Here is a 54,361-nt window from a genome sequence, read left to right on the forward strand (position 1 = left end):
GGGCATGAGCCCGGCTCCGGCCGCCAGCCCATGCGAGCGGCGCGGCGGCGAAAAATGCGACCGAAAACTTTATCAGAAGACCATGGCGCCCAAGGCGCGGGCGCGGGCTTCTTGTGTCAAGCTTTGTAAGGATGGCGGGAAGCCACGGCGCCCGGCACGCGCCGGAAATGATTGTCCCAGGACAGGTCCGACGAAGCCGGCAACACCGGCCGCTCCTGCCCGCCCGCATCCGCGCGCAGCATGGCGCCCAGGCCGCTGCTGACCAGGAAGCCGCCGGCGCTGGCCGGCGCCACGCCGCAGCCGTCCGCCACGGCAGTGACGCCCAGGCTGCGTCCGCTGGCCGCGTCCCAGTACATGACCTGCCCGCCCACGGGGCTGGACGTGGCCACCACCGCGCCGGCCGCGTCCGCCGAGACCGAGCCGATGTAGTTGCGCATCTGTCGCAGGGCATCCCCGGGACCGGGGAACAGTTCCAGCGCCTGGCCGCGACGATGCCGGCCGACCAGCGCGGGCCGGTCGCCCGCCGGCCCCATGTACTGGCAGCCGAACCACACCGCGCCGTCGGCCGCGACGGCCAAGTGCCGGATCGACAGCCGGTGCAGCGCGGGATCCAGTTCCACCCGCTCGAGCAGCTTGCCGCTGGCCGCGTCCAGATAGGCCAGGGACGGGCGCATCGTGTCCAGGTTCAGCTCCAGCTTGCCGTAGTCCGGATGCGTCAGGATGCCGCCGTTGGCCACGCACAGCGTCTTGCCGTCGGGCAGCAGCAGCACCTCGTGCGGGCCGATACCGCCGCAATCGAATTCGCCCACGCGCCGGTAGGCGCCGCCGGCCGAGGCGTCGTAGATGCCGAGCACGCCGCGTCCGCCGTCGAAATCATTCTCGGTGGCGGCCAGCAGCCGGCCGTCGTCGAAGAACGCGCCATGACCGAAGAAATGCCGGCTCTCCGGCAGCTCCAGTTCGATGGGCCCGGCCGCGCCGTCCAGGTCGAAACCCAGCGCGAAGAAGCCCGGCTGGCGGCCAAACACCACGGCGCGCCCGCCGGCCGCGTCAATGGCGAAGCTGTGGCCGCGCGCCGGCATCGGCACCACACGCAGGTCGCGGCCCGACTCGTCCAGCAGCGCGGTCTCGTCGCGGCCGCCGCGCTTGCGCGCGCTCAGGTAGCGCGCGCCACCGGCCCGTCCGGCATCGGCGGCCAGGACCGCGCCAGGGATGTGTGCCAGCCCCAGCGCCGCGCCCAGCGCCAGGAAGCGGCGGCGGTCAATCGCCATCGAGCGCATTGAAGCCGATGGTCACGCCCAGCGCGGGCGCCAGATCCTGGTCGACCACCGCCTTGGCGTTCTTCAAGGTCAGCCCCGCCAGCGTCCATTGGCGGCGCGTCTCGCCGTCGCTGGCCACGTCCTGGTATGGCGCCGCCGCGTCGCGCATGGTCTGCGCGGCGCGCGACAATTCGCCGCGCACGGCCTCGTCGATCCAGCCGCCGCCCTGCGGCAGCGGATAGGCGCCGGCGCGGTAGAAGGCCAGCATGGCGTCCAGGCTGGACGCCAGCGTGCGGGAGGACAGATTGCTGCGCCAATAGGCGGCGCGCTTGGGCCGGGCGGCCTCGGGCGCGTCGCCCAGCACGGGCAGGATCTTCACGTCGCGCGCGAACTGCAGGCCGGTGGACAGCGCCTTGACGGCCTCGGCCGCCACTTCCTGCGCATTGCGGTACAGGTCGTTGGCGGGCCTGGGCGCGGCGAACTGGCGGCCGAAATCGCCTTCGGCGCTCCAGGCCTGCGCCAATTCGCGCGAGATGCCGGACACGTTGGCGGACACCGCCCGGGCATAGCCGCAGGCATAGGCGAAGCCCGCGCCGTCGGCGCGTTTGAGCAGCGCCGGCTCGCCGTACAGCACGTATTCCAGCGCTGGCAGGCCCTGCAGCGCCACGCTGCGCCCGGCCATCGCGCCGGGCTTGATCAGCTCGGGATCCTGCGCGGCGATGGCGGCCTGCACCTGCCTGGGCATGACGCCGCGGGTGTCGGGCCAGAAGGCCAGCCGCTCGTAGCGGTTGGCCTGGACCAGCGGACCGAAGCGCAGGAACTCGATGCCGGACCAGGCCAGGGCCAGCCCGGTGTGCGCGTCGTTCACGCGCATGGCGCCGGCGGCGTCGGGCCGCGCGCACCAGGCGCCCAGCGCGGCGTCCATCTGTTCGGAGGCCTGCGCCATCCTGGCCATCGCGGGCCGGGCGTAGTCGCGCGCCAGGCGCTCGCCCAGGTCGGCGGGCAGCCCGGCCGCGATCGCGACCGGCGCCAGCGAGCAGAGCGTGGCGGCGCACAGGACCCGCGCGAAGGATCGGGGCAATGCCCGAGGCAGCATCCGGAACGTCACCCCCGTCAACGACGCAGGCAGGGGCCGGGACGGCACGGAGCCGGCGCGACGGCCGGCGGTGAACGGAGGCATCACAGGGACTCCAGGAAACGGATCAGGTCGGCGCGCTCTTCGGGCGTCATCGCCACCACGCGGTCGCGCGCCGGCTTGGCCGCGCCGCCGTGCCACAACACGGCTTCCAGCAGCGTGCGCGCGCGGCCGTCGTGCAGCCAGGTCGCGCCGGGATTGACGGTCTTGGTCAGGCCGATGCCCCACAGCGGCGGCGTGCGCCATTCGCGGCCGTTGGCCAGGCCGTCGCTGACGCCGTCGGCCAGGTCGTCGCCCATGTCGTGCACCAGCATGTCGGTGTACGGCCAGATCAGCTGGAAACGGTGCTCGGCCTGCCTGGCATTGCGGCTGGTGACGTACTTGGGCACGTGGCAGGCCACGCAATTGGCCTCGTAGAACAGCTTCTTGCCCGCCAGCACGCGCGCATCGCCGGCGTCGCGCCGCTGCGGCACGGCCAGGTTGGTGGAGTAGACGGTGACGAAGTCCATCAGCTTGGCCGGCACCTCTTCGGGACCAAAGCGTGGCTGCGCGCCATGCGGCATGTCCAGGCAGCGCTGCTGGCCGCGCGTGCAGTCGCCCCAATGGCTGGGGAACATCGGCGTGGACAGGCCCATGTCGTTGGAGAAGGCAGCGGCGCTCTGCTGTTCGACCGTGGGCTGGCCGGCCTTCAGGTTGAAGCGACCCAGCACGGTCTTGCCGCTGCGCACGTCGGTCACCCAGTTGGCCTTGCCGACGATGCCGTCGCGCTTGTCGGCGCCCACATTGGCCAGGATGTCGGCCTCGTGGATGGATTCGAGCAGGCCCAGCCCGATCATGGGCGGCGCCAGGCGCGGCGAGATCTGCGTGTCGGCGCGCATCGGGCCGTAGCCCAGGTTCTCGATGCGGTAGGCGGGCTTCATCAACGTGGCGGTCTCGCCGCCATTGAGCTGCACGACCATCGGCGTGTAGTCGATCTCCATGCGCCCTTCGGCCGGCACGCCGGCCACGGCGAAGTTCTGCAGCTGCACGCCATAGACAGGCTCGGGCAGCGAGGCGATCTCGTCCGGCCCCAGCCTCGGATGGCCACGGTCCGGCCCTTCGGGAATGGCCAGGCGCAGCAACAGCGCCACGGCGTCGGGCCGTTCCAGCGGATCGAAGCCCGGCACGGAGCCGCGCCCGTCCTTGGTGTGACAGGCCTGGCAGGAGCGCGCGTTGAACAGCGGCCCCAGGCCATCGGAGGCCTGGGTGGACGACGGCGCCGACACCCAGTCCTTGCGAAACAGGCCATTGCCGACCTGGAACTCCTGGCGGCGCTCGAAATCCATGTTGGCCGAGGGCTGCGAGAAGATGTCGGCGTTGATCATCTTGCCGGTGGTGGCCGCGCCGGCCTGCATGGTCTCGAAGGTCTCGGCCTTGGAGAAATCGCGGGCGGGCGCGGTGATGGCGGTGACGCGCTTCAGATCCCCGGGCGTGAGGTCATCGCGCACCGGAGGTTGCGCGGCGGCGCCGGCATGGGCCGACGCCGCCAGTACGGCTGCCAGGACGAGCTTCACTTGAATACGGCGTCGGGCTTGTCCAGGCTGTCGGAGCCTTCGATGGCGATCTTGCCCAGGTCCAGCAGCGCGATCACGCGTTCCAGGCTGCGGGTCTGGTCGATCAGGCGGTCGATGGCGGCCTGCACCACCGCGTTGCCTTCCTTGTTGCCGTCCGCGATCATCTGGTCGTAGGTCTCGACCGTCTCGGCGCGCGTCTTCATGGCCTGCATGGCGGCCACGGTGGCGTCGAGCTTGGCGCGCACCTCGGCGTCGAGCTTGGGGTCCTTGGCCTTGACCAGTTCCGACAGGCTGGCGCCGGACACGGTCTTGCCGTCGATGCGCTTGTACTCGCCCAGGTAGACGTTGCGGATGCCGATCTGGTTGTAGAAGTGCGAGTTGTGGGTGTTGTCCGAGAAGCAGTCATGCTCTTCCTCGGGATCGTGCAGCATCAGGCCGAGCTTCATGCGCTCGCCGGCCAGTTCGCCATAGGACAGGCTGCCCAGACCCGTCAGCATGGCCACCAGGCCCGCCTTGGGATCTTCCTCGACGGCCTTGCGCGCGGCGCCGCCCTGCTTCCAGTGGCCCGCCATTTCTTCCAGGTCGGTCACCAGCAGCTCGGTCACGGCCTTGAGGAAGTCCACGCGGCGCTCGCAGTGGCCGCCGGTGCATTGCTTGGTGTCGAAGTCGGTGTGCGGACGGTTGCCCGAGTGGCGTTCCTGCGGCGTGCCCTGGCGGCCGGCCGGCGCCGGGCCGGTGCCGTTCAGGTCCTGGCCCCACAGCAGGAATTCGATGGCGTGGTAGCCGGTGGCCACGTTGGCCTCGTTGCCGTCGGCCTCGTGCAGCACCTCGGACAGCAGCTTGGGCGTGATCTTGCTGGCGTCGACGGTCTTGCCGCCGACCGAGATCTTGGAGTTGGCGATGACGTTGACGGCGTAGTAGGCGTTGTCGTCCTTCTCGGTGCCGTAGGACGCGTCGACGTAGTCGATCAGGCCCTCATCCAGCGGCCAGGCGTTGACCCGGCCTTCCCAGTCATCGACGATGGCATTGCCGAAGCGGTAGGCCTCGGTCTGCTGGTACGGCACGCGCGCCTCCAGCCAGGCCTGGCGCGCCGCCTTCAGCGTGTCCGGGCTGGGCTGGGCGACCAGCGCGTCCACCGCCTTGCGCAAGTTCCTGGCCGAGGCCAGCGCGTCCTCGTAGCCGGCCTGGGCCAGATCCGAGTAATTGGCGACCACGGCCTTGGGTTGCACCGCGGCCAGTGCCGTGCCGCCGTATACGGCGGCGGCCAGCGCCACCCCCAAAAGCAACTTGCGCATACGAATTCTCCCGTGACTCCGGCGGCCCGCCCCCACGGCGGACCAGCCTGGACTCTATTTTGCGGATGAGAGTGTAAACAATTTTCGTTTGTCGTTCAGCACGAGGTCAGCTAGCTGACATTTATCCGAATAGATGCTGTGCGTTTCCCGTTGACGACGGTGTACGCTCTGAAGAGGTGCACGCCACACTCGGGTTGCCCGGCGGCGGGAACCTTCAACGCAAAAGGAGCACGCCGTGCCTATCCGCAATGATCCGTCCAGGCCACACGAGGCCAGGCTCATCAACGAGCCCATCACCACGCCACGGAATATCGTCGAGCTACTGGCCCAATGGCGGCAGGACGAACCGCTGGGACCGGAAGATCAATTCCCCGAGACAGCCGACCTGCTGCTGCAGCCGGAGTTCGACCCTTTCAGCTCCAACTGGTGCATAGCGCACCGCCTCGGTTCGCGCCCGGCACCGATATAACGCATGTCGGACGCGAACCGCCGCAGCAAGCTGACGGCAACAAGCTGACCCCATCAAGCCGGCCGCAGCCAGCGTCGCAACAGCCGAGTGACCAGCGGAATGCAGGCATACACCATCACCGGCGTCAGCGCGACGCTGGTCAGCAGCGCGCGCCAGAACGTCGGCAAGGCCGCCAGCCGTTCGCCCAGCAGCGCCGAGAACATCAGCAGCAGCGGGAAGTAGGCCAGCCAGATGCTGACCGCCTGCTTCCAGCGCGGCGGCGCGCTTGGCCCCTGGCCGAACCAGCCGTCCATGCCGCGCGCGCGGCGCACCTCGCTGCCGCGCACCAGCGCCGCGCCGCGCTCCAGCCACATGCGGCGCGGCAGCGAGCGTTCCCAGCGATCCAGGCTGGCCTCGCCGTCAAAGCGCAGCACGATCTGGTATTGATCGCCGCCCGCCGGCGGCTGCAGCACGCCGGAACCCAGGAAGCCCGGAAAGCCCGCCGCCAGGATCTCGCCCTGCCGCATCCAGGCCAGGAAATCGCCGTAGCGCTCGGGCTGGATGTGTCGGGTGACGAGCAGGGTGACGGGGGCGGACGAGGCGGAACGCGGCATGAGGGACTCCTGTGCGGCTCGCGGCGACTGGCGAGCCTGGCATTGGAATATCAAGCAAGCGGCGTGCCAGCCGGGCCTCGCGGCTGGCGCGGCGGCCCGCATTGAGCCTGCAGGATTGCGCGTCTACACTGTCCCGACCCCCTCCCCCCCAACTTGGAGCACGCGTCCCATGAGCACCTACAAGATCGCCGTTTTCGTCGGCAGCCTGCGCGCCGCCTCGATCAATCTGCGCCTGGCCCGCGCGCTGGAAAAACTGGTTCCCCCGGATTTCAAGTTTGATTACGTGAACCTGGACGTGCCGCTCTTCAACCAGGACAACGAGAACAACCTGCCCCCGGGCGTGGCCAAGCTCAAGCAGCAGATCACCGAATCCCAGGGCGTGCTGTTCGTCTCACCCGAGCACAACCGCTCGGTGCCCGCCGCCATCAAGAACGCCATCGACTGGGGCTCGCGTCCGTGGGGCCACAACTCCTGGGCCGGCAAGGCCGCCGGCGTGCTGGGCACCTCGCCCAGCGCCGCCGGCACCGCGCTCATGCAGCAGCACCTGCGCAACATCCTGGCCGCCGAAGGCGCCAGCACGCTGACCACGCCCGAGGTCTTCCTGCAGTACTCGGACGGCCTGGTGAACGACCAGCACGAGATCACCAACGAAGGCACGCGCAAGTTCCTGCAGGGCTGGATCGACCGCTACGTCGACTGGATCCGCAAGTTCAACAGCTGATCCGCGCCATGGCCGGGCACGGCTTTGGCCGCGTCCGGCATCTGGCGGATCCGGATGCGTTCCGATCGGCGGACCCGTGGCTGTGGGCTTATCCCCGCCAACTGTGGAGAAGCTTGAGGACAGCCTTGGGGCAGCCTGGAAAAACCCTGCTGCGCCAAGCACTTGCAAGGGCCGATCAAAAACTGCGCAATCGCTCCGAAACGCCCTGCGCGACCGTGTTATCCACTGTTTTGCCGGCATCCGGACAAGCCGGCGCGGCATTCATCCCCATGCGCCGCAATTGTCCCCGCCTTCTGTGGAAAAACATGAGGACAGCATGAGGGCAGATACGAAATCCTCTTTGCAATCAGTACCCTGCAGGCACTGCTCAAGAAACGCCCAATCCCCGGATATCCCGGCCCTGGTTGTCCCCGCCAAATGTGGACAAGGCTGAGGACAGCTTGCGGGCAGTCTGCAAATCCTCTTTCGCGTCAATGACTTGGAACTCGTGGGCAATAAACGAGCAGCGCCGGTTCGGCGCGCTGCCGTGGACGCGGGTCCGCGCCATCGTTCATGATGCATGGCCGCTTGTCCCCATCGAATGTGGACAAGCCTCTGAACAGTCTAGTGACAAGCCGAAAATGTTCTTTGGCGGCAAGGACTTGCAATCACTGCTCAAGGAATGACCTGTCCACGCCCCGGGAACAGGGCGGGCCGCGGCGAACGCGGCTCCGTGCACTGGCCCGGCGCCAGCTCCAGGCGATGCCCGCGGCCGCCCCGGAGCCGGCACGACGCCGCTATTCGTTGCCTTCCAGGCGCATGCCGATCTTCAGGCCGACCTGCCAGTGCGCCACCTTGCCGTCCTTGATGTGGCCGCGCACTTCGGTGACCTCGAACCAGTCCAGATGGCGCAAGGTTTCGGAGGCCCGCTCGATCGCCTGCTTGATGGCGTCGTCGGTGGACTTGGTGGAGGAACCCACCAGCTCGATCTGCTTGTAGACGTGGTTGGACATTGCGTGTCTCCTGGAAGGAATCAGTCACGAACTGTCGGCCGCCAGCGACTCCGGCGCTTGCGACCGGCAATCCATGCGGACAGGATACGCCCGCCGCGCCCGCCATGGCGCATGTCGTCGCATCCGCGCGCCAGGATCATGCGCCCGATCAACCGGCCTCGAACGCGGCGAAGCGCTCCTGCAGGCAGGCGCGCAGGCGCTTGACCGCCGGCGACAACAGCATGCGGTGCACGCACAGCAGATACAGCGGCGAAGGTTCGCCCCGATGGTCGCCGAACAGCTGCACCAGCCGCCCGGCGCGCAGGTCTTCCAGCACGTCGTAGCGCGATTTGTAGGCCACGCCGCAACCGGCCAGCGCCCAGCGGCGCACCAGTTCGCCGTCGTCGCTGACGCGGTCGCCCTTGACCGGCACGGTCTGGGACACGCCGTCGCGCTCGAAGGTCCAGCGGTCGTGCAGCGACTCGCCCAGCACGAAGGACAGGCAGTTGTGGCGGCGCAGGTCCACGGGCGTCTGCGGCGTGCCGTGACGCGCCAGATAGGCCGGTGACGCGCACACCACGCGGCGGTTGGATTCGGACAGGGGCAGCGCCACCAGGCTCGAGTCGGCGGGCGTGCCGTAGCGCACCGCGATGTCCACCGGCTGGCGGAACAGGTCGGCCAGCCGGTCGCTGATGCGCACCTGGAAGCCGACGCGGGGATGGCGGCGCTGGAATTCGTCCAGCCAGGGCAGCAGCACGTTGCGCCCCAGGTCCGAGGGCACCGAGATCGACAGCGTGCCGCTGATGGCGGTCTTGTCGCGCGCCAGCGCGTTGCGGCCGGCGTCCAGCGTGGCGATGGCCGAGCGGGCGTACTCCAGGTAGCGCTCGCCGTCCGCCGTCAGCCGCAGGCTGCGCGTGGAGCGGACGAACAACCGCGTCTCCAGCGTCAGCTCCAGCCGTTTCAGGGCGGCGCTGGCGACCGCCGGCGTCAGGTCCAGCTCGCGCGCAGCGGCCGAGAAGCTGCCGTGGTCGGCCGCGGACACGAAGATCCTCAGGTCTTCGAAGCGGACCATGATGTCCTCATTTTCAAAAAATTATTGAAACTGGTTCCGATGCTAGCCGGTTTTTCACTTGCCCGCGCCGGGCAATGATGGCCACACCCCGACTCATCAGCGTCGGTCGGCGGACAAGCCCGCCACCGCCGCGGCAAACCCGACACACTCAGGAACCCTCACATGAAAATCGAACTGAATGGCAAGAAAGCGCTCATCACCGGCTCGTCCGGCGGCATCGGACAGGCCATCGCCCAGGGGCTCGCCGAGGCCGGCGCCGAGGTGGTGCTGCATGGCCGCGACGCCGGCAAGCTGGCGCGCGCCGCGCAGGAGATCGCCGCGCGCGTGCCCGGCGCGCGCCTGGGCACCGTGCAGGCCGACCTGGCCACCGCCGACGGCGCCGCCTCGATCTGCGCCGCGCATCCGGACGTGGACATCCTGGTGAACAACGCCGGCTACTTCGCACCCAAGTCCTTCACCGAAATCACCGACGACGACTGGCAGTACATGATGGACGTCAACGTCATGAGCGGCGTGCGCCTGTCGCGCTACTACCTGCCGCGCCTGCTGGCGGCCAACTGGGGGCGCATCGTCTTCCTGTCCAGCGAATCGGCGCTGCAGATTCCCGCGGAAATGATCCACTACGGCGTCAGCAAGACGGCGCTGCTGGGCGTGTCGCGCGGACTGGCCGAGCTGACCGCCGGCACCGGCGTGACCGTCAACGCCGTACTGCCCGGCCCGACGCGCTCGGAAGGCGTGGCGTCCTTCTTCGCCGACCTGGCGCAGGCGCAGGGCGTGCCGCAGGCGCAGATGGAGCGCGACTTCATCGCCCAGAACCGCCCCAGCTCGCTGCTGCGCCGGCTGGCCACGGTGGAGGAAGTCGCCAACATGGTGGTGTACGCCTGCTCGACCCAGGCCTCGGCCACCAACGGCGCGGCGCTGCGCGTGGATGGCGGCGTGGTCCGCTCGATCGCCTGAGACCGCCCACCCATCATCCGGAACCCTGACATGAAAGCCATCGCCTATTTCGAGAACCTGCCCGCCGACCATCCCGAGGCGCTGCGCGACATCACGCTGCCCGAGCCCGTGCCGGGCGAGCGCGACCTGCTGGTCGAGGTGCGCGCCATCTCCGTGAACCCCGTGGACGTGAAGATCCGCGCCAACCGCAAGCCCCAGGACGGCAGGCCCGAGGTCATCGGCTGGGACGCGGCCGGCGTGGTGCGCGCCGTGGGATCGCGCGTCAGCCTGTTCAAGCCCGGTGACCGCGTCTGGTACGCCGGCGCGCTGGACCGCCCTGGCGCCAACAGCGAGCTGCACGCGGTCGATGAGCGCATCGTCGGCCGCATGCCGGACAGCCTGGACTACGCCCAGGCCGCCGCGCTGCCGCTGACCACCATCACCGCCTGGGAACTGCTGTTCGACCGGCTGCGCGTGCTGGACAACGCCTTGCCCAGCCAGCAGAGCCTGCTGGTGGTGGGCGCGGCCGGCGGCGTGGGTTCCATCCTGGTCCAGCTGGCGCGCCAGCTGACCGGCCTGACCGTGATCGGCACCGCCTCGCGCCCGCAAACCCAGGCCTGGGTGCGCGAGCTGGGCGCGCATCACGTCATCGATCACGGCAAACCGCTGGCCGAGGAACTACGGCGCATCGGCATCGACGAAGTGAGCCACATCGCCAGCCTGACCCACAGCGACCAGCATTTCGCGCAGATCGCCGAAGCCATCGCGCCGCAGGGCCGGATCGCGCTGATCGACGACCCGGCCGCCATCGACGTGCGCCTGCTCAAGCGCAAATCGGCCTCGCTGCACTGGGAATTCATGTTCGCCCGGCCGCTGCACCAGACGCCCGACATGATCGCCCAGCATGAACTGCTGAACCAGGCCGCGCGCCTGATCGACCAGGGCCGGTTGCGGACCACGCTGGGCGAACACTACGGCACGATCAACGCCGCCAACCTGCGGCGCGCGCACGCCTTCATCGAAAGCGGGCGCGCTCAGGGCAAGGTGGTGCTGGAAGGCTTTTGACGGCCGGGGGGCGGCGCCGGGCGGCCGCCTGCGGATTTCTTGCGGCGGGCATCTCGTATTACTGCGCGGAAACGGTTAAAACCGCGTTTGCGCGATGCCCGACTGCAGCCGCGCGCTCTCCGGAGAACTCCCCTGCTCGCCCACATGCTCGACCAGGCCCTGGAGCCCAGCCTCTGGGCCATGGTCGCCTTGACCCTGCTGTTGCTTCGTTTCGTCCCGCTGCAAGGCTGGCTGGCCGTGCTCGTGGCCGGCATCACGTCGGGCCTGATCCTGGACACCATCCAGTTCCGGGTCGGTCCCCCGCGCCTGTGGGACGCGCTGGTCTGCGGCTCGGTGCTGGCGGCGCTGCTGGTCGCCGCGCTGCTCGAATCCCTGTACGCGCTGTTCAGGCGATACCGTGACGGCAAGACCCGGTCCTGAACGCCAGGCGGCGCTCCGGCCACCGCATGGCCCGGCGTTACATCCGGTTTAGCCTGCTGCACGCATCTTCACACTCCCTATTCAAATCCCCCCAGACTGACGGCTGCCGCGCGGCCAGAATCCCATCCATCGCGGCCCCATGCTTGAGGATGGCCGCAAGCACGGAGATCGGCCCATGGAGACGGCAAGCGCGGCGCCCGCAGCCCGGCTGGACCTGCTGGACGCGCTGCGCGGCTTCGCGCTGCTGGGCGTATTGCTGGCCAATCTGCGCGATTTTTCCCTGCATCAGTTCCTGCTGGACACCTCCGCGATCCAGAACGGCATCGCGCAGAAGCTGATGGCCGCGCTGCTGGACGCCAAGGCCGCAACCCTGTTCTCGCTGCTGTTCGGCGTCGGTTTCGCCATGCAGATGCGCGCGCGCGAAGACGCGTCCCCGCGCTACCGCCGCCGGCTGCTATTGCTGCTGCTGATCGGCCTGGCGCATGCCTGGCTGCTGTGGTGGGGCGACATCCTGCGCTACTACGCGCTGCTGGGGCTGCTGCTGTTGCCGATGGCGCGCTGGAGCCCGCGCCGGCTGGCGCTGGCCGGCATCGCCGTCGCCCTGTTCACCGCGCCGCTGCTGGCGCCGTTTGTGAAAGCCTGGCTGCCCGCCGTGACGCCGCATGCGCGGGCAGCGGCCGAGGCGCTGGCAGCCTTCTCCAGCCCCGATCCCGGCCGCGCCTGGGCCGCCAATCTGGATTACGACCTGCGCATGCGCCTGGCCAACTGGAGCCTCGCCGGCTTCGTGCTGGGCCGCCTGATGGTGGGCTCGGCGCTGGGCGCCACCACGCTGTTCAGCCATCCGCATGAGCGGCGGCGCGCCTGGCTCGGCATCCTGGCCGCCGGACTGGCCGTCGGCATGCCCGCCACCGCCTTCGCGCTGCTGCGCGACCAGCAGATCCTGTTCAACGACGGCTGGTGGACCGGCGCCGACGCGCGCGCCGCGGCCCGCGTGATCCGGGCCGCGGCCTCGCTCTCGCTCGGGCTGGCCTATATGGCGGCCTTCGCGCTGCTGTTCCTGCATGGCCTGCCGCGCAAGCTGCTGATGGTGTTCGCGCCCGCCGGGCGCATGGCGCTCAGCAACTATCTGGCGCAAAGCCTGATCGGCGTCGCGCTGTACTACGGCGCCGGGGCCGGCCTCGGTCCCGCCCGCGAGCTGTCGCCCGTCCTGCTCCTGGGCCTGGCGCTGTTCGCCGTCCAGTCGGCGGGCAGCGCCTGGTGGCTGCGGCGCTTTCACTACGGACCTTGCGAATGGCTGTGGCGCAGCGCCACCTGCGGCAGCTGGCAAGCGCTGCGTCGCCAGGCGACCGCCGTCAACGCGCCGCAGCGGCGCATGGAGAACCCATCATGATGAAATCCACCGCCATCGCCTGCCTCGCGGCCTGGACGGTCCTGGGCGCCGGCTGCGCCGATGGCACCGCCATCGCCACCGGCAACCGTCATCCCCCCGCGCTGGCCGCGAACGTCACGCTGTATTCGGCGCCGCCGGGGCGCAGCTACGAGGTCGTGGGACTGGTTCGGGCCGAGAGCGATGCCGGCCTGACGGCGCAAAGCTCGATGGAATATGCGATCGAGGAACTGAAGAAACAGGCCGCCAGCCTGGGCGCAAATGGCGTGCTGCTGACCGGCAGCGGCGTGCGCGCGGTCGGCATGAACACCACCTACAACCGGCAATCGCACACCGCGTCCAGTTCAGTGGAGGAAGTGCAGCATCTGGAAGGCCAGGCCATCGTGGTCCGCTAGCGCGGCGGCCTGCGCGACTCGCCCAGAGTCCGGCCTGGCTCCGCTCGGGCAGGCCGCTACTGCCACAGGCGGACCTCAGCCGCGCGCGTCGCGCCGGGCGCGTGCCTGGGGATTGTTGATCTCGGTCTCCAGTTCGGCGATCAGCCAGGAGAACCAGCCATTTTCGCTGCGGGCATAGACCACCGCCGCCGGCGTCTTGCCGGCGCGCCAGTCCGGCTGGTGCGCGTCCATCCAGGCGGACAGGCTCCTGTGCGGCGCCAGCAGGCCGGACAGCCAGGACCAGGCGTAGTCCGCCGCGCTGCGGCGCAAACCCTTGGCGCAAGCGTAGACGGTGGGCTCCAGCGGCAGGCTGCCCGAACGCGCGAGCCGCTCCTGCACCCGGCGCAAGATTTCCGCCGTTGCCTGCAATTGTTCGGTGCTGAGCTTTTTCACTTGGAGACTCCCTGGCTTGATGTCGGCGGATTATCGCCTGATCGCGCCGGGCTTTCCAAGCTGGAAATCCAGGCGCAGCGAGGCGCTGTAGCGCTCGCCCGGCGTCAATACCCGCATGCCGGTGCGCGCGTCGCCCGCCGCCGCCAGGTTGAAGGCGTCGGCGACGTTGCTGACCGGCTCCACGCACAGGAAATCGGCGCCGGGCGCGGTGTACACCACCAGATGCGCGAAGGCCGGATCGGCGCGCAGGGCCAGCTCGCGCCCGTCGTCCCAGTGCAGCGTGGCGCGCCCTTCCCATTGCGACAGATAGGTATCGCAGCCCTCGGCCGACTGGCGCAGCTCGCGCACATGCGTGACCTTGCTGCCCGTGGGCAGGCCGCGCTCATCGGCCGGCCACAGCCGGCGCGCGTGCAGCGCCACGCGCCGCGCGGTGAAATACGGATGGATGCCGAAGCCGAAGGGCATGGGCGTGTCGCCGCCATTGCGCATGATCAGTGTCAGGCTCAGGCCGCCGGCATCCAGCCGATAGCGCTGCACGCACTCGAACGGCCAGGCCCAGCCCATCGTCCCGGCCGGCGCGTCCAGCACCAGGTCGACCGAGTCGGCCTCCAGCGCCCGCACCTGCCACGACAGGTACAGGCCGCTGCCGTGGATGGCCTCGGACCTCCCCGCCAGCGAGCGCAGCCGATGGCGCGCGCCGTCGAAGGTGAAGACGCCATCGCGGATGCGGTTGGAATACGGCGCCAGCGGATACGAGCCGGCGCGCGGCCACTGGGCCGCCGGCCAGCCCGTCTCGGCCAGCGGCACGATCCAGTCCAGCCCGTCCGTGGACAGGCCGGTCAGGCGTCCGCCCGCCGCGGGCGCGAATTCGGCCGTGTGGCCGGCGCTGGCAATGCGCACGCGCTCGCTGGCATCCAGTGGGGTGTCGTCGTTGGGGAAATCCGGCATGGAAGGCTCCGGCGGCTGGTCGGTGCCGCCCGGCAGCGATTGTGCCCATAGCGCACGGCAGGGATCAAGCCCTACCCTAAACCAACACTTTGTCCTATTGCCCAGCCCGATACAATCACGGGCATGAGTTCCGCAGCGCGGCCTACCACGGGCAATGCCCTCGCGGGCTACACCTCGACGATGTGAACAGAACAACATCTCTGGACGAAAAGCCTGAAGTCAAGTTCATTAGAACCAAGCAACTACAAGCCCCTGATAGCGATGAAATGCAAAATTAGTCAGAGATGGCACATGTTTGTGAGCAGATCGCCTCAAGGAATGCAGGTGCATAGTCCAGAACATAGCTGCATACTTTGAATAGTGGTGTTCACCGTGCCCTTCCTCAGCAAGCTTCGCGACCACGGCACACCTCAACCGTAGCATCGCCTGTAAATCCTCCAAGGAACATCATGTTGACTCGTTTGAAAGTCACCGGATTCAAGAATCTTCGGAAGATCGACGTCCAGTTTGGTCTGTTCACATGCATTGCCGGTGCTAATGGCGTCGGCAAATCGAATCTGTTCGATGCGATCACGTTCTTGTGTGATCTAGCTTCCATGCCAATTCTCAAGGCATGCAGTAATGTGCGCGGCACACATGGCCGGGCGTCAGATTTCGCTTCCCTGTTTTTCCATGAAAAGGGGGAAAAAGAGCTTCGGATGGAATTTCTTGCGGAGATGATCGTCCGCAATGAGGTCGTCGATGATTTCGACCGCAGCGTCAAACCTACTGCAACACTACTTGAATACACCTTGGTGCTTCGTCTAAATACGGAAGCGACGCCTGGCTCATCAAAGGATCCAATCTACATCGAACGCGAAGAATTGCGCGCGAAGCCGTCCAGCGAAGCGCAGAAATTCCTTTCTTTTAACGTTGGCGCCGATCTGGCCAAGAATAGAAAACTGATATTCGGCCCCGGGCCTCGTACATCGGCATTCATCGAAACCGACAGCAAGGACTCAGACATCACCATTCTGCTGCGCAGCGACCGTGGTGGCGGGCAACCCCAGAAGATTTCTGCGCGCAAGAGTCCGCAGACCATTCTTTCGGGTGTTAATTTATCGTCGCACCCAACGGCCTTGGCCGCCCGCAGAGAAATGCAGTCGTGGCGCATGCTGCAATTGGAGCCTTCGGCATTGCGTGCACCGGACGATATGTTTGACGATACGTCGCTTTCCTCCACAGGCGCACATATGCCTAACACTCTGTTTCGCCTTGGCGGGTACAGCGACATCGCAAACCGGTTAGCCGATCTGATCCCCGGCGTTATAGCCTTGGACGTAGATACCGATGAGGCGAGGCAACAGCGCACACTGTCGGTGAAGATGAGCGATGGTCGTCCTTACTCCGCGAGCTCATTGTCGGACGGCACGCTTCGATTCCTTGCGCTTGCAGTACTGGCAAGTGATCCAGATGCCAAAGGACTGGTTTGCTTAGAGGAGCCTGAGAACGGCATCCATCCTTTGCGCATCCCGGAAATGCTGCGCTTGGTCAAGGAGCTTTCCGATGCTGATCTGACAGGAAAAGAGCTTGCCACTCAGCTCTCGCTACGACAGGTCATCATCAATACGCATTCGCCACTAGTCGTGGCTGAGCTTTTGGACGATGAATTACTCTTTGCGGAATCCTTGCGCCTGCGTGGAGCCTCGTTCGCAAACTTCAAACCTATTGGCGGGACTTGGCGCGCACGTGTGCCGGGAGCATCCGATTCAGGATTCATCACACGGGGCGAGCTGCACTCCTACCTCTCCGGCATGAGGATGAAGTCGAAGAGCAACGGTCCAAAACACGTTGTAGACCATTTGCAAACTGAGACACGGGATCTTTTTCAAAGCACCTGATCGCATGATTTGTGTATGAAAACTCTGACAGCAACACTACTCACCGATGGCACATCAGATCGGACTTTATTACCAATCGTCCAGTTTCTCTTGGATAGATGGAGTCCAATTCCCCATCGAATACTGTTCGCCGAAGGCCTTCATTCAGGGGCACTCAAGTTCAAGCTCCCTCGGGTGGTGGAGCTTTTTCCTTGCGATCTGCTATTTGTTCACAGAGATGCGGAGCGCGAGCCTCTTGAAGCCCGTGTTCAAGAAATTCGGTCAGCGCTCGTCGAGTCCGCACCCCGACACTTGCCGCATATTTGCCTTGTGCCTGTACGAATGACCGAAAGCTGGTTGCTACTCGATGAACGAGCTATCCGTTCAGCAGCAGGCAATCCCGACGGACGCTCGCCGCTAAAGCTCCCTAAGGCCGCTGCCATAGAAGGGCTTGCAGATCCAAAGAGCAAGCTGTTCGAATCGTTGACGACCGCAGCCGAGGTGACAGGAAGACATCGGCGAAAATTCAAGCCGGAGGCCGCACGACATCGCGTAGCGGAAATTCTCGATCCAAATATGCTACGTCAACTGGAGTCTTTTCGATTTGCCGAAGCACAGGTCAAGGATTTTTTCGCCTTAACTTCGCCACGTGACCTTCGGGCGGACGCATGAATGTCCCTTGACCCGTCCGATATAAGAACACGGGGTAGCTGCGATGAGCCACTTGCCCCCCGCTGCTACCTGTTCTCTTCATTGGATCAGTTCTAGGTAAGTAGACTGGAATAGCCATGTTAAGAGCGGCATGCTTGACTCTGGTCAGCACCCAGTCACCGGCGAAGACGAACTCCACACAAAACCGTACAGGTTGTTCCCTTTACTCTAGCGGCACGATCCAGTCCAGCCCGTCCGTGGACAGGCCGGTGAGGCGTCCGCCCGCCGCGGGCGCGAATTCGGCCGTGTGGCCGGCGCTGGCAATGCGCACGCGCTCGCTGGCATCCAGTGGGGTGTCGTCGTTGGGGAAATCCGGCATGGAAGGCTCCGGCGGCTGGTCTGTGCCGCCCAAACGGTAATTGTGCCCAGGGCGCCCGGCCGCCGGCAAGTCGGCCGCGAATCGGGCCAGGAAACAGCGAAGCAGCTGCGTTCAAAAAGAAAACGGATACACGCGTCCGGAACAGGTTCCCGGGCAAAGACACGCATCGTTCATCCGTCTGGACTAGGCGTGCTAGACCGTAGCGCCTATACGTGCCATCGGCGCGCGCTCGATATCATCACTCATCTTCCGTTCAGCATGCATGAACCTGTAGCTTGATGGGCGTCGACGCCATGAAAACTGCGTTGGGAATCCTTCTTCTGATCGGCCAGTACGCCTGCCTGATACTGGCATTCGCGGTATCGGCCTACCTCCTGTATCGCTGGAATCTTGCGCGCGACGCTGATCCCGCGACCGCCAACCCCTTCAATCCGTGGTGGCCCGGCGTTGCGCTTGCCGCCCTGAGCGGCCTGTTCAAGCTCGCGCGCAAGGGGCTGGCCAGTGAATCGAAAACGACGAACAGGAAATAACCATGCCGGTCGCTGGACTGCCTCGGATCGCTGGAAATGGCGCCCGGCAATTGGCGGCGATCCGCACGAGCAAATCCCGCCACCAGCACAATGGAGACATCCATGAAAACAAGGCTCATGCTGCTCCTGTCGGCGCTCCTGGCCGCTGGCGCGGTGCCACACGGCTCGGCGGCGCAGCCAGGCCAGGACGCCGAAGCGCCAGACTATCTGCCCTATGCATTCGCCGGTATCCGATACGGCGCCCGGATCGAGGAAGCCATCAAACGCTTCGGGCCGCCGCTGCGCAGTGAGTCAGTGGCCGCGTCCGAGCAGCTGTCCTGGGCCGACGGCCAGCTGATCATCTCGTTCAACAAGAAGACCCGACGAATCAACTCCTTCGCGACGAACGGCCCCTTGGGCATCAGCGCGGTCGAACAGGCGCAAGCGGAGCCGTTGCTCTCGTTGCTGACGCTCGGCAAGGCGGAACTGGCCAGGCAATTGGGCTCCCCGACCCAGTCGTCCCATGACCAGCGCCGAATGAGCTGGGATTACGCCATCAACCCCAAGATCAAGGCCACGCTCGCGTTCCACTGCCCTAACAGCCCGGAGCAGCCCTGCACGGAACTGGACCTGCATTGGACGGGAACGGCGATCTGGGATCCCGATGACGGCGTCGACACGCAGGGCCTGCGCACCCACCCGATCTGCGCGTGGACGACCAATGCCGTGAAGATCCTCGCAAAGCGGCTCCCGACGGGCATCCGCGCCTCGACCGAACAATGGGACCTGGAGGTGTATGAGAACACGGAAACCGGCGGCTGGACGCTGATCGGAAAGAGCAAGGCCACGCAGGCGCCGGAAGGCGGAAGGTACTGCACGCTGGCCAGTGGCGATCAGCTGCGCGGATATGTCGGCACGCCATGGCACAAGGCCTATTTCAAGCCCTAGCACGGCTTGCCTCCAGGGAACCCTGACCGCAATCCGTGTCCGGCCTGCCTGCCCGGCCGTCGCGATGGGTCATCGCAAAACCGTCTCTTTGTCCTATTGCCCGGCCCGATACAATCACGGGCATGAATTCCGCAACACAGACCACCGCCGCCGACGCCCTCGTGGGCCATACCCCCATGATGCAGCAGTACCTGCGCCTCAAGAACGAGGCCGGGCCGCTGCTGCTGTTCTACCGCATGGGCGACTTCTATGAAATGTTCTACGAAGACGCCGAGCGCGGCGCGCGGCTGCTGAACCTGACGCTGACCAAGCGCGGCTCGTCCAACGGCACGCCGATACCCATGGCCGGCATCCCGGTGCACGCCATGGAACAGTACCTGGCGCGGCTGGTGGCGCTGGGCGAGTCGATCGCCATCTGCGAACAGATCGGCGACCCGGCCACGTCCAAGGGACCGGTCGAGCGCCGCATCGTGCGCATCGTCACGCCCGGCACGCTGACCGACGATGCGCTGCTGCCGGCCAAGGCCGACCGCGCGCTGGCCTCGATCTTCATCGGCGGCAACGCGCGCGCGCCGCGCGCCGGCCTGGCCTGGTTGAACCTGGCCAGCGGCGACTTCCGCGTCACCGAATGCGCGCCGGCCCAGCTGGAATCCGAGCTGCACCGCGTCGCGCCGGCCGAGATCATCTGCGCCGAGAGCGCCGAGCTGCCCTTCTCGTTCGACGGCGCCCGCGCCCGCGTGCCCGACTGGCACTTCGAGGGCGACAGCGCGCGCGCCCATCTGCTGGCGCATTTCAAGACCGACACGCTGGCCGGCTTCGATGTCGAGGACATGCCGGCCGGCGTCTGCGCCGCCGGCGCGCTGCTGCGCTACGCCGCGCGCACCCAGTCGCAGGCGCTGGCGCACGTGCAGAGCCTGTCGGCCGAGCGCCCCGGCCAGTACGTGCTGCTAGACCCGGTCACGCGCCGCAACCTGGAACTGACCCAGACCCTGTCGGGCGAGGACGCGCCCACGCTGTTCTCGCTGCTGGACGCCTGCCGCACGCCCATGGGCAGCCGGCTGCTGCGGCGCTGGCTCCATCACCCGCTGCGCGAGAACGCGCCGGCGCTGGCGCGCCAGCACGCCATCTCGGCGCTGCTGGCCGGCCGCATGGACGTGGAACAGACCTTCGGCGCCGCCGGCCTGCTGGAAACGCTGCGCGCCACGCTCAACGCCTTTCCCGACATCGAGCGCATCGCCGCGCGGCTGGCGCTGCGCTCGGTGCGCCCGCGCGAGCTGGCCAGCCTGCGCGACGCGCTGCACGCCCTGCCGGCGCTGCGCGAGCTGGTCGCCCCCATGTCGTCCTCGCCGCGCCTGGGCGAGCTGCTGGCGCAGCTGTCGGTCGACCCCGACCTGGCCGGCCTGCTGACCCGCGCCATCGCGCCCGAGCCGGCCGTGGCCATCCGCGACGGCGGCGTGCTGGCGGCGGGCTTCGATGCCGAACTGGACGAGCTGCGCGGCCTGGCCGCCGACGGCGGCGATTTCCTGCTGCAGCTGGAAGCGCGCGAGCGCGAGCGCACCGGCATCAGCAACCTGCGCGTGGAATTCAACCGCGTCCACGGCTTCTATATCGAAGTGACCAAGGGCCAGACCGCCAAGGTGCCCGAGGACTACCGCCGCCGCCAGACGCTGAAGAACGCCGAGCGCTACATCACTCCCGAGCTCAAGACCTGGGAAGACAAGGTGCTGTCGGCGCAGGACCGCTCGCTGGCGCGCGAGAAATGGCTGTTCGAGCAGCTGCTGGACGTGCTGGCCGAGCACGTGCGCCCGCTGTCCGACTGCGCCGCGGCGCTGGCCGAGCTGGACACGCTGGCCGCGCTGGCCGAGCATGCGCGCCGTCACGACTGGGTGGCGCCCGAACTGTCCGAGCAGGCCGACATCGATATCGACGCGGGCCGCCATCCGGTGGTCGAGAACGCCATCGAACGCTTCACGCCGAACGGCTGCCGGCTGGACCCGGCGCGCCGCATGCTGCTGATCACCGGCCCCAACATGGGCGGTAAATCGACCTATATGCGGCAGGTCGCGCTGATCGCGCTGCTGGCGCGCACCGGCAGCTTCGTGCCGGCGGCCAGCGCGCGCGTCGGCAAGATCGACCGCATCTTCACCCGCATCGGCGCGGCCGACGATCTGGCGGGCGGCCGCTCGACCTTCATGATGGAAATGACCGAGGCCGCCGCCATTCTGTCGGCCAGCACGCCCAACAGCCTGGTGCTGATGGACGAGATCGGCCGCGGCACCTCCACCTACGACGGCCTGGCGCTGGCCTGGGCCATCGCCTGCCGCCTGCTGGCGCACAACCGCGCGCTGACGCTGTTCGCCACGCACTATTTCGAACTGACCCGCCTGCCGTCCGAACAACCCTCGGCGGCCAACGTGCACCTGGCCGCTGCGGAATCCGCCGGCGGCATCGTGTTCCTGCACGAAGTCCGCGAAGGCCCGGCCAGCCGCAGCTACGGGATCCAGGTCGCGCAGCGCGCCGGCGTGCCGGCCGCCGTGATCCGGCAGGCCACGCGCGAACTGGAACGCCTGGAATCCCAGGGCGCCCCCACGCCGCAACTCGGCCTGTTCGCCGCCGCGGCGGACGCCGACGCGCAGGCCGAGGCCGCCGCCGAACGCTCCGGCGCCCTCGAGGCGCTGGACGCGCTGCGCGACGAACTCGCCGCCATCGATCCCGACAGCCTGACCCCGCGCGAAGCGCTGGACGCCCTCTACCGTCTCAAGAAGCATCTGCAATGAACCTCGATCACCCCCTGCCGCTGCTGGGCAACCAGAGCCCCAACGACTTCATGCGCCGCTACTGGCAGAAGAAGCCCCTGCTGATCCGCCAGGCGATTCCCGGCTTCAAGCCGCCCGTCGCCATCGCCGCGATCAAGAAGCTGGCGCGCCGCGACGACGTGGAATCGCGCCTGATCTGGCGCGAGAACGGCGAATGGCAGATGGAGAACGGCCCCTTCGCCCGCCTGCCCAAGGACAACGAAGGCGACTGGACGCTGCTGGTGCAGAGCGTGGACCTGCACAGCGACGCCGCGGCCGAACTGATGCAGCAGTTCCGCTTCATCCCCGATGCGCGCCTGGACGACGTGATGATCAGCATCGCCAGCCACGGCGGCGGCGTCGGTCCGCACTTCGACAGCTATGACGTGTTCCTGCTGCAGGCCGCCGGCCAGCGCGAATGGCGCTACGGCCGCCAGAAAGACCTGTCGCTCGAGCCCGGCCTGCCGCTGAAGATCCTGAGCCGCTTCGAACCCGAGGCCAGCGCCGTGCTGTCGCCCGGCGACATGCTCTACCTGCCGCCGCAGGCCGCGCACGACGGCATCGCCGTGGGCGACGGCTGCATGACGATCTCGATAGGCTTTCGCGCGCCCACGCAGGCCACGCTGGCGCGCGGGCTGCTGGAAGCGGCCGCCGACCAGGTCATGGCGCGCGTCGGCCTGCTGGGCGGCCCCTACGGCGAGCCGGCGCTGCCCGGCCCCAGGCTGTCTGCCGTCTACCGCGATCCGGCGCAGCCGGCCGTCGCCACGCCGGCGGAACTGCCTGACGGCCTGATCGCCGCCACGCTGGAAACCGTCGACAAGCTGCGCTTCGACGAAGCACTGGCGTCGCGCTTCCTGGGCTGCTGGCTGACCGAGCCCAGCAACCTCAGCGTGTTCGATGCGCCCGAGGGCATGGACGTGGACCTGGAAGAAGACTGGCCCGCGTCCGGCAACCTGCTGCTGGATCGCCGCAGCCGCATGCTCTATCGCGGCAAGCAGCTCTTCATCAACGGCGAGACCGCGATGGTCCCGGCCGACGCCGCGCTGCGCAAGCTGGCCGACGCCCGTCGCCTGGATTGCGCCGATCCGCTGTGCGCCAAGCTGTCGGACGAGGCGCGGTCCTGCCTGGCCGACTGGCTGGATTCCGGCTGGATCCGCTACGTAGCGGCCTAGCGTTCGCCGGGCCGGATCCCGCGGCGCGCTGTAGGATCCGGACACCTGCGCGTATCCATCGCGCACAGAACGCAATCAGGTCTGTGCGCGGGGACACATAAGGAAAGACATCACACCGCGCGGAAAGGTTTGTTGCCTTTGGGATGCCACCGCTTTAATTTGCAAACCGGCTCGCACATTGAGTTCCTGTAGCCTGACTCCTGGTTTCCCCTGAGTGGGTTTCAAGAGTCATCATCTACAGGAGTCCAAAAATGATGAGCAAAACCTTGATCGTTGCCTCGGTGCTGGCCGTCGCGCTGAGCGCGTGCAACAAGAAGGACGAGACGGCGCCGCCCGCTTCCAACCCGGCTCCGGCCACCAGCGCTCCCGCGCCCTCGGGCACCTCGCCAACGCCGGCTCCCGCGCCCAACACCACGCCCAGCGGCGGCTCCACCACGCCCGGCGGCTCGACTACTCCGGCGTCTTAATCCGCCGCAGCGCAGAACCCCCGCTCTGTGGTCGAAGAATAGCCCCGGCATGGCCGGGGCTATTTGCTGTCCGCGCGCACGGAAAACCCGGTCAGGCACGTGGTCCGCCCGAAAAGGAAAAGGCCCCGGAAAACCGGGGCCTGGGCCTGATGCCTGCCGGCGGGCGTGATGCCCGCCGCGAGCCAGGTTTACATCTTGTCCTTCAGGACGCTCAGCAGGCGCTGAGCGGTGGCGCTGCTGTCGCGCTGGCCGTTCGCGTCCAGGACCGTGACGTTGGTCTGGTTGCCCGAGCCGGCCACGTGGATGCGGTATTGCGGTGCCTGCGCCTTCTTGTCGCCCGAGAACATGCGGCTGAAGAAGCCCGGCTGTTCGTTCTTCTCGCCGGTGTCGGTGTCGACATAGCGCACGAAGTAGTCGCCGGCGGAGCGGTCGCGGTCTTCCACGGCGAAACCGCCGCTGTCCAGCGCCACGCCGACGCGACGCCATGCACGGTCGAAGGACTCGTCGACGACCAGCTGCGCGCCCTGGGCGCGGACGTCTTGCTGCACGGCAGGCTTCTGCGGCGCGGCCTCGGCCTGCTGCACCAGCTTGCGGGCGTTGTCGACGTCGGTGCCCAGGAACACCAGCATGCGGGCCAGCATGGCGGCGTTCAGGCCCGGATCTTCCTTGCCGTTCTGCCATTGGACCTGCGAGCCGTCGGAGCCGACGCGCTTTTCCAGCATCTGGCGATGGCTGACGTAGATCTCGGTGTGGCCGTTGACGCGCTCGACGCGGGTGCGGAATTTCTCGCGCTCGCCGCTATCCCAGGCCTGTTCCAGCACGCTGCCCAGCGCCTGGCGCAGCCAGCTTTCCGGGATCTTGGCGCGGTTCTCGGCCCAGTCGGTCTCGATCAGGCCGGCCTTGGGATTGTTGCTCTGGATCGTGAAACCGTTCTCGGTCCAGAAGTCCACGACGCGCGGGAAGATGTCTTCGGGCGGACGGTTGATGACCAGCCAGCGCAGGTCGCCGTCGCGCTCGACGCGCATGTCCTGGCGGTCGGGCAGCACATTGGTGGACTTGGGCGCGGTGGCCTGGGTCTGCCCTTGCTGCTGGAACTGCGAGTAGGTGGTCGAGCCGGACGCCGGCGCGCGATAGCGCGGATCGCTGGCGGCCTGGGTCAGGTCGGGCGGGATACTCAGGGGCTCGCCGCGCTGGCTGACCGCGCTCTTGTAGTTGACGGATTCTTCCTTGCCCAGGAACTGATTGACCTCGCTGCAACCGGCCAACAGTACCAGGGACATCAATGCCGACAGGCCGGCATGACGCTTGTTCATACTTATCCTCACGATATTTAGAGCAGGCCCACTTCCTGGAGGGCGCGGCGCACCGTCTCATGGTGCTGCGCACCGAGCTCGACCAGCGGCAGCCGGTAGCCCAGCTCGCTGCGGCCCATCTGGGCAAGTGCCCACTTGACGGGAATGGGATTGGCCTCGACGAACAAGGCCTTGTTCAGACGCGCCAGGCGGGCGTTAAGTTCACGCACCTTGGGCACGTCGCCGGCCAGGGCGGCCGCGCAGAGCTCGCGCATCAGGCGCGGCGCCACGTTGGCGGTCACGGAAATATTGCCGCGCGCGCCCAGCAGGATCAGGGCGGCCGCGGTGGGATCGTCGCCGCTGAAGACCTGGAAGCTGGCCGGCGCCTCGCGCAGCAGCAGGCCGCCGCGCGCGATGTCGCCGGTGGCGTCCTTGATGCCGATGATGCCGGGCACCTGCGCCAGGCGCAGGACCGTCTCGTTGCTCATGTCGGCAACGGTGCGGCCCGGCACGTTGTAGAGAATGGTCGGCAGGTCCACCGCTTCGGCAATGGCGCGGAAATGGCGGTACAGGCCTTCTTGCGAGGGCTTGTTGTAGTACGGCACAACCGACAGGCCGGCCTGCGCGCCCACGGCCTTGGCGTGGCGGGTCAGGTGGATGGCTTCGTCGGTGGAGTTGGCGCCCACGCCGGCGATGACCGGGATGCGGCCGGCGGCGTGTTCAACGGCGACGCGGATCAGCTCGGCGTGCTCTTCCATCGAGACGGTGGGAGACTCCCCGGTGGTGCCGACCACCACGAGCGCGTCCGTGCCTTCCTGGACATGCCAGTCGATCAGCGACCGGTAGGCGGCGTAATCAAGACTGCCGTCGGCCCGCATGGGGGTGACCAGGGCCACCATACTGCCTTGGAACGAATTGCCCTGGGACGAACTGCCCTGGGAACCAACGCCTGCGGCGGTTGCAGGGGATGCCATAGATGAGAGGCTCCATAGCCCCATGGCGGGATTGCCCCAGGGCCACAATCGATTAAACCGACGAGTTTAACGGAATTTGGCGGGAATCCTATAGCAGAAACCACTGGACGATCGAGGTACCTAGCCCGATTATGGGACGCATCAAGGTCCACAGCACGCCGGTGGCCAGCAGCACCACCACGATCATCAGCCCATAGGGCTCGATTTTCGAGTATTGCCAGGCCAGCCGATTGGGCAGCAGGCTGAAAACGATCCGTCCCCCGTCCAGCGGCGGCAGCGGCAGCAGGTTCAGCGCCATCAATACCAGATTGACGTTGACGCCGGCCACGCCCATCTCGAACCAGAAGCTCTCCTGCATGCCCGATTCCAGGAACAGCCGCAGCGCCAGGGCCCACAGCACGGCCATCAGCATGTTGGCCGCCGGCCCGGCCAGCGCCACCCACAGCATGTCCTGCTTGGGCCGGCGCAGGCGCCCGAAATCGACCGGCACGGGCTTGGCCCAGCCAAACAGCATGCCCGGGCTGCCCAGCAGCTTGGACGCCAGCAGGATCGCCACCGGCACCAGCAGCGTGCCGACCGGATCGATATGGCGCGCGGGATTCAGGCTGATGCGCCCGGCCTGGTAGGCCGTGGGATCGCCGAACAGGCGCGCCACATAGCCGTGGGCCGCCTCGTGCAGCGTGATCGCGAAGATGACCGGCAGCGCGTAGACCGCGATGGTTTGGATGATGTCGTTCATGGCGAACCGGATTGTAGAGTGCCGCAGCCGGCGCGCCGCAAGGCAGCGGAGATTCTTTTTGAATCAGCCCGCAAGCCCGGCGCTCAGGCCAGGCCCAGGCTGGCGGGATCGCCGCGCCCGACGCGCACGACGACAGGCTCGTCGCTGGTCAGGTCGATGACGGTGGTGGGCGATTGCGGGCAGGCGCCCGCGTCGAGGATGGCCGCGAGTTCGTGGTCGTAGCGCGCGCGGATGTCCTCGGCGTCGTTGAGCGCGTCGGACTCGTCCTTGGGAATCAGCGTGGTCGACAGCAGCGGCCCGTCAGTCTGCTCCAGCAGGCCGAGCAGGACGAGGTGATCCGGCACGCGGATGCCGATGGTCTTGCGCGAGGGATGCGAAACGCGCCGCGGCACTTCCTTGGTGGCTTCCAGGATGAAGGTCCAGGGGCCGGGCGTGGCGGCCTTGAGCAGCCGGTACTGGCGGTTGTCGACCCGGGCGAAGTGGCCGATCTCGGCCAGGTCGCGGCACAGCACGGTCAGATGATGGCGGTCGTCGAGGCCGCGCAGCCGGCGCAGGCGGTCGGCGGCGTTCTTGTCGTCGAGCCGCGCCACCACCGCGTAGCTGGAATCGGTGGGCACCGCCACCAGGCCCCCTTCGCCCAGCCACTGGGCCGCCTGCTTGAGCAGGCGAGGTTGGGGATTCTCGGGATGAATGGATAGAAACAGAGCCATGGGTTTATCCTAACACTCCTGAAGGCCGCGCAGGCAAGCGCGGCGATGCAATATGGCGGGCCCGCAGGCCCGCCCGGAGAAGAAAATGCGTTTGGACGACTCGCGCGAAAGCGACAATGTGGAAGACCGCCGCGCGAGCGGCCCGCGCATCGGCGGTCGCGGCACCATCGGCATCGGCACCATCGTGCTGGCGCTGGTGGCCATGTATTTCGGCGTGGATCCCAACGTCGTGCTGCAGATGGCCGAAGGCCCGGCCACGCAGCAACAGCAGGCTCCGGCGCAGCGCCCGCCGGCGGACGATCCGCAGGCCCGCTTCGTGGCCAAGGTGCTGGGCGAGACCGAGGACACCTGGGCCGCGATCTTCCAGAACGACCTGAACCGCCGCTACGCGCCGCCCAAGCTGGTGCTGTTCCGCGGCGCCACCCCCACCGCCTGCGGCACCGGCCAGTCGGCGATGGGGCCGTTCTACTGTCCCGGCGACAGCAAGGTGTACATCGACCTGGCCTTCTTCGACGAGCTGAAGAACCGCTTCAAGGCGCCGGGCGATTTCGCCCAGGCCTACGTGATCGCGCACGAGGTCGGCCACCACGTGCAGCACCTGCTGGGTATCTCGGACCAGGTCGACAACCTGCGCCGCCGCAACCCGTCTCAGGCCAACGCGCTGTCCGTGCGCATGGAACTGCAGGCCGACTGCTTCGCCGGCCTGTGGGCGCAGCGCGCCAACGCCGCCCGCCAGATCCTGGAAAGCGGCGACGTGGAAGAAGCGCTGGCCGCCGCCACGGCCATCGGCGACGACCGGCTGCAGAAGCAGAGCCAGGGCTATGTCGTCCCCGACACTTTCACCCACGGCTCCTCGGAACAGCGCGTGCGCTGGTTCAAGCGCGGCCTGGAAGGCGGCAGCCTCAAGCAGTGCGATACCTTCTCGGCCGGCCAGCTGTAGGCCGGCGAGCGCCGCGCTCGCGCTGTATGGATATACAGCGCGAGTACGTGATCGCGCCGCTTCTTGTAAGATTACGCCCCCTCGCAATGTTGCACGCGTGAGTATCCCGCCGCTGCCCGCGAGCGGCGCAGCGCCCCCACGACAGCGCGACCCAGACCCGATATCCGTTTCATGGCCAACAAGTCCGAACCCTTAATCACCGTTGATGAGGTGCAAGAGATCCTTGCCGAACCCAAGGAAACCGTAAAGCCGGTTGCCTGGGCGCCGAAGCCGGCGGCCAACAACGTGCAATGGATGGAGTTCTCCAGCCCCTGCAAGGTCAAGGGCGAAGTGCGCGAGGACGTGATCTTCCGCGTGACCTACCGCGCGGCGCGCACCGATGTGCACGGCCAGGCCACGATCTTCCTGGCCGAGACCTTCTGCGCCAGCCTGTTCGTGGGCCCGCATCGCGTGTACGGCGTGGATACCGACGACTCCTTCCATACCAGCCTGGTGGGCGAAGGCCGGCCGCTGTTCCGCAAGCCGCTGGCCGACCGCAGCCACGAGCATCTGTGGGTGGACGCGGGAGAAGGCTATGCCGAGCCGGTGACGCCGCCGCTGCAGACCATCGCCGCGCTGATGCAGCATTTCCTGCCGCGCGCGAATCTCACGCTGACCGGCGGCTTCGCGCATCCGCTCAAAGGCCGCCAAATCGAATTGATCCTATGAGCACTTTCCTGGAAGCCTCGGGCTGGACCGTCCTGCCCGCGGGCGAACACGCCATCCGCGCCGTATCGCCCATGACGCTGGGCCTGGATGGACAGCACGCCGCCTTCTTCATCGCGCGCCCCGACGACGCCTCGTTCTACCTGACCGACGCCTGTGAAACCGCCATGCACGCGGCCAGCTACGGCATCGACGTGGCGGCCAAGCGCATCGACATCCTGAACGAGACGCCCGGCGTGAGCCTGGCGCATTTCGACAAGTCCGGCGCCATCGTCGCCTCCGGCCCCAACGAGCAGCTGCAGGAAGCGCTGTGGGACGCGGTCAAGCTGGCCATGGCGCTGTCGTTCCAGTGCGCCAAGTGGATGCCCAGGTTCAGCCAGCTGCGCTTTCGCGCCCAGGTCGGCCGCGCGCTGGCCGAGGCCGTGGGCGCCAACCGCATGGTCAAGGGCGCCCGCGCCAAGGGCAGCAGCGGCCACACCGCGGATTTCGCCTATGCCGTGCGGGCCGCGGGCAGCACCGCGCTGACCTATATCGAGCCGATCGCGCTCAAGGCTGGCAAGAAGATGGACTGGACCCAGGTCTACCAGACCCACGGCAAGATGTCGGACGTGAAGATGGCCGACGCGCGCAACTCGCGCATGGTCATCCTGGAGGACGGCGCCTCGGCCGAGGAGTTCAAGAAGGCGGTGGCGATCCTGGAACAGTCGGCCACTGTGCAGACGCTGGCCAAGACGCGCGACTGGCGCGAGGTCTTCGCGGACTGAGCGCGGCGCGCCGTCAGGAAGGAACGCTGGTCAGGCCGTCGACGATTTCGCGGCCATGCAGTATCGCGGCGTGCACCGCCTCGCGCGGGCTGTAGACATAGCCGCCGTCGGCGAAGCGCGGTACCGGATATTCGTCGCCGCCATCCTGCACGGCGCCCGCCTGGACCACGGTGATCGATGCGATGAAGATGGGGCCGCTGGACAGCGCCTGGACCTCGGCGCCCGCGCCCCGGGATACTCTGGCCGTCAGGCGGTATCCCTTGTAGATCAAGTTGTTCTGATGCACTTCGGATGCCCTCTATCTGCGGTCCAGCATACCCCGCCTGTTCATGACAGTTCGGATATGTTTTGTAACGACGGCAGAAGACGGAAACACTGTTGCGCCGAACCAGGCTCGTCCCCGTTTTCATCGACCGGCTCGCGGCGTCCGGCCGATTGGCGCATCGGCAAGCCTGACGCGGCCTGCCGGCCAATGACAAGGTGCGCCAGGCCGGCCGGCCAGACATCGATCGCGGGATTACCCTAGCCCCTGTTGCGTACGCGCACCTTCGGACCAAGTCATGCCCGTCGCCTGCATGTGCCGCTCCAGCGTCCAGCCCCGGCCAAGAAGGACCATGCGCGTGTGCAGATCGCCCAGCACGGCCGCGTCCACCTCGCGGCCCAGGTAGCTCAGCCGCTTGCGCCGCAGGTCCACATAGCCCAGCTCGTAGTCGCGCGCCAGTCCCAGCCACAGGCGATGCGCGCCTTCCGACTGGCGCGCCCCGCTCATGATGCACAGCCCCGCGTCCAGCCCCCAGCGGTACACGGCCGTCGCCAGCCCCATGCGCTGATAGGGCGCGGCGTATTTCGAATGCGGCGCGCGCAGATAGGGATCGGCGCGCCGTCCGACTTCGATCAGCCGGTTGAACACCGTGTAGCCCGCCACCCGGTCGCGCCGCAGATCCACCACGTAGACGTAGTACTCGCCATCCGCCTCGCGGTGGCGCAGCGCCAGCCCAGGGATGTCGGTGCGGACCTCCGGCAGCCCATACAGCCGGTCCGAAGGACGGCTCATGCGATTGCGGATGGCGTCCAGTTCGGACTCCACTTCGTCCGGCGTGTGATTCACGTCGATGCGCAGTTCCGTCACCAGGCCCAAGGCCAGACGGATTGCGGGCAGCGCCAGCGTAGGCACGGCAAACTCCTGTAGCAGGTTGAGAAAGGAAAGATCATGGACGCGGCCAGTCCGCGCCCATGTGAAAAGGGCCGCATTCGCGGCCCGAATGTCGAAGTCTGGACAGCACGCTAGTGTGCTGTCCCGTAGGTACGTGCGCATGACGAAATTCATCCATAGACGTCAGGGCTAGGCGCACACCGCAGTGATACCCGTAGGTATCACGAGGATTTGCAACGACGCCATGGCGGCTAGGGGTGGATTTCGTGCGGGCGTATCTGCGGGACAGCACGCTAGGCTGCGGCCGGACGAGACGCGATGTCCCAGTCCTTGCCCTCGGCGGCCAGCGCGCTGGCATCGCCGAAGAACGCCGGGAACTGGCGCTCACCCTTGCGCGTGAGGCGCAGCGCGCGCGAATCAAGGTCGCGGCTGACCCAGCCGCGCTCGGTCAGCGCGTCCAGCAAGGCCGCGCCCAGCGCGCCGCCCAGGTGCGGGCGGCGCTCGCTCCAGTCCAGGCAGGGGCAGGCGAAGCGGCGACGGCGGCGGCGCGCCTCTACCGCGTCCACGCCGATCTGCGCGAGCGAGGCCTCGCCCAGCGGGGTCAGCGCGTAGTCCTTGCCGTCGGCCGTCAGCCACTGACGCGCCAGCATCGCGTCGTGCATGCGCACCGCCAGGGTGCCGGCCATGTGGTCGTAGCAGGTGCGCGCCTCGCGCAGCGCCGATGGCGTGCTGGGCTTGAACGGCGTGCGCTCGGCGCCGGCCACCACCAGCAGGGCCTCCAGCGCGCGCGCCACCTCGCTGTTGGCCAGCCGGTAGTAGCGATGCTTGCCCTGCGCCGCCTGTTCGACCAGCCCCTGGTCGCGCAGGCGCTGGAAATGGCTGCTGGCCGTGGACGCGCCGATCTCGGCGGCCGCGGCCAGCTCGGTGGCGGTGCGGGCGCGGCCGTCCAGCAGCAGGCATAGCATGCGCGCGCGCGCCGGATCGGCGATGGCGCCGGCGACAGAGGAAAGCTGGCTGTCGGCGAAGTCGGAATCCATGTTTCGGCCTTGATCGAAGTGTAGTGCGCAGCCCCAAGCATACTGCGGCTCATCGAAACAAGACACCCGCAACGCCATGCGCAGCCCCCGGAAGTTCTTTGGCTGGACCGTTGTTTACGCCGCCTTCGCGCTGGCCATCTTCGGCTGGGGCGTGGGTTTTTATGGCCCGCCGGTGTTCCTGCACGCGGTCGCGCAACGCAGCGGCTGGAGCCTCGCGCTGGTGTCCGGCGCGGTGACGCTGCACTTTCTCACCGGCGCGGCGGTGGTGGCCAACCTGCCCCGCATCTATCGGCGCGTGGGCGTGCCGGCGACCACCGCGACCGGCGCCGTGCTGCTGGCGCTGGGCGTGTGCGGCTGGTCGCTGGCGCAGGCGCCATGGCAGCTGTACGGCGCGGCGCTGGTCAGCGGCAGCGGCTGGGTGGCGCTGGGTCCGGCGGCCGTCAATGCGCTGATCGCGCCGTGGTTCGCGCGCCGGCGTCCGGCCGCGCTGAGCATGGCGTACAACGGCGCCAGCCTGGGCGGCGTGCTGTTCTCGCCCTTGTGGGTCTTCCTGATCGCCCAGGCCGGCTTTCCCCGGGCCGCGCTATGGGTCGGACTGATCATGGTGACGCTGATCGCGGCGCTGTCGCGCTGGGTATTCACCGCGACCCCGCAGAGCCTGGGCCAGCATCCCGATGGCGAAGCCGTCGCGGCGTCGACCAGCGCGGCCCCCGGCGTGCCCGAACGCGTGCCCAGCCTGCGGCGCGACCGCGCCTTTCTGAGCCTGGCCGCCGGCATGGCGTTGGGGCTTGTCGCGCAGATCGGCCTGATCGCCCATCTGCTGTCCGCGCTGGCGCCCTTGCTGGGCGCGCAGACCGCCGGCATCGCGATGGGACTGGCCACCGCCGCCGCCATCGCGGGCCGCACGCTGGTGGGCTGGCTGATGCCGGCCGGCGCCGACCGGCGCGTGGTGGCCTGCGTGGCTTACGGCGTGCAGCTTTGCGGCTCGCTGGTGCTGGCGCTGGCGCCGGGCCAGATCTGGGCCGCGTGGCTGGGCGTGCTGCTGTTCGGGTCCGGCATCGGCAACGCCACCTCGCTGCCGCCGCTCATCGCGCAGACCGAGTTCTCACGCGAGGACGCGCTGCGCGTCGTGCCCCTGATCACGGCGCTCTCGCAAGCCGCCTATGCCTTCGCGCCGGTGCTGTTCGGCCTGCTGCGCTCGCAGCTGGAACAGGCCGGGCAGCAGCCGTTGCGCTTCGCGGTAGCCGCCGCGCTGCTGCAGGCGGCGGCGATAGGCAGCCTGGCCTGGGGCCGGGGCGCGCGCGGCGTCGCGCGCAACGCCGCGCAACCGACCGCGTGACAGGCACGCGGAATAACCGACGCCATGCCAGTGCAATGCGCGGGCGTGGCCTCTCAGCCCAGTCCGCCGCGTCGCGCCACCAATCCCGCCATGACCGCGTCGCCCTCTTCCGCCAGGCCTTGCGCCACGCCCTGCCGATCGGCCGGGGTGCGGTTCTGGCTGGCTTTCCACTTGCCTTCGATGCGCGCGATGGGAATCTCGACGCCCACGATGGCGCGCATCTGCGCGGCGATGAAATCGACCGGCGCGTCCGCCACGCGCCAGGGCAGGACGCGGGCCTTTTCCTGGCTCTCGGTCAAAGCCTCCAGCTGCGCGCGCAGCCATGCGGGATCGTCCTGGATCACCGGCCTGCCCCACACATGCACGGCGACGAAATTCCAGGTCGGCACGACCTTGTGCGTCTCCGCCTTGGTGGCGTACCAGGACGGCGTGACATAGGCCTGCGGGCCGTGGAATGCCACCAGGCATTCGGCGCCCGAGGCCAGTTCGGCCAATTGCGGATTCGCCCTGGCCACATGCAGGCGCAGCACGCCGTGCTCGCCCTCGGGGTACAGCAGACAGGGAATATGGTTGGCCATCAGTCCGCCCGGCCCCGCCGTCATGACCACGCCCAGCGGATGGGCGCGGATGAAATCGTGCTGGACGTCGAGGGCATCCTCGCGGAAGGCGGAAGGCAGATACATGGCGGCGGTCGAATCGGTGCGTGGAAAACCCGACGATAGCGCCGCCGTGGCTCCATTCAAAGAGCCAGAAAACTCCGGATTTATGGAGCCAGCCCGGGCGGCGAACCTGCGCCAGGCCGCCGGACGCCGGCCTCAGTCCGCCAGTTGCTTGCTCAACAGCACCGTCGTGAAACCGCTGTCCCATTCCTCGTCGGGATAGGTGTCGATTTCCTGATAGCCATTGCGGGCATAGAAGGCGCGGCTGCTCACATTGAAGTCATCCGTTTCCAGGCGCGCCTCGCGCACGCCCGCCTGGCGCATGCCGGCCTCGGCCAGCGCCAGCAGCGCGGCGCCCACGCCGCGTCGCTGCATGCCGGGCTGCACGTGCAGGGCCCAAATGAAGTTGCCTTCCCAATCGACCATGCCGGCGACCGTTCCGTCCAGTTCGCAGACATGGAACCGCAGCCCGCGTTCGGCGACGTAGGCGGCCGTCTTGCCGCTGGCGCGAAAGCGCGCATCGGCCTGCGCCGACATCTGCGGCATCCAGGTGGTTTCGTAGGTGCGCATCAACAGGTCCACGAGCGCGGGCGCGTCTTCGCGCCGCGCCGGCCTGATACGCAAGGCGCTGCTGGAATTTTTCATGCGCGGCAGTGTAGCAACACCGCCGCGCCGGGCTAGCGCCGGACGCGCTCGTAGGCCTGGTTCATGCGTTCGCGGGCCGCCGTTTCATGCGCGTAGGCACGGTCATAGCTTTCCAGGCAGCCCATCGTGGGGCTGGGCCATTTGATCGCGGCGATCGCGGCGGTGAGTTCGTCGCGCGCGCGCTGCCATTCCTTGACCGCTGCATACCATTCCTTAGCGGTGTCCATAGAACGTCTCCCCTATGTGCACAGCCCCATCGTATTCCCGCGCCACGCGTTTGCATCTAGGTATTTCGCACTAGCTCGCCTCGCTTGCGGCATGCCTGCCACCACACGTTTTCGACCGCTCCGATTCCCGAGAGGGTTAACCCGGAACGTCGTGCCCGCCCCGGCCTCCGGTCACGGAACCCGACGCGCAAACGCATGTCGAACCACGCGATTCCAACGGTCACATCACGTTGTGACGCATATTGACGTCAACCCGTACTGACTCGCGGCCCCGGCAAATGCTACTGTTCCGCCTATGCAAGGAGTTCATGCAATGGATCAGAAAACCAAGCCCTGGGCTTTTCCCAAGCCTCACCCGGAAAACACCCCTCGGGGCGAACGCAACAAGCAAGAGTTCGATGTTGCGCCAGACACCAGAAAACCCGCGCCCAAGGCGCGTCTCAAGGAAAGCGCCCAGCGCGCAGGCACCGCACGCTCATAGTCCGCGCACGTCACCACGCCAGCCGCGCCGGCCGCGGCATCCGCAGTCCTGGATCCCATCCGCCACGGCGCCCCCCGCCGTCCGGCAAGCTCCACGTACAAGGTCCCCTCTTCCTTCTTCCGACGCGCAGGCGCGCGTCGGTTGGCGCGCGCCTGCGCGCTTGCCCCATCGCCGAAAACAAGAGGAACTCAGTATTCGCCCGGGGCCAGCCGGTCCGCCAGATAGCCCTGCGCGTCCGGCGCGGCCCGCATCATGTTGCGCACCCAGGCATCGCGCTCATGCCCGATCACGGCAAATTCCCAGACACAGGCCAGGAACGGCGCCTGCACCGTCTTGAAATCCGCTGGACTGGACAGCGGCGCGGACAGCAGTTTCTGGCAGACGATGCCGCCGGCGCGCCACCAGTCGACCAACAGCCACACCGCCTCCTCGCCCACATGCGCGATGCAATAGCCCAGGCCATGGAAACCCGCGTCGCGCTCGATCTCTTGCAGCACGCCGAACGCCTTGCGGCGGGCCGCCGCCGCGATCTCGGCCGGCAGGATCGGCACGGCGGCATCGCGGTCTCGATGGATGGCGTAGGCCTTCAGGGCCGCGCCCGCCTCTTCCCAGACGCCGACGCAGGCCATGCGACGCGGCACATAGATCTCGGGCGCGGGCGGCGTCCAGGAAGACGCGGCGGCGGATTGCGTGCTCATGCAAAGCTCCTGTCTGGATGGCCTGGCGTTCAGGCGATGAAGCCGGCCGCGCGGAACACGCGGTCGTAAATGTCGCGCACCACGTCCTGCTTGCGCTGGTTGTACTGCGTCATGTCCTGCGTATCGCTGGCCGCGCCCTGCTTGGCCTGCGCATACCGCTGCCGGTCCTCGGCGCTGCCGCGCAGCCAGTCGCGGAACATGCGATGGCGGATCGCCTCGGGGCAGTCGGGGCCGAACACATGCAGGTTCACGCGCGGCGAGGCCAGTTGCAGGCAACGGTGCTGGTGCCAGGACGGCTCACGCACGCGCAGCTCGTAGCCCAGGGTCTCCAGGGCCGGCACGTACAGGTCCTCGCGCGTGGGGTCGGCCACGGCCACGTCGATGTCGATGACCGGCTTGGCCGGCAGGCCCGGCACCGAGGTGGAGCCTATGTGCTGGATGTCCAGCGCGACCGGGCCCAGCGCGCGGCGCAAGTCGGCCGCCAGCCCGTCATAGCGCGCCGGCCATTCCGGGTCGTAGGCCACGATGGCGATGGCTTCCGGCGCGGGCTTGCCACGGACCCAGGGATTCTCGTCCGGGTCGGAATCATAGTGGCGCATGATGGCTTCGGGGGTGGGCATGGGCATCGCGGACTCCTGGGAAGCACGCCAGCATACCCGAGCCCCGCCGCCCCCGCCGGGCGCGCATCAGCCCCTACGCGTGCTCCGACGCTGGCTGCGCGCGGCGCCAGCCCGCGGTTTCGTCACGCTTGTCGTGGGTGTATTCCCACTCCGTGTCGCAACGCGCGCAGACAAACAGCTCCTGCCGCGCGCCCTTGCGGGCCGCCTCCATGCTGCGCACTTCGCCCAGGCTGACCAGGTGTGGATGGCCCGCCACGCCGCGCCTGTCGGGTTCGATATCCGAGCAATCATTGCAGGTTGTCATTCCTCATCCTTTCATTTTTCTTTCATTGAAAGGGCATGCTAGGAAATCAGAGCGGACCAATGTTCAGCAATTCTCACCAAAAAGTGAACCCGACCCACCTCATCTCGTCTGGCCCCGCGTGGTTTCCTGCGCCCGGGAACCGCCCGCCATGACGCCACGGCATGCTTGTGCTAGCGTAGTCTCCCCTCAATTCCCGCTGCCCACCCGCCATGGCCCTGTTCAACCTGGCCGATGCCGCCGACCGGCTTCCCCACGCCTGGAAATCCGCCATCCTCGCCCGCTCCGGCGACTGCAACATCAAGATCCTGAAAATGGACCAGCGCCCTTACCCGGACGAAACGCATGACTACAACGAGGCGCTGATCGTCGTCAGCGGAGCGCTGCGGCTGTCCGTCGCGGGCGAGACCATAGAAGTAAAGACGGGCGAAATGTACGTGGCCCAAGCAGGGGTGCCCCACGCGGTGCTGGAGGGCAGCCATGGCGTGCTGATGATCGTGGATCCGGTCGAGGACGGAGGCTGACGAAGCCATGATGGACCCGCGGCAACTGGACAAGCGCATCGATCTCATGAAGCGTGAGGCGCAAGCGTACATATCGGCGCAGCAGCAGGATTTCGATGCCGCCTTTTCCTCGGACAGCTGCTTGCCCCCGAAACAGCGGAAGGACTTTGAGAAAGTCCTGAGATCCGGCAATGAAACCGCCGGATTTCAGGCGGTCCTGACAGCCGGCGGGCGGCGCGCCGCGATGCTGTGGTGGATGGGACGGCATCTGCTTCATGCCTGCAACGACCATGCCCTGGGCTGGCATTGCCTGCACCGGGGCCTGGATGCCGCGTGGTGGGGTTTTCTATGCCGACCCAACACTTACATGGACGTCGAGTCGAATATCCAGTTGCTGATCGCCTGGTTCGACGTCACCGGCGCGCCTCAACGCGCCGATTACATCGGCCGATATCTTGCCGGCTTGAGCGACATCCCGGACAGGGAAAAATACCTGGAGCATTCCGACATAGGCAAGCTGATGACGCAGCTCTGGTGCAAGGACCAGTCCGTCGATATCGACCCTACGCAGAGCTTGCACGCGTTCCAGAGGGACGGGCATGGATACGCCGACATCGTGGAAAACCTGTACACGGAAGACCTTGCGTCCTTCTCTGCCCTGCTCGAACGCGCCCTGCATTACAGGGTGGGATCGTCGATCGCCGAGGCCGGCGAATTCAGGACCGCCATCGCCTTTCATCTCATTCCCATCGAGTTCCACTACATCGCGCGAATCAGGAACAAGAGAAATCTACCCACCGTCCTGCCAAGCTCGGATCTGTTTCCGTCGGACGCCAAGCGGCTTCCCCCGCCCTATCCCGGACTCTCCGTCGAGACGGATCCTGTTCTATATGCCGCGATCGAAAAAGCGATCGAGCAAGAATGGCTGGATCGCAAGACGGTTGAGGAAATGATGTGAAGGCGGGCGACGCGCGGCCCGCCGTGAGTAGAATACCCGCACACATCAATGGCGTCGGGCCATCACACGGACTCCTCATGAAAGACATTCGCTCCTTCGCGTTCGCGCTCGCCGTCGTTGCCGTTGCGCTTGCCGTGGCCAATCCCGCCGCGGCGGAACAGGGATGCGCGGACGGCTACAAGCCCACGCCCACGCAGAACGGCGTTGAATGCCGGCCGGTTCCCGGTCTGTACAGAGGGTCTGGCGCAGGGGCCGCCCCCCAGGTCCGCTGGGAGGAACGCTGGGGCGCGATCGTCATGGATGCCGCTTCCGGCATGACCGGCATCGGCGGCAGCCAGCCCACCGAAGAAGCCGCCATCCAGGCCGCCACGGCCGTGTGCCAACGCAAGGGCGGCAAGAATTGCCGCGTCGACATCACCTATTCCAATCAATGCGGCGCACTCGCCTGGGGCAGCAACCATGCCGTCTCGGCCCGTGGACGGACGCTGGAAATCGCGTCCAAGTTCGCCATCGACGCCTGTGAGAAAACGACCGGCAAGAAATGCGAGGTCTTCTTTTCCGATTGCAGCTTGCCGGTGCGGGTCCAGTAGTCAGGACGCGCTTGGAAAGTCGCGTTTTTCGTTGGAATTTTTGTATCGCGGAATGAAAAAAGGCGCTTAGACATGATCTAAGCGCCTTTTTCACTGAAATTCTGTGGGGTGGCTGATGGGACTCGAACCCACGACAACCGGAATCACAATCCGGGACTCTACCAACTGAGCTACAGCCACCACTGGTACTGCTTTTTTCCTGCTTCTTTTCTTCCACCGCCCCGATGATTTTCATCACCCGGCAGCAAAGAAGCGAAATTCTAGCACAGTTTTTTCCGCGCGCGTAAGCCCTCTCCTCGAATCGCCGCAATCCGACATCTTGCTATCCTTGCGGCTGGCCCATTTTCGGGTTGGCCCATATGGGGCCGGCCCACCTCGGAGACTCGCTGACCGCCCATGGACCTGCACGCCATCCTGCTCGAATACTGGCCGCACATCGTGTTCGTCGTCAGCCTGGCGGCCGGCGCCGGCGCCGCCGTGCATGCGGCCATGACCAAGCAGGACGTGCGCTCGGCCATCGGCTGGGTGGGCCTGACGCTGCTGTCGCCGCTGTTCGGCGCGCTGATCTATGTCGTGGCCGGCATCAACCGCATCCGCAAGACGCTGCTGTCGCAACAGCGCGACGAGGCCATGCTGGAGGACGCGGCGCAGGTCGAGACCGCGCCCGTCGACGTTGCGCCGATCTCCGGACCGCAATTCGCCTCGCTCAAGGTGCTGGGCGATCAGGTGAGCCGTTTCCGGCTGCTCGGCGGCAACGCGGTCCTGCCCCTGGCCGGCGGCGACGAGGCCTACCCGGCCATGCTGCGGGCGATCCGCGACGCCAGCCACGCGGTGGCGATGCAAAGCTATATCTTCGACAACGACCCCATCGGCCGCGAGATGGCGCAGGCGCTGATCGAGGCGCACGGGCGCGGCGTGCAGGTGCGCGTGCTGATCGACGCCATCGGCTCGCGCTACTCGCGTCCGCCCATCGTGCGCATGCTGGCGCGCGGCGGCGTGCCGGTGGCGCGCTTCATGACCAATCCGCTGGGCGTGCTGCGCATGCCCTACGCCAACCTGCGCAGCCACCGCAAGATACTGGTGGTGGACGGGCGCGTGGGCTTCACCGGCGGCATGAATGTGCGCGCCGCCTTCGTCACCGCGCTGTCGGGCGCGGATACCAATGCCGACACGCATTTCCGTCTGGAAGGCCCCATCGTCACGCAGCTGATGTCGGTGTTCGCGCATGACTGGAACTTCACCACGCACGAATCGCTGCCGCAGCGCCCCTGGTTCGATCCTGACGCCGCGCCCGCCGGTTCGATTCCGGTGCGCTGCGTGCCCTCGGGCCCCGACCGTGCGCTGGGCAGCACGCACAACATGCTGCTGGGCGCGCTGGCGGTGGCCCAGCGCCACGTGCGCATCCAGTCGCCCTACTTCCTGCCGGACCAGACCCTGATCGGCGCGCTGGCCACGGCGGCGCGGCGCGGCGTGGTGGTGGACATCGTGATTCCCGGCAAGAACAACCTGCGGCTGGTGGACTACGCCATGACCGCCCAGCTGGACCAGGTGGTGCGCACCGGCTGCCGCGTGTGGCGCTCGCATGGCGCCTTCGACCACTCCAAGCTGATGACGGTGGACGACGCCTGGACCTATGCCGGCTCGTCCAACCTGGACCCGCGCAGCCTACGGCTGAACTTCGAGCTGGACACCGAAATCTACGATCCCGGCGTGTCGCACGGCCTGGGCGCGCGCATCGACGGCATCATCGGACAGGCGCGCCGCGTGACGCTGGAAGACCTGCAGCAGGCGCCCTTCGCCAAGCGCCTGCGCAACAAGGTGATCTGGCTGGCCACGCCGTATCTCTGAAGCAGCCCGCGCAAGCGGTCCCATGTCTCCGGAACATCCCTCGCGGGCTCCGCGCCGTCAGACGCCGGCCGCAGGCCGGACGCGCGGCGCGCGCACGCCCTGACGCTGGGAGTAAGATCTACGCCACAACAAACACCCTATAAATGGCAGGAGCAGTGGAAGATGGCGAAAGTCGGCATGGTTGGAATCGGCCTCATGGGCCATGGCATCGCGAGCAATCTGGTCAAGCATGGCCACGAACTGACGGTGCTTGAACATCCGGGGAACCAGCCCCTGGACGCATTGAAGGCCGCTGGCGCGACCAGCTGCGCCGACGGCGCCACGCTGGCGGCGCGTTCCGACGTGATCATCCTGTGCGTCACGGGCAGCCCGCAGGTCGAGGTCGTGCTGCTGTCGCCGGGCGGCGTGCTCGAGGGCCTGCGCCCCGGCGCCGTCGTCATCGACTGCTCCACCGCGATCCCCTCGTCCACCCAGAAGGTCGCGCAAGCGGTGACCGACAAGGGCGGACGCTTCCTCGACGCGCCCATGACCCGCACGCCCAAGGAAGCCGCCGAAGGCCGGCTGAACCTGCTGGTCGGCGGCGACGCCGCGCTGTTCGCCGAATGCAGGCCGCTGCTGGCCTGCTTCGCCGAGAACATCAGCCACGCCGGCCCGATCGGCGCCGGCCATCGCATGAAGCTGCTGCACAACTACGTGTCGCTGGGCGTGATCGCGCTGCTGTCCGAGGCCGCCGCCTGCGCGCTGCGCGCCGACATCGACCCGGCCGTGTTCGCGGACGTGCTGGGCAAGGGCGGCGGCGGCGGCGTGGCGCTGGAACGCCTCAAGCCCTATCTGCTGGAACAGGATCCCTCGTCGCTGAAGTTCTTCATGTCGAACGCGGAAAAGGACCTGTCCTACTACAACACCATGGCGCAGGAAACCGGCGCGGCGCGCGACATCGGCCAGGCCGTGCTGGACACCTACGCGCAGGCCGTCAAGCAGGGCGGCGGCGAGCGCTACGTGCCCGAGCTGGTGTCGCTGCTGCAGGAAGGCGCCGCGCGCTGACGGGAGGGCGGGAACGCTCAGCCGCCCGCCGCGGCCGGCGCCAGCGGCGCGCCGCGCTGCGGCAGCCGCAGCGCGATTCCCGCCGCCAGCAGCAGCAACACGCCCGCCGCGCCAAAGGCGACCCAGTGCGTGCCATAGCGCTCGAAGGCCCAGCCGCCCAGCCATGAGCTGATCATGCCGCCCACCTGGTGCCCCAGGTAGGCCAGACCGTACAGCAACCCCACCAGCCGCACCCCGTACACGTCCGCCAGGATGGCCGAGGACAGCGCGATGCTGCCGGCCCAGACGATGCCGCCCACGGACGCCGCCAGGTACAGCTCCCAGTGCGTGCCCACCATCACCAGCGCGAAAAAGCCCAGGCCGCGCACGCAATAGATCACCGCCAGGATGTTGCGCCGTTCCAGCTGGTCCGACAGCCGCCCCAGCACCAGTGTGCTGAAGATCGCCACCAGGCCGATCAGGCCGATGCCCAGCGCGCTGGTGGACGCGTCGAAGCCGTGGTCCATCAGCATGGGCATGCCGTGCGTGCCCAGCAGGTTCATGCTGAAGCCGCAGGCGAACAGCCCCAGCGCGATCTGCCAGAACGGCACCGAAGCCAGCGCGTCGCTCGCCTTGACGGTGGATGGCGCGCGTGCCGCCGGACGCGCCTGCGCGCCGGCGGGCCGGTCGACGATCTGGTGCGGCAGCAGGTCGGTATGCGCGGGCGCCTGGTCGCGCATCACGAACAGCGCCGAGGGCACGGTCACCAGCGCGAACAGCGCGGCGAAACCCAGCATGGTCTCGCGCCAGCCGACGGCGGCGATCGCGTAGGTGAGCAAGGGTGTCATCAGCGCGATGCCGGCCATGGAGCCGGTGGACAGGAAGAACAGCGCCATGCCGCGCTGGCGCGTGAACCAGCGGCTGATGACCGGCGTCAGCGCCACCGGGCTGGTGAAGCCCAGCCCCACCGACAGCGCCACGCCGAAAGCCAGCAGGAACTCGATCGGGCCGCGCGCATTGACGGTCCAGACACAGGACGCGACCACGATGGCCGCGCCGGTCAGCAGCACGAAGCGCGTGCCGCGCGTGCCGGCCAGGTAGCCGGCCACCGGCATGGCCAGGCCGTAGCACAGCATGCCCACCGCCACGATGCCCGACAGTTCGCTGCGCGAGAATCCCAGCGTCTGGGTCATGGGCAGGAAGAAGGGCCCGATGCCCATGCGCAATCCCACGGTGAGCAGGGTCAGCACGGTGGCCGCGCCCACGATGTTCCAGCCGAAATACCAGCTCCCCGGCCCTTGCTTGTCCACTTGATCATCTCCTCGGCGGTTTTTTCTTATATGCCGTGGGCGCGGTCTGGCGCTTGCGTTTCAGGGCGGGCGCGCAAGGCGCCACGGACGATTCGGGCGGGAGGCCGGCGGACGGCAATCGCGTCCGCCAAACGCGGACGGACCATATTACTCCCGGCTATATCTGTGCCGGCGCGGACCGCGCGGGATCCTGTACACCCAGCGGCCACTGTGGCGGCGCGACATCATCGGTCCGCCGACGCCGGCGGCGAGGCTGCGCTCAACCGCGCGTGGCGGCGACCAGCCTGATTTCCACCGCCAGCGCCGGCCGCGCCAGCTCGGCCACGCCCAGGATGGTCCAGGCCGGGAAATCCGCGCGCATGTAGCGCGACTTCACCTCGCGGAAATCGGACAGCTGGGCGCCGACGTCCACGTGATAGGACACCATCTCGACCACATCGGAGAAATCCAGGCCCAGGCGCCGCAGGATGGCCTCGGCGCGCCTGAAGGCCCATTCGATCTGCTCACGCACCGTGTCCGGCACCGTGCCGTCGGGCCGCAATCCGATCTGGCCGGAGATATAGGCCATGCCCCGGGCCACCACGGCCGGCGCGTATTCAAAGGCGTCGAAGACGCGATTGCCGCCGAACACGGCGTCGTCCTCGGGCAGTCGCAGGCGCACGATGGCGGTCATGGAGGTTCCTGGTAACGGAGAGTGGGCCGCCAGTGTATCGGCGGCCGCCCGGTCCCGCAGTCCAGGTTTGCCCGTAGCGGGCAAGCCGGCTAGACGCCGCCCGCCGCCGGTTCCAGCTTCAGTTGCAGCACCAGCGGCTGGCGCATGTCGGCCGGCGGCGCCTCGGCCAGCGAGCGGTTGGCCAGCACCTCGGTCAGCGCGTCGCGCACGCGGGTATCGATCAGCGTCGGAAACTCGACCCGCTCGACGCGGCCCGTGGCATCCACCCAGACCTTGGCCACCACCGGCTGCGCGGCGGCGGCCACCGCGTCGCCGGCGTCCTTCGGCCCGCCCATCAGTTCGTGCACGCGCACGACCGCCGGATTGGCGTCGTCGCCCAGCCAGGCCTGGAACTGGTTGCCCAGCAGCTGCGCATAGCTGACCCAGTGCTGCGGCACAGCGGCCGGCTGGGCGGCCACGGCGGTCGCGCCGGACAGCGCCAGCCCCATGAACGTGGCCACGGCGCGGCGCAGGCGGGCGAAACGCCCGGGCCTGGCGGACTGCGAACTGGCGGACGCGCCGCCCGAAACCGTCTGCTTCATGTCGATCTTCCTATTCCCGTTCAAACGGCGGACGGGGCGGCTCGCATCGCTCGCCCCTCATCCGCAAATAATGCCGGCCGACAGCGTCGCCGCGCGCGGCGCCTGCGCCTGCATGGCGCCCAGCTGGGGCCGGTCGCTGACCGCATGGACCGCGCCCTGCTCGCGCAGGAAACCGGTGATGCTGTCCACCGGCACCGCCTTGACCCGCGTGGCGCCCGCCCCGGGCGCGGAACCGCCGCGCCGGCTCAATGCCACCGTGCCCGACAGCCGGCCGTCCACCGCCACGCGCTCTACCACCATGCCCAGCACCAGCCCTGCCCCGCCCAGCACCGGACTGCCGCTGGCGCCCGGCTTGACGGGCGAGAACAGCAGCAGCTCGGCCGCGGAACCGCCGCCGTGCGGCGCCGTCATGCCGTTGAACACGGTGCTGGCGCGCGCAGGCATGCGCTGCAATTCGCCATAGGCCTCGGTGAACACGGGCCGGCCGCCGCTGCTCTCGGGCGTGGCCGCGAAGGTCGCGCTCAGATAGGGCTTGAAACCGGTATCCAGCAAGGCCAGGTCGCGCGCGTCGTCGCGCGCCACCACGGTGGCCCGGCGCACCTGCCCGTCCTTCAGCGCATAGAGGGACGCGCAGCCCGTCACCGCGTGCGCGGCGGTCAGGACCTGGCCGGCCGCGTTGATGAACAGGCCGCTGGCCTGGGACTCCAGCGGCGCGCCGGCCTGGGCGGCGGCCGCGCCGGGCAGCGCCAGCAAGGCGGCCAGCATCGCGCCGCGACGCCACAAGGGCGCGCGACATGCGCCCGGCGCCCTGGCGCCGCCGCGCGGCAATGGCCTGGCTGCATTCATGCTCGATCCCGACTGAAGCGCGCCGGGCGGACCCGGCTGAGAAATCGCGCAAATGTAGCGATAATTTGCGGCGGCTTGATGACGCTCTTGCGCCCAAGGCGCCGACACCTGACGCGAAAACGTCATCCACCGCGCAGGCGTGCGCGCCCGCGGCGTCATACCCGTGAAGTCCCGCCGGCCCATACTGCCGCGCCCACAGTCCAAGGATCCGATATGCCCAGGACGGCCTCCGCCGCCACCCTTCCCTCCACGGCCCCCCAGGCCGCCCGCCACGGGTCCGTCCACGCCGGATCCCCTGCCCGCAACAGGCCTGCGCGATTCGCACGCGCCGGCATCCACGCCGCCTTGACGCTGGGCGCCGCCCTCGCCCTGCCCGCGCCCGCCCTCGCCGCGCTGCCCATGGCCGTCGACGGCCAGCAACTGCCCTCGCTGGCGCCGATGCTGGAACGGGTCACCCCCGCCGTGGTGAATATTTCCGCGCAGGACGAGCCCGACCCGCAGGCGCGCATGGCCGGCGGCGGACGCCAGAATGTGGGCTCGGGCGTGATCGTGGACGCCACGCAGGGCAACATCCTGACCAATCACCATGTGGTGCGCGGCGCCTCGGCCATCCGCGTCTCGCTGCAGGATGGCCGCAGCTTCAGCGCCAAGGTCGTGGGCAGCGACCCCGATACCGACCTGGCCGTGCTGCGCATTCCCGCTGAAAACCTGCAGGCCCTGGCGCTGTCGGATTCCAGCGACCTGCGCGTGGGCGATTTCGTGGTGGCCATCGGCGATCCCTTCGGCCTGGGGCAATCCGCCTCGTCGGGCATCGTCTCGGCGCTGGACCGCTCGAACCTGCGCGCGGCCGGCTACCAGAACTTCATCCAGACCGACGCCTCAATCAATCCCGGCAACTCGGGCGGCGCGCTGGTCAACCTGAACGGCGAGCTGGTCGGCATCAACACCATGATCTACACGCCCTCGGGCGGCAACGTGGGCATTGGCTTCGCGATTCCGTCCAACCTGGCCGCCGAGGTCATGCGCCAGCTGCTGCAGCACGGCCAGGTGCAACGCGGCGGCCTGGGCCTGGACACGCTGGACATCACCCCGCGCAACGCCCGGCTGCTGGGCCTGGCGCCGGGCTCCAGCGGCGTGGCGGTGGCGCGCGTGGCCGACGGTTCGCCGGCGCAGCAGGCCGGCGTGCAGGCGCGCGACCAGATCGTGGCGGTGGACGGCAAGCCGGTTTCCACCAGCGCCCAGCTGCGCAACGCCGAGGGCCTGCTGCCGGTGGGCAAGCAGGTGCGCCTGAGCCTGCTGCGCGGCGGCCAGCGGGTGGAGGCGACGCTGCGCATCGAGCCCGAGAAGAACGAACGCTTTCATGGCGGCTCGCTGGACGCGCGGCTCAACGGCGTGGAGTTCGCCGAGATGGCGCGCGAGCAGCGGCTCAAGGGCAATGACGGCGTGGTGGTCAGCGCCGCCTATCCGGACCGGGGCGCGGTCGCGGCGCGGGTGCAGCGCGGCGACATCATCATCGGCCTGAACCGGCGTCCGGTCAGCAAGCTCGCCGACCTGCGCGGCCTGCTGGCCGACACCGCCGGGCGGCCGCTGCTGCTGACGCTGATCCGCGGCCGGGCCATGTATCACCTGCAGGTGAACTGAGGCCGGCGGCGTCGAACTCCCGCGCGCCGGCCAGCGTGGCCGGCGCGACCAGGATGGCCGGCGCCGCGCGGCTCGAACGGGCTGCGTGGCGCCGCCCGGACTGCTGGCGCCGCGCCGCTCAGACCATCGCAGCGCGCGGCGGCTGCGGCCGGCTGCGCATCAGCCCGGCCAGCGTTCCCAGCGCCTGTTCCAGCTGCGCGCGATCAGCCTCGGCGCCCAGCGACACGCGGATGGCGTTGGGCGCGTCCACGCCCGCGCGGAAGGCATCGGAAGACGCCACGCTCAGGCCCTCGTCGCGCGCCGCGCGCGCCAGCGCGTTCGCCGTCCACGGCGCCGGCAGCGCCAGCCATTGGTGAATGCCTTCGGCCGGCTCGGCCTGCGTCAAGACGGCCGCGCCCTGCAGCACGCGCCGCGCCATCAGCTGGCGCGCCCGGGCCTCGGCGCGCACGCCGTCCAGAATGTCCTGGGCCGCGCCGCTGGCGATCCATTGCGCGGCCAGCGCGCTCATCAGCGGCGTGGCCATCAGCGCGAAGGAACGCATCGACGCCAGCACGTGCGCGCGGCTATCCAGGTCCGGCGCCAGCACATAGGCGGTGCGCAGCCCCGGCGTCAGGCACTTGGCCAGCGTCGAGATATGGAAGACCGAGGCGGGCGCCAGGCTGGCCATGGTGGGCGGCGCGGCGTCCAGGAACAGGCGATAGGGATCGTCCTCGATCACCTGCGCGCCGCAAGCTGCGGCCGAGCGCAGCAGGTCGCACCGCCGCGATTCCGTCAGCGTGCGCGTGGTGGGATTCTGCAGCGTGGGATTCAGGTAGACGAGACGGCTGCCGCTTTCGCGGCAGGCCCGCTCCAGGCCGGTCGGCGTCATGCCTTCGTCGTCGGTCTCGGCCACGACGATGCGGCGGCCCAGCTGTTCGGCGGCGGCCAGCAGTCCGGGGTAGACCAGCGGCTCGGAGACGATGGCGTCGCCGGCCTGGCTGCAGGCCAGGATCACGGCGGCCAGCGCCGCCTGCGCCCCCGGCGTCACCAGCACATGCCCGGCATCGACCGGCTCGGCCGCCTGCGACAGCCACTGCGCGCCGGCCGCGCGCTCGGCGGCGCTGCCGCCGGCCAGCTGATAGGTCATCAACACATGCACGTCCTGGCGCTCCATGACGCGCGCCATTCCCCGCCGCAGCAGCTCCTGCATGTCGCAGCCCAGCGGCGGCGGCGGCAGGTTCATGCCCAGGTCCAGCACCAGCGCGGCCGGCTCGGCGCGGCGCGAAATGAAGGTGCCGGCCGCGCCGCGCGGATCCAGCAGGCCGCGCAGGCCGGCTTCGTTGTAGCCGCGCGTGACCGTGGTCAGATCGATGCCCAGGCGCTGCGCCAATCCGCGCTGCGGCGGCAGGCGGTCGCCCGGCTGGAGCCGGTTTTCCGCGACGGCCCGTTCAATCAGGTCCGCGATCTGCCGGTAGCGGGGACCGCTGCCGCGCGCCAGCCGCAAGGGCCAGATTGCATATAAATCGTCGTCTTGCATGGGTCTTTCTGCACCGAAATGTCGCAATGTATGGATGATTCCAATCAATTAGTAGGGTAACAAACTCAGATTGAATCCATACATATCGAACCTTGCATGGGTCCGAACCATGCAGGCGCAGTGCCCCCGCCCCAGCCGGACCCTGGCGAATGCATGGACTTGACGTCCGCAACCCGGGGATATCACATGCCCGACTCAGCAGCCCGGAGCCGCGCCGGCGGTCCACGGAGCTCCCGCGTTCGCCCCGCCGGCCCGGATGCGGGCTCTCCACAAAGGTTTGCTATAAGAACGCCTGTAGCAGCTTTTTTGTGGGACGAAGATAGTGACCATTCAAACCTTGCGCCGTTGCGGCATCGTGCTCGGCCTAGCCGCGCTGGCATCCGGGTGTTCCATGGTGGGCCTGGGCGACCGACATTACGGCGCCACGCCGGTCACCAATGAATGCCGCTGGAATCGCAGCGGTTGCCTGTATGACGGGAAGTACGAAGCCGGCGAGAAGGAATACGCGGAAGAGGAAGCGGCGCGCCTGAACCGCCAGCAGCTGGAGCGGCTGCGCGGCCGATAGGCCAACGACCGCGACGCATTGCCCTGCCGAGACGGCCGTCAGGCGACGGCGCGGCAATGCGGAATGGCTAGCGCGCATTGCGCGCCTGCTGGCGGCGTCCGCCGCCAGCGTCAACGATATGTCTACTTGGCCTTGTCGCAGGCCAGCACGCCAGCCTTCGCCCAGTTCTCGTCGGTGGTTTCGGCGAAGAACAATTGCACCGCGTCCGCGGGCAGTTGATACACCTCTTCAAACGCCTCGGTGATCCTCTTTGCCAGTTCACGCTTGAGTTCAACGGAACGCGGCGATTGCTGGATGGTGACGATGGGCATGCGACAACTCCTTGAATGGATGGGGCGATACAGCGAAACCTGACGGTGTACCACAATGCCCTTCCTCGGCGCCTGCGCTGCGCGGCGAGAACCCTTTTCAACGGTTATACCGAACTGAGGTGCTGCCCGTCTCTCCCTGAAGCGCCTGAATCTCCGACTCAATTACCCCTGTCACTGCTGCGTGATCTGCGTGCCATGCCTGCTAGATTGATTGGCGACGAACTGGCTTGGCTGACCGGACGCCAGGGAACCTGACTGTCGGCGGCGGTAGCTTGGTCATCGTCGCCCGCAACTTCCCAAGCCATCCCAATGGCAACGTCCATTTTGTCGGACTCCGCATTGCCATGTCCTGCGTGCGGTCCGATTGACAAAGATTCGGACAACCCCATTGTGTATGGTTGTGTAGAATTCATGATTGCACGGATGAACAGCGCAGACCTCCTCAAGCAACTGAAAGCCGATGGCTGGTACCTGGTTCATACCGTGGGTTCCCATCATCAGTTCAAGCACCCCACCAAGCCCGGCAGGGTTACGGTGCCGCATCCCAAGAAGGACTTGCCGATGGCGACTCAGCGCGCCATCCTCAAGCAAGCCGGCCTGCGATAGGCGGACGGCACAGGAGAACCTCATGTTCTACCCGATCCACGTGCATAAAGAAAAAGGTAGCGCCTACGGGGCTTCCTTCCCCGACTTCCCCGGCTGCTTTGCCGCAGCCGACGACTGGCAAGACCTGCCGCGCGCAGCCCAGGAAGCCGTTGAGGCGCACTTCCACGGCGAGGCCGAGACAATTCCCGCGCCGTCCGCCCCCGAAGCATGGGTCAGCCACGAGGACTTCCAGGGGGGCTACTGGATGATGGTCGATATCGATCTGTCGAAGGTCAGCACAAAGGCGGTAAGGCTCAATATCAGCTTGCCCGAGAACCTGGTCCATCGCATCGACGAGGCCGCGCAAACCCGGCGCATGTCGCGGTCGGCATTCCTGGCCATGGCCGCAGAACATGAAATGACCGCCGCCTGACATGACCTGCCGGATTTCCTCGTACCGCCAATAACTTGGAAAACGGCTTGGGTTAAGCAGCCTTCAATCCCTCTGCAACCGTGACACCCAATCGAAGAACGGCCATCGCAATCGCGCCCCCCCCCTGCGCAATCACCTATTAAGAAAAGCGCGCCGCCTGCCGTAGCAGCCCGAAAGCACATCGCATCCATTCGGGGGGAGCTGCCGTGGTCGAGCGCAATCGCCAACAAGCAAAGTGGCTGCTGAAGGCAGTTTTCATCTCATGCGCGGCCAGCTTCCCGCATTCCGCCAGCGCCCAATTGGTCTCCAGTACCGGAGAAGTGGTGCCCGGGTCGGTCCAATCGCCCAACTGGACGATCAACGGCGACCTGACCGTCGGCGACACGACCACGGGCAGCTTGACCATCGACGCCGGCGCCACGGTCTCCAACGATCTGGCCACCATCGGCAATCTCAATGGGGCCGTGGGCACCCTGACGGTGTCCGGCCGGAACGGCGGCGCGGCATCGACCTGGACCAGCGCTGGTCTGGTGTCCGTCGGGGTCGAATCGGGCAGCCAAGGCACGCTCAAGGTGCAGGCCGGCGGCCAGGCGCGCAGCGATGCGGGCATCATCGGCCGCGATAGCGGCAGCGTTGGCACCGTTACCGTGTCGGGCGGTGGATCCGTCTGGCAGCTTTCCACGATCAACTCGTTCCAGATCGGCACCGGCGGCAGCGGCACGCTGCGGATAGACGATGGCGGCGCGGTGCACAGCGGCCAGGGCATCATCGGCTGGCAACCCGGCGGCAACGGGCTCGTTACCGTGACGGGCGCCGGATCGGTCTGGGATCCGCTGAACAACATCTATGTCGGTTTTGAAGGGACCGGCGAACTGCAGGTCCAGGACGGCGCCGCTGTCCACACCCAGGGACCGAGCGGGCCGACTTCCGCCGCGTCGATCTATATCGGGCTCCAGGCGGGCGGCGTGGGCACCGTCAACGTGTCCAGCACGACGGCCAACGCCTCGACCCTGAGGGCGAGCGACCGCATCGAGATCGGCTCGGCGGGCACGGGAACGCTGACCATCGACAAGGGCGGGATCGCGGGCGCCGCCGCCGATACCTGGATCGCCGTCGCCGGCGGCTCCACCGGCACGCTGAACCTGCTCGGCGATGCCAGCGGCCGTGGCGCGCTGGAGACCGGCTCCGTCGTCAAGGGAGCCGGCGCCACGGCTTTCAACTGGAATGGCGGCATCCTGCGCGCCATTCGCGATCAGAATGATTTCCTGAACGGCTTCGCCACGCAGGCGATCGGCGCCAATGGCGCCTGGTTCGACACGAATACCTACGACGTGGTCATGGGCACCGCCTTCTCGGGCGCGTCCAGCTTCAACAAGCTGGGCGCCGGCACGCTGACGCTGTCGGGCAACAGCGCGGCGTTCACGGGGAACACCGCCATCCGCACGGGCACGCTGCAGGTGGACGGCATCCTGGGCGGACCCGTGAATGTGCTCGCAAGCGCGCGGCTGACCGGAACGGGACGCGTCGGCGCGACGGCCAACCAGGGCGCCATCGCGCCGGGACCGCGCAACGGCTTCGGCACGCTGACGATCGCCGGCGACTATGCCGGCCAGGGCGGCGGCCTGGAAGTCCGCACGCAGCTTGGCGCCGACAACTCGCCGACCGACAAGCTGGTGATCACGGGCGCGACCGCCGGCGCGACGCCAGTCACGGTGAAGAACGCGGGCGGCGCGGGCGCGGCGACCCAGCGCGGCATACAGATCGTGCAGGTCAATGGCGTCTCGGCGGGCCAGTTCAACCTGGCCAACGGCGATTACGTCATCGACGGGCGTCCGGCCCTGGTGGCCGGCGCCTACGGCTATGTGCTGCAACAGGATCCGGCCGACGGCGGCTGGTATCTGAGATCGTCCCTGACCGATCCCGGCACGCCCCAACCCGGAGGCGGCAACCCGGGCGCACAGCCGCCCTTGCGCTACCAACCCGGCGTGCCGGTCTATGAAGCCTACGCCAACACGCTGCTGCAGCTGAGCAAGCTGCCGACCCTGCGCCAGCGGGTCGGCAATCGCCTCTATGACCCGGTGGACGTCGGCCGCAACGGCGTGTGGAGCCGGATGGAAGGAACGGCGAGCCGATACGATCCCGCGACGTCCACGACCGGCGCGCGCCAGGACATCGACAGCTGGAAAGCACAGTTCGGCGTGGATCGCATCCTGAACGGCGAGCGCGACGGCTCCCGCCTGGTGGGCGGCCTGGCTTTTCACTATGGCAAGGCCGACACGCGCGTGTCCTCGGCCTACGGCAACGGCAACGTCGACACCACCGTCTATGGCCTGACGCCCACGCTGACCTGGTATGGCGCGAACGGCGTCTATGTCGACGTCCAGGCCCAGGCGAACTGGTTCGACAGCGACCTGAAATCACGCGCGGCGGGCAAGCTCAGGAATGGCGAGAAGGCGCACAGCTACGGGCTGGGCATCGAGGCGGGCAAGGCCTGGGACTTGAGGCAAGGACTCGCCTTGATCCCGCAGGCGCAGCTGACGTACCTGTCGACCCGCTTCGGCAGCTTCAACGACCGATTCGGCGCGCGCGTCGAAAGCGACAAGGGCGACAGCCTGCAGGGCCGCGTCGGCATCGCGCTGGACTACAAGCGCGACTGGCAATCGAGCGGCGTGAGCCGGCAAGCCAGCGTCTATGGCGTGGTCAACGTCAAGCATGAATTCCTGGACGGGACGCGCGTGCGCGTGGCCGACGTGCCGGTGAGCAGCCGGATGGCGCGCACCTGGGGCAGCGTGGGCCTGGGCGCGAATTACGGCTGGGGAGGACGCTATGCCCTCTACGGCCAGGTCGACGCGGATGCCGATTTCTCCGGCAGCCATGTGGTCACCGCGACCGTGGGGTTCAGGATGATGTTCTAGCGGCGGCGGGCCAGTGACGACAACCGCCGCCGCCCCGGGCGACGCTCAGACGGCGGTTGTTCCGGCTCTCATCCCATCTTGACCATGACGTGCCGCGCGACCGTGTAGTCCTCCAGTGCGTACATGGAAAGATCCTTGCCGTAGCCCGAGGACTTCAGGCCGCCGTGCGGCATTTCGCTGGTCAACATGAAATGCGTGTTGACCCAGGTGCAGCCGTATTGCAACCGGGCGGCCGTCGCCATGCCACGCGAAATATCCCGGGTCCAAACCGATGAGGCCAGACCGTATTCGGAGTCGTTGGCCCAGCGCACCGCCTCGTCGGCGTCGTCGAACCGCGTCACCGAAACGACGGGGCCAAAGACTTCGTGCTGGACGATTTCGTCGCCTTGCAGCGCCCCGGCCACCACGGTTGGCTCGTAGAAAAAACCGCCGCCGTCTCCCGCGCGACCGCCCGCCGTGATCTCGATGTGCCTGTTTTCAGCGGCCCTCCGGACAAAGGACTCGACGCGGGACTGCTGCCTGGCCGAGATCAGCGGCCCCAGGTCATTGTCGTCATCGTTGGGCTGGTCGAACTTGAGGCGCTTGACCGCGTCCGAAAGGTCGGCAACAAGCTTGTCATAGATCTTCCTGCCGGCATAGATGCGGCAGGCGGCGGTGCAGTCCTGGCCGGCGTTGTAGTAGCCGTAGACCTTGACGCCTTCCACGACGCTGGCCAGGTCGGCGTCGTCGAAGACAATGACCGGCGCCTTGCCGCCCAGCTCAAGATGGGTTCGCTTGACGATCTTGGACGCGGCCTGCAGCACCTTCTTGCCCGTGCCGATATCGCCGGTGAGCGAGACCATCGCCACCTTCGGATGATGGATCAGCGCGTTGCCCACGCTCGCGCCGCGCCCCGTGACCACGTTGACGACCCCGGCGGGAAAGATGCCCGCGATGATCTTCGCCAGTTTCAGCAAGGTCAGCGGCGTCTGCTCCGATGGCTTGATCACGACGGTATTGCCGCCGGCAAGCGCGGGGGCCAGTTTCCAGGCCGCCATCATCAGGGGGTAGTTCCACGGCGCGATGGACGCGACGACGCCGATCGGATCGCGACGGATCATCGACGTGTGGTTGGCGACATACTCGCCGGACGCAGCGCCGTGCATCGTTCTCGCGGCGCCGGCGAAAAAGCGGAAGCAATCGGCGATCGCCGGGATCTCGTCCTCCAGCACGCGGATACGCGGCTTGCCGCAGTTGAGCGCCTCGAGCGTCGCGAAGTCCTCGCCCGCGCTCTCGATGGCGTCGGCCAGCTTCAACAGCAGGCGCGAGCGCTCGGCGGGCGTGGTCCGCGCCCAGGCGTCGAAGGCCTTCG

Annotated in this window: 59 protein-coding genes and 1 tRNA gene (1 of these 60 cut by a window edge); 29 read left to right on the forward strand and 31 right to left on the reverse strand. The window is 67.7% G+C overall.

Annotation, left to right across the window (positions count from 1 at the left end; translation table 11 throughout):
• Positions 1-116: 116 nt before the first annotated feature.
• The 4 genes from AC6LJ9_RS11720 to AC6LJ9_RS11735 all read right to left on the reverse strand — a co-directional run bounded on the left by AC6LJ9_RS11720 (position 117) and on the right by AC6LJ9_RS11735 (position 5,239).
• Complete coding sequence (locus AC6LJ9_RS11720) at positions 117-1,268, reverse strand: DUF1513 domain-containing protein (protein ID WP_498147678.1); 1,152 nt, start codon at positions 1,266-1,268, stop codon at positions 117-119.
• Positions 1,258-2,352: an imelysin family protein gene (locus tag AC6LJ9_RS11725; protein WP_498147732.1), complete on the reverse strand. Its 1,095-nt coding sequence runs from the start codon at positions 2,350-2,352 to the stop codon at positions 1,258-1,260. The genes AC6LJ9_RS11720 and AC6LJ9_RS11725 overlap by 11 nt, the downstream gene beginning before the upstream one ends.
• An 83-nt stretch (positions 2,353-2,435) precedes the next feature.
• Complete coding sequence (locus AC6LJ9_RS11730; protein WP_498147679.1) at positions 2,436-3,944, reverse strand: di-heme oxidoreductase family protein; 1,509 nt, start codon at positions 3,942-3,944, stop codon at positions 2,436-2,438.
• Complete coding sequence (locus AC6LJ9_RS11735) at positions 3,941-5,239, reverse strand: imelysin family protein (protein ID WP_212314266.1); 1,299 nt, start codon at positions 5,237-5,239, stop codon at positions 3,941-3,943. The genes AC6LJ9_RS11730 and AC6LJ9_RS11735 overlap by 4 nt, the downstream gene beginning before the upstream one ends.
• Before the next feature lie 235 nt (positions 5,240-5,474).
• Between AC6LJ9_RS11735 and AC6LJ9_RS11740 the strand changes: the two genes are divergently transcribed.
• A complete protein-coding gene (locus AC6LJ9_RS11740) occupies positions 5,475-5,708 on the forward strand; it encodes a hypothetical protein (RefSeq protein ID WP_498147680.1) in 234 nt (77 codons plus the stop codon).
• A gap of 53 nt (positions 5,709-5,761) precedes the next feature.
• Here the strand turns inward: AC6LJ9_RS11740 and AC6LJ9_RS11745 are convergent, their stop codons facing one another.
• A complete protein-coding gene (locus AC6LJ9_RS11745) occupies positions 5,762-6,301 on the reverse strand; it encodes an antibiotic biosynthesis monooxygenase (RefSeq protein ID WP_498147681.1) in 540 nt (179 codons plus the stop codon).
• A gap of 169 nt (positions 6,302-6,470) precedes the next feature.
• Between AC6LJ9_RS11745 and AC6LJ9_RS11750 the strand changes: the two genes are divergently transcribed.
• A complete protein-coding gene (locus AC6LJ9_RS11750; protein ID WP_498147682.1) occupies positions 6,471-7,022 on the forward strand; it encodes an NADPH-dependent FMN reductase in 552 nt (183 codons plus the stop codon).
• Between the two features lie 776 nt (positions 7,023-7,798).
• On the opposite strand, the gene AC6LJ9_RS11755 is transcribed toward AC6LJ9_RS11750, so the two are convergent.
• Positions 7,799-8,014 (reverse strand): dodecin, encoded by a 216-nt coding sequence (locus AC6LJ9_RS11755; RefSeq protein WP_103275523.1) that lies wholly within the window; start codon positions 8,012-8,014, stop codon positions 7,799-7,801.
• A gap of 148 nt (positions 8,015-8,162) precedes the next feature.
• Positions 8,163-9,065 (reverse strand): LysR family transcriptional regulator, encoded by a 903-nt coding sequence (locus AC6LJ9_RS11760; RefSeq protein WP_498147683.1) that lies wholly within the window; start codon positions 9,063-9,065, stop codon positions 8,163-8,165.
• Positions 9,066-9,227: 162 nt separating this feature from the next.
• Here AC6LJ9_RS11760 and AC6LJ9_RS11765 point away from each other — a divergent pair, with 162 nt between their 5' ends.
• The 5 genes from AC6LJ9_RS11765 (at position 9,228) to AC6LJ9_RS11785 (ending at position 13,268) form a co-directional block, all read left to right on the forward strand.
• Positions 9,228-10,022 (forward strand): SDR family NAD(P)-dependent oxidoreductase, encoded by a 795-nt coding sequence (locus AC6LJ9_RS11765; protein ID WP_498147684.1) that lies wholly within the window; start codon positions 9,228-9,230, stop codon positions 10,020-10,022.
• Between the two features lie 30 nt (positions 10,023-10,052).
• Entirely contained in the window at positions 10,053-11,066 is a 1,014-nt protein-coding gene (locus tag AC6LJ9_RS11770; protein ID WP_498147685.1) for a zinc-binding alcohol dehydrogenase family protein, read from the forward strand.
• Positions 11,067-11,210: 144 nt separating this feature from the next.
• Complete coding sequence (locus AC6LJ9_RS11775) at positions 11,211-11,486, forward strand: hypothetical protein (RefSeq protein WP_498147686.1); 276 nt, start codon at positions 11,211-11,213, stop codon at positions 11,484-11,486.
• Positions 11,487-11,661: 175 nt separating this feature from the next.
• On the forward strand, positions 11,662-12,876 hold the full coding sequence (locus AC6LJ9_RS11780) for a DUF418 domain-containing protein (RefSeq protein WP_498147687.1): 1,215 nt from the start codon (positions 11,662-11,664) through the stop codon (positions 12,874-12,876).
• On the forward strand, positions 12,873-13,268 hold the full coding sequence (locus AC6LJ9_RS11785) for a hypothetical protein (protein WP_498147688.1): 396 nt from the start codon (positions 12,873-12,875) through the stop codon (positions 13,266-13,268). Before AC6LJ9_RS11780 ends, AC6LJ9_RS11785 begins: the two co-directional genes overlap by 4 nt.
• Before the next feature lie 75 nt (positions 13,269-13,343).
• On the opposite strand, the gene AC6LJ9_RS11790 is transcribed toward AC6LJ9_RS11785, so the two are convergent.
• Positions 13,344-13,700, reverse strand: a complete 357-nt coding sequence (locus AC6LJ9_RS11790; protein WP_498147689.1) for a hypothetical protein — start codon at positions 13,698-13,700, stop codon at positions 13,344-13,346.
• 30 nt (positions 13,701-13,730) lie between these two features.
• Positions 13,731-14,648, reverse strand: a complete 918-nt coding sequence (locus AC6LJ9_RS11795) for an aldose epimerase family protein (RefSeq protein WP_498147690.1) — start codon at positions 14,646-14,648, stop codon at positions 13,731-13,733.
• A gap of 449 nt (positions 14,649-15,097) precedes the next feature.
• Here AC6LJ9_RS11795 and AC6LJ9_RS11800 point away from each other — a divergent pair, with 449 nt between their 5' ends.
• Positions 15,098-16,528: an AAA family ATPase gene (locus AC6LJ9_RS11800; RefSeq protein ID WP_498147691.1), complete on the forward strand. Its 1,431-nt coding sequence runs from the start codon at positions 15,098-15,100 to the stop codon at positions 16,526-16,528.
• Between the two features lie 15 nt (positions 16,529-16,543).
• A complete protein-coding gene (locus AC6LJ9_RS11805) occupies positions 16,544-17,179 on the forward strand; it encodes a hypothetical protein (protein ID WP_498147692.1) in 636 nt (211 codons plus the stop codon).
• Positions 17,180-17,381: 202 nt separating this feature from the next.
• Here AC6LJ9_RS11805 and AC6LJ9_RS11810 read toward each other — a convergent pair whose 3' ends face one another.
• Positions 17,382-17,537 carry a hypothetical protein gene (locus AC6LJ9_RS11810; protein WP_498147693.1) on the reverse strand — a complete coding sequence of 52 codons (156 nt, stop codon included), beginning with the start codon at positions 17,535-17,537 and terminating at the stop codon, positions 17,382-17,384.
• Between the two features lie 275 nt (positions 17,538-17,812).
• Here AC6LJ9_RS11810 and AC6LJ9_RS11815 point away from each other — a divergent pair, with 275 nt between their 5' ends.
• The 5 genes from AC6LJ9_RS11815 to AC6LJ9_RS11835 all read left to right on the forward strand — a co-directional run bounded on the left by AC6LJ9_RS11815 (position 17,813) and on the right by AC6LJ9_RS11835 (position 23,428).
• The gene (locus AC6LJ9_RS11815; RefSeq protein ID WP_498147694.1) at positions 17,813-18,067 is read left to right on the forward strand and encodes a hypothetical protein; all 255 of its coding nucleotides are present in this window, start codon (positions 17,813-17,815) and stop codon (positions 18,065-18,067) included.
• A 102-nt stretch (positions 18,068-18,169) separates the two neighbouring features.
• Positions 18,170-18,994, forward strand: a complete 825-nt coding sequence (locus tag AC6LJ9_RS11820) for a hypothetical protein (RefSeq protein WP_498147695.1) — start codon at positions 18,170-18,172, stop codon at positions 18,992-18,994.
• A 122-nt stretch (positions 18,995-19,116) separates the two neighbouring features.
• On the forward strand, positions 19,117-21,771 hold the full coding sequence (gene mutS / locus AC6LJ9_RS11825) for a DNA mismatch repair protein MutS (protein WP_498147696.1): 2,655 nt from the start codon (positions 19,117-19,119) through the stop codon (positions 21,769-21,771).
• Positions 21,768-22,961: a ribosomal protein uL16 3-hydroxylase gene (locus AC6LJ9_RS11830; protein ID WP_498147697.1), complete on the forward strand. Its 1,194-nt coding sequence runs from the start codon at positions 21,768-21,770 to the stop codon at positions 22,959-22,961. Before mutS ends, AC6LJ9_RS11830 begins: the two co-directional genes overlap by 4 nt.
• 251 nt (positions 22,962-23,212) lie before the next feature.
• Positions 23,213-23,428, forward strand: coding sequence for an endopeptidase (locus AC6LJ9_RS11835; protein ID WP_498147698.1), 216 nt, complete (start codon positions 23,213-23,215; stop codon positions 23,426-23,428).
• Positions 23,429-23,616: 188 nt separating this feature from the next.
• Here AC6LJ9_RS11835 and bamC read toward each other — a convergent pair whose 3' ends face one another.
• The 4 genes from bamC to AC6LJ9_RS11855 form a co-directional block, all read right to left on the reverse strand.
• Entirely contained in the window at positions 23,617-24,741 is a 1,125-nt protein-coding gene (bamC, locus tag AC6LJ9_RS11840; RefSeq protein WP_498147699.1) for an NlpB/DapX family lipoprotein, read from the reverse strand.
• Between the two features lie 17 nt (positions 24,742-24,758).
• Positions 24,759-25,694 carry a 4-hydroxy-tetrahydrodipicolinate synthase gene (dapA, locus tag AC6LJ9_RS11845; protein WP_498147700.1) on the reverse strand — a complete coding sequence of 312 codons (936 nt, stop codon included), beginning with the start codon at positions 25,692-25,694 and terminating at the stop codon, positions 24,759-24,761.
• Positions 25,695-25,782: 88 nt separating this feature from the next.
• Positions 25,783-26,433, reverse strand: a complete 651-nt coding sequence (locus AC6LJ9_RS11850) for a site-2 protease family protein (protein ID WP_103275546.1) — start codon at positions 26,431-26,433, stop codon at positions 25,783-25,785.
• 83 nt (positions 26,434-26,516) lie between these two features.
• Positions 26,517-27,143 carry an L-threonylcarbamoyladenylate synthase gene (locus AC6LJ9_RS11855; protein WP_212319465.1) on the reverse strand — a complete coding sequence of 209 codons (627 nt, stop codon included), beginning with the start codon at positions 27,141-27,143 and terminating at the stop codon, positions 26,517-26,519.
• Positions 27,144-27,228: 85 nt separating this feature from the next.
• Between AC6LJ9_RS11855 and ypfJ the strand changes: the two genes are divergently transcribed.
• The 3 genes from ypfJ to AC6LJ9_RS11870 all read left to right on the forward strand — a co-directional run bounded on the left by ypfJ (position 27,229) and on the right by AC6LJ9_RS11870 (position 29,552).
• Positions 27,229-28,083: a KPN_02809 family neutral zinc metallopeptidase gene (gene ypfJ / locus AC6LJ9_RS11860; protein WP_212319467.1), complete on the forward strand. Its 855-nt coding sequence runs from the start codon at positions 27,229-27,231 to the stop codon at positions 28,081-28,083.
• 171 nt (positions 28,084-28,254) lie between these two features.
• Positions 28,255-28,791, forward strand: a complete 537-nt coding sequence (locus AC6LJ9_RS11865) for a hypothetical protein (protein WP_212319469.1) — start codon at positions 28,255-28,257, stop codon at positions 28,789-28,791.
• Positions 28,788-29,552, forward strand: a complete 765-nt coding sequence (locus AC6LJ9_RS11870; protein WP_103275550.1) for a DUF1828 domain-containing protein — start codon at positions 28,788-28,790, stop codon at positions 29,550-29,552. The genes AC6LJ9_RS11865 and AC6LJ9_RS11870 overlap by 4 nt, the downstream gene beginning before the upstream one ends.
• 13 nt (positions 29,553-29,565) lie before the next feature.
• On the opposite strand, the gene AC6LJ9_RS11875 is transcribed toward AC6LJ9_RS11870, so the two are convergent.
• From AC6LJ9_RS11875 to AC6LJ9_RS11885, 3 genes are all read right to left on the reverse strand, one after another.
• The gene (locus AC6LJ9_RS11875) at positions 29,566-29,838 is read right to left on the reverse strand and encodes a hypothetical protein (RefSeq protein ID WP_103275551.1); all 273 of its coding nucleotides are present in this window, start codon (positions 29,836-29,838) and stop codon (positions 29,566-29,568) included.
• A 231-nt stretch (positions 29,839-30,069) separates the two neighbouring features.
• Positions 30,070-30,726, reverse strand: coding sequence for an N-acetyltransferase (locus tag AC6LJ9_RS11880; RefSeq protein ID WP_212319473.1), 657 nt, complete (start codon positions 30,724-30,726; stop codon positions 30,070-30,072).
• 272 nt (positions 30,727-30,998) lie between these two features.
• Entirely contained in the window at positions 30,999-31,742 is a 744-nt protein-coding gene (locus AC6LJ9_RS11885; protein ID WP_498147701.1) for an ArsR/SmtB family transcription factor, read from the reverse strand.
• A 76-nt stretch (positions 31,743-31,818) separates the two neighbouring features.
• Here AC6LJ9_RS11885 and AC6LJ9_RS11890 point away from each other — a divergent pair, with 76 nt between their 5' ends.
• Positions 31,819-33,081, forward strand: a complete 1,263-nt coding sequence (locus tag AC6LJ9_RS11890) for an MFS transporter (protein ID WP_498147702.1) — start codon at positions 31,819-31,821, stop codon at positions 33,079-33,081.
• A gap of 53 nt (positions 33,082-33,134) precedes the next feature.
• Here AC6LJ9_RS11890 and AC6LJ9_RS11895 read toward each other — a convergent pair whose 3' ends face one another.
• The 3 genes from AC6LJ9_RS11895 to AC6LJ9_RS11905 all read right to left on the reverse strand — a co-directional run bounded on the left by AC6LJ9_RS11895 (position 33,135) and on the right by AC6LJ9_RS11905 (position 34,612).
• Positions 33,135-33,764: an FMN-binding negative transcriptional regulator gene (locus AC6LJ9_RS11895; RefSeq protein ID WP_498147703.1), complete on the reverse strand. Its 630-nt coding sequence runs from the start codon at positions 33,762-33,764 to the stop codon at positions 33,135-33,137.
• Positions 33,765-33,896: 132 nt separating this feature from the next.
• A complete protein-coding gene (locus AC6LJ9_RS11900; RefSeq protein WP_498147704.1) occupies positions 33,897-34,385 on the reverse strand; it encodes a GNAT family N-acetyltransferase in 489 nt (162 codons plus the stop codon).
• A gap of 32 nt (positions 34,386-34,417) precedes the next feature.
• The gene (locus tag AC6LJ9_RS11905) at positions 34,418-34,612 is read right to left on the reverse strand and encodes a hypothetical protein (protein WP_498147705.1); all 195 of its coding nucleotides are present in this window, start codon (positions 34,610-34,612) and stop codon (positions 34,418-34,420) included.
• 313 nt (positions 34,613-34,925) lie between these two features.
• Between AC6LJ9_RS11905 and AC6LJ9_RS11910 the strand changes: the two genes are divergently transcribed.
• Positions 34,926-35,093 carry a hypothetical protein gene (locus AC6LJ9_RS11910; RefSeq protein ID WP_199770901.1) on the forward strand — a complete coding sequence of 56 codons (168 nt, stop codon included), beginning with the start codon at positions 34,926-34,928 and terminating at the stop codon, positions 35,091-35,093.
• A 188-nt stretch (positions 35,094-35,281) separates the two neighbouring features.
• Here AC6LJ9_RS11910 and AC6LJ9_RS11915 read toward each other — a convergent pair whose 3' ends face one another.
• The 3 genes from AC6LJ9_RS11915 to AC6LJ9_RS11925 all read right to left on the reverse strand — a co-directional run bounded on the left by AC6LJ9_RS11915 (position 35,282) and on the right by AC6LJ9_RS11925 (position 36,715).
• On the reverse strand, positions 35,282-35,791 hold the full coding sequence (locus AC6LJ9_RS11915) for a hypothetical protein (protein WP_498147706.1): 510 nt from the start codon (positions 35,789-35,791) through the stop codon (positions 35,282-35,284).
• A 29-nt stretch (positions 35,792-35,820) separates the two neighbouring features.
• A complete protein-coding gene (locus AC6LJ9_RS11920; RefSeq protein ID WP_498147707.1) occupies positions 35,821-36,417 on the reverse strand; it encodes a GrpB family protein in 597 nt (198 codons plus the stop codon).
• 67 nt (positions 36,418-36,484) lie between these two features.
• A complete protein-coding gene (locus AC6LJ9_RS11925) occupies positions 36,485-36,715 on the reverse strand; it encodes a hypothetical protein (protein WP_498147708.1) in 231 nt (76 codons plus the stop codon).
• A gap of 209 nt (positions 36,716-36,924) precedes the next feature.
• Between AC6LJ9_RS11925 and AC6LJ9_RS11930 the strand changes: the two genes are divergently transcribed.
• The 3 genes from AC6LJ9_RS11930 to AC6LJ9_RS11940 are packed head-to-tail and all read left to right on the forward strand — an operon-like array spanning position 36,925 to position 38,763.
• The gene (locus AC6LJ9_RS11930) at positions 36,925-37,236 is read left to right on the forward strand and encodes a cupin domain-containing protein (RefSeq protein WP_498147709.1); all 312 of its coding nucleotides are present in this window, start codon (positions 36,925-36,927) and stop codon (positions 37,234-37,236) included.
• Positions 37,237-37,243: 7 nt separating this feature from the next.
• Entirely contained in the window at positions 37,244-38,173 is a 930-nt protein-coding gene (locus AC6LJ9_RS11935; protein WP_498147710.1) for a hypothetical protein, read from the forward strand.
• Positions 38,170-38,763 carry a DUF4189 domain-containing protein gene (locus AC6LJ9_RS11940; protein WP_498147711.1) on the forward strand — a complete coding sequence of 198 codons (594 nt, stop codon included), beginning with the start codon at positions 38,170-38,172 and terminating at the stop codon, positions 38,761-38,763. The genes AC6LJ9_RS11935 and AC6LJ9_RS11940 overlap by 4 nt, the downstream gene beginning before the upstream one ends.
• 104 nt (positions 38,764-38,867) lie before the next feature.
• Here the strand turns inward: AC6LJ9_RS11940 and AC6LJ9_RS11945 are convergent.
• A tRNA-His gene (locus tag AC6LJ9_RS11945) sits at positions 38,868-38,943 on the reverse strand.
• Between the two features lie 216 nt (positions 38,944-39,159).
• On the opposite strand from AC6LJ9_RS11945, the gene AC6LJ9_RS11950 reads away from it, so the two are divergent.
• Together AC6LJ9_RS11950 and AC6LJ9_RS11955 are read left to right on the forward strand one after the other, a co-directional pair.
• Entirely contained in the window at positions 39,160-40,611 is a 1,452-nt protein-coding gene (locus AC6LJ9_RS11950) for a phospholipase D-like domain-containing protein (protein ID WP_498147712.1), read from the forward strand.
• A gap of 162 nt (positions 40,612-40,773) precedes the next feature.
• Positions 40,774-41,655, forward strand: coding sequence for an NAD(P)-dependent oxidoreductase (locus AC6LJ9_RS11955; RefSeq protein WP_498147713.1), 882 nt, complete (start codon positions 40,774-40,776; stop codon positions 41,653-41,655).
• Positions 41,656-41,672: 17 nt separating this feature from the next.
• Here AC6LJ9_RS11955 and AC6LJ9_RS11960 read toward each other — a convergent pair whose 3' ends face one another.
• From AC6LJ9_RS11960 to AC6LJ9_RS11975, 4 genes are all read right to left on the reverse strand, one after another.
• Positions 41,673-42,944 (reverse strand): MFS transporter, encoded by a 1,272-nt coding sequence (locus AC6LJ9_RS11960; RefSeq protein ID WP_212322324.1) that lies wholly within the window; start codon positions 42,942-42,944, stop codon positions 41,673-41,675.
• A gap of 259 nt (positions 42,945-43,203) precedes the next feature.
• Positions 43,204-43,617 carry a RidA family protein gene (locus tag AC6LJ9_RS11965; protein WP_498147714.1) on the reverse strand — a complete coding sequence of 138 codons (414 nt, stop codon included), beginning with the start codon at positions 43,615-43,617 and terminating at the stop codon, positions 43,204-43,206.
• 89 nt (positions 43,618-43,706) lie between these two features.
• Complete coding sequence (locus AC6LJ9_RS11970) at positions 43,707-44,198, reverse strand: YbaB/EbfC family DNA-binding protein (protein ID WP_498147715.1); 492 nt, start codon at positions 44,196-44,198, stop codon at positions 43,707-43,709.
• 57 nt (positions 44,199-44,255) lie between these two features.
• Positions 44,256-45,044: a S1 family peptidase gene (locus AC6LJ9_RS11975; RefSeq protein WP_498147716.1), complete on the reverse strand. Its 789-nt coding sequence runs from the start codon at positions 45,042-45,044 to the stop codon at positions 44,256-44,258.
• A 345-nt stretch (positions 45,045-45,389) separates the two neighbouring features.
• Between AC6LJ9_RS11975 and AC6LJ9_RS11980 the strand changes: the two genes are divergently transcribed.
• Positions 45,390-46,685 carry a trypsin-like peptidase domain-containing protein gene (locus AC6LJ9_RS11980; RefSeq protein ID WP_498147717.1) on the forward strand — a complete coding sequence of 432 codons (1,296 nt, stop codon included), beginning with the start codon at positions 45,390-45,392 and terminating at the stop codon, positions 46,683-46,685.
• 118 nt (positions 46,686-46,803) lie between these two features.
• Here the strand turns inward: AC6LJ9_RS11980 and AC6LJ9_RS11985 are convergent, their stop codons facing one another.
• Entirely contained in the window at positions 46,804-48,201 is a 1,398-nt protein-coding gene (locus AC6LJ9_RS11985; RefSeq protein ID WP_498147718.1) for an aminotransferase-like domain-containing protein, read from the reverse strand.
• A 322-nt stretch (positions 48,202-48,523) separates the two neighbouring features.
• On the opposite strand from AC6LJ9_RS11985, the gene AC6LJ9_RS11990 reads away from it, so the two are divergent.
• Positions 48,524-48,766 carry a hypothetical protein gene (locus AC6LJ9_RS11990; protein WP_103275569.1) on the forward strand — a complete coding sequence of 81 codons (243 nt, stop codon included), beginning with the start codon at positions 48,524-48,526 and terminating at the stop codon, positions 48,764-48,766.
• 122 nt (positions 48,767-48,888) lie between these two features.
• On the opposite strand, the gene AC6LJ9_RS11995 is transcribed toward AC6LJ9_RS11990, so the two are convergent.
• Positions 48,889-49,131: a tautomerase family protein gene (locus AC6LJ9_RS11995; RefSeq protein WP_392413270.1), complete on the reverse strand. Its 243-nt coding sequence runs from the start codon at positions 49,129-49,131 to the stop codon at positions 48,889-48,891.
• Between the two features lie 369 nt (positions 49,132-49,500).
• Between AC6LJ9_RS11995 and AC6LJ9_RS12000 the strand changes: the two genes are divergently transcribed.
• The 3 genes from AC6LJ9_RS12000 to AC6LJ9_RS12010 all read left to right on the forward strand — a co-directional run bounded on the left by AC6LJ9_RS12000 (position 49,501) and on the right by AC6LJ9_RS12010 (position 53,010).
• Positions 49,501-49,683 carry a type II toxin-antitoxin system HicA family toxin gene (locus AC6LJ9_RS12000; RefSeq protein ID WP_498147719.1) on the forward strand — a complete coding sequence of 61 codons (183 nt, stop codon included), beginning with the start codon at positions 49,501-49,503 and terminating at the stop codon, positions 49,681-49,683.
• 22 nt (positions 49,684-49,705) lie between these two features.
• A complete protein-coding gene (locus AC6LJ9_RS12005; protein ID WP_103275571.1) occupies positions 49,706-50,095 on the forward strand; it encodes a type II toxin-antitoxin system HicB family antitoxin in 390 nt (129 codons plus the stop codon).
• A 206-nt stretch (positions 50,096-50,301) separates the two neighbouring features.
• Positions 50,302-53,010 (forward strand): autotransporter family protein, encoded by a 2,709-nt coding sequence (locus AC6LJ9_RS12010; RefSeq protein ID WP_498147720.1) that lies wholly within the window; start codon positions 50,302-50,304, stop codon positions 53,008-53,010.
• A 68-nt stretch (positions 53,011-53,078) separates the two neighbouring features.
• Here AC6LJ9_RS12010 and AC6LJ9_RS12015 read toward each other — a convergent pair whose 3' ends face one another.
• Positions 53,079-54,361: the 3' portion of a gamma-aminobutyraldehyde dehydrogenase gene (locus tag AC6LJ9_RS12015; RefSeq protein WP_498147733.1), read on the reverse strand. Its footprint extends 133 nt past the window's final position; the window shows 1,283 of its 1,416 coding nt (coding positions 134-1,416); its start codon lies beyond the right edge, outside the window; it ends in the stop codon at positions 53,079-53,081.

The sequence above is a fragment of the Achromobacter sp. 1011811831 genome, from assembly GCF_059760905.1.

Coding starts and splice junctions, on each gene's coding strand:
- AC6LJ9_RS11720 (WP_498147678.1), bottom strand. CDS start 1,268: ATGGCGATTGACCGCCGCCGCTTCCTGGCGCTGGGCGCGGCGCTGGGG.
- AC6LJ9_RS11725 (WP_498147732.1), bottom strand. CDS start 2,352: ATGCTGCCTCGGGCATTGCCCCGATCCTTCGCGCGGGTCCTGTGCGCC.
- AC6LJ9_RS11735 (WP_212314266.1), bottom strand. CDS start 5,239: ATGCGCAAGTTGCTTTTGGGGGTGGCGCTGGCCGCCGCCGTATACGGC.
- AC6LJ9_RS11745 (WP_498147681.1), bottom strand. CDS start 6,301: ATGCCGCGTTCCGCCTCGTCCGCCCCCGTCACCCTGCTCGTCACCCGA.
- AC6LJ9_RS11750 (WP_498147682.1), top strand. CDS start 6,471: ATGAGCACCTACAAGATCGCCGTTTTCGTCGGCAGCCTGCGCGCCGCC.
- AC6LJ9_RS11755 (WP_103275523.1), bottom strand. CDS start 8,014: ATGTCCAACCACGTCTACAAGCAGATCGAGCTGGTGGGTTCCTCCACC.
- AC6LJ9_RS11760 (WP_498147683.1), bottom strand. CDS start 9,065: ATGGTCCGCTTCGAAGACCTGAGGATCTTCGTGTCCGCGGCCGACCAC.
- AC6LJ9_RS11765 (WP_498147684.1), top strand. CDS start 9,228: ATGAAAATCGAACTGAATGGCAAGAAAGCGCTCATCACCGGCTCGTCC.
- AC6LJ9_RS11770 (WP_498147685.1), top strand. CDS start 10,053: ATGAAAGCCATCGCCTATTTCGAGAACCTGCCCGCCGACCATCCCGAG.
- AC6LJ9_RS11775 (WP_498147686.1), top strand. CDS start 11,211: ATGCTCGACCAGGCCCTGGAGCCCAGCCTCTGGGCCATGGTCGCCTTG.
- AC6LJ9_RS11780 (WP_498147687.1), top strand. CDS start 11,662: ATGGAGACGGCAAGCGCGGCGCCCGCAGCCCGGCTGGACCTGCTGGAC.
- AC6LJ9_RS11785 (WP_498147688.1), top strand. CDS start 12,873: ATGATGAAATCCACCGCCATCGCCTGCCTCGCGGCCTGGACGGTCCTG.
- AC6LJ9_RS11795 (WP_498147690.1), bottom strand. CDS start 14,648: ATGCCGGATTTCCCCAACGACGACACCCCACTGGATGCCAGCGAGCGC.
- AC6LJ9_RS11800 (WP_498147691.1), top strand. CDS start 15,098: ATGTTGACTCGTTTGAAAGTCACCGGATTCAAGAATCTTCGGAAGATC.
- AC6LJ9_RS11805 (WP_498147692.1), top strand. CDS start 16,544: ATGAAAACTCTGACAGCAACACTACTCACCGATGGCACATCAGATCGG.
- AC6LJ9_RS11810 (WP_498147693.1), bottom strand. CDS start 17,537: ATGCCGGATTTCCCCAACGACGACACCCCACTGGATGCCAGCGAGCGC.
- AC6LJ9_RS11820 (WP_498147695.1), top strand. CDS start 18,170: ATGAAAACAAGGCTCATGCTGCTCCTGTCGGCGCTCCTGGCCGCTGGC.
- mutS (WP_498147696.1), top strand. CDS start 19,117: ATGAATTCCGCAACACAGACCACCGCCGCCGACGCCCTCGTGGGCCAT.
- AC6LJ9_RS11830 (WP_498147697.1), top strand. CDS start 21,768: ATGAACCTCGATCACCCCCTGCCGCTGCTGGGCAACCAGAGCCCCAAC.
- AC6LJ9_RS11835 (WP_498147698.1), top strand. CDS start 23,213: ATGATGAGCAAAACCTTGATCGTTGCCTCGGTGCTGGCCGTCGCGCTG.
- bamC (WP_498147699.1), bottom strand. CDS start 24,741: ATGAACAAGCGTCATGCCGGCCTGTCGGCATTGATGTCCCTGGTACTG.
- dapA (WP_498147700.1), bottom strand. CDS start 25,694: ATGGCATCCCCTGCAACCGCCGCAGGCGTTGGTTCCCAGGGCAGTTCG.
- AC6LJ9_RS11850 (WP_103275546.1), bottom strand. CDS start 26,433: ATGAACGACATCATCCAAACCATCGCGGTCTACGCGCTGCCGGTCATC.
- AC6LJ9_RS11855 (WP_212319465.1), bottom strand. CDS start 27,143: ATGGCTCTGTTTCTATCCATTCATCCCGAGAATCCCCAACCTCGCCTG.
- ypfJ (WP_212319467.1), top strand. CDS start 27,229: ATGCGTTTGGACGACTCGCGCGAAAGCGACAATGTGGAAGACCGCCGC.
- AC6LJ9_RS11865 (WP_212319469.1), top strand. CDS start 28,255: ATGGCCAACAAGTCCGAACCCTTAATCACCGTTGATGAGGTGCAAGAG.
- AC6LJ9_RS11870 (WP_103275550.1), top strand. CDS start 28,788: ATGAGCACTTTCCTGGAAGCCTCGGGCTGGACCGTCCTGCCCGCGGGC.
- AC6LJ9_RS11885 (WP_498147701.1), bottom strand. CDS start 31,742: ATGGATTCCGACTTCGCCGACAGCCAGCTTTCCTCTGTCGCCGGCGCC.
- AC6LJ9_RS11890 (WP_498147702.1), top strand. CDS start 31,819: ATGCGCAGCCCCCGGAAGTTCTTTGGCTGGACCGTTGTTTACGCCGCC.
- AC6LJ9_RS11895 (WP_498147703.1), bottom strand. CDS start 33,764: ATGTATCTGCCTTCCGCCTTCCGCGAGGATGCCCTCGACGTCCAGCAC.
- AC6LJ9_RS11900 (WP_498147704.1), bottom strand. CDS start 34,385: ATGAAAAATTCCAGCAGCGCCTTGCGTATCAGGCCGGCGCGGCGCGAA.
- AC6LJ9_RS11905 (WP_498147705.1), bottom strand. CDS start 34,612: ATGGACACCGCTAAGGAATGGTATGCAGCGGTCAAGGAATGGCAGCGC.
- AC6LJ9_RS11910 (WP_199770901.1), top strand. CDS start 34,926: ATGGATCAGAAAACCAAGCCCTGGGCTTTTCCCAAGCCTCACCCGGAA.
- AC6LJ9_RS11915 (WP_498147706.1), bottom strand. CDS start 35,791: ATGAGCACGCAATCCGCCGCCGCGTCTTCCTGGACGCCGCCCGCGCCC.
- AC6LJ9_RS11920 (WP_498147707.1), bottom strand. CDS start 36,417: ATGCCCATGCCCACCCCCGAAGCCATCATGCGCCACTATGATTCCGAC.
- AC6LJ9_RS11925 (WP_498147708.1), bottom strand. CDS start 36,715: ATGACAACCTGCAATGATTGCTCGGATATCGAACCCGACAGGCGCGGC.
- AC6LJ9_RS11930 (WP_498147709.1), top strand. CDS start 36,925: ATGGCCCTGTTCAACCTGGCCGATGCCGCCGACCGGCTTCCCCACGCC.
- AC6LJ9_RS11935 (WP_498147710.1), top strand. CDS start 37,244: ATGATGGACCCGCGGCAACTGGACAAGCGCATCGATCTCATGAAGCGT.
- AC6LJ9_RS11950 (WP_498147712.1), top strand. CDS start 39,160: ATGGACCTGCACGCCATCCTGCTCGAATACTGGCCGCACATCGTGTTC.
- AC6LJ9_RS11955 (WP_498147713.1), top strand. CDS start 40,774: ATGGCGAAAGTCGGCATGGTTGGAATCGGCCTCATGGGCCATGGCATC.
- AC6LJ9_RS11965 (WP_498147714.1), bottom strand. CDS start 43,617: ATGACCGCCATCGTGCGCCTGCGACTGCCCGAGGACGACGCCGTGTTC.
- AC6LJ9_RS11970 (WP_498147715.1), bottom strand. CDS start 44,198: ATGAAGCAGACGGTTTCGGGCGGCGCGTCCGCCAGTTCGCAGTCCGCC.
- AC6LJ9_RS11975 (WP_498147716.1), bottom strand. CDS start 45,044: ATGAATGCAGCCAGGCCATTGCCGCGCGGCGGCGCCAGGGCGCCGGGC.
- AC6LJ9_RS11985 (WP_498147718.1), bottom strand. CDS start 48,201: ATGCAAGACGACGATTTATATGCAATCTGGCCCTTGCGGCTGGCGCGC.
- AC6LJ9_RS12000 (WP_498147719.1), top strand. CDS start 49,501: ATGAACAGCGCAGACCTCCTCAAGCAACTGAAAGCCGATGGCTGGTAC.
- AC6LJ9_RS12005 (WP_103275571.1), top strand. CDS start 49,706: ATGTTCTACCCGATCCACGTGCATAAAGAAAAAGGTAGCGCCTACGGG.